The organism is Rhizobium sp. No.120 (assembly GCF_054558365.1).
In genome coordinates this window covers 1-57,671 of sequence record NZ_BAAJNQ010000012.1, presented here as the reverse complement: position 1 = coordinate 57,671, position 57,671 = coordinate 1, and the positions used below count along the sequence as shown (strand labels likewise).

At 59.3% G+C, this 57,671-nt stretch carries 47 protein-coding genes (1 of these 47 running past the window's edge); 25 read left to right on the top strand and 22 right to left on the bottom strand.

The features are described from left to right. On the top strand, positions 1-231 hold the end of the coding sequence (locus ACYJRZ_RS25290; protein ID WP_459463600.1) for a DUF4424 domain-containing protein. Its footprint begins 792 nt before the window's first position; only the last 231 of its 1,023 coding nucleotides appear in the window; the start codon falls outside the window, past its left edge; its stop codon occupies positions 229-231. A 72-nt stretch (positions 232-303) separates the two neighbouring features. Beyond that, entirely contained in the window at positions 304-2,205 is a 1,902-nt protein-coding gene (locus tag ACYJRZ_RS25285; RefSeq protein ID WP_459463599.1) for a DUF4344 domain-containing metallopeptidase, read from the top strand. Positions 2,206-2,324: 119 nt separating this feature from the next. On the opposite strand, the gene ACYJRZ_RS25280 is transcribed toward ACYJRZ_RS25285, so the two are convergent. Continuing rightward, the gene (locus ACYJRZ_RS25280; RefSeq protein WP_459463598.1) at positions 2,325-3,140 is read right to left on the bottom strand and encodes a hypothetical protein; all 816 of its coding nucleotides are present in this window, start codon (positions 3,138-3,140) and stop codon (positions 2,325-2,327) included. A 203-nt stretch (positions 3,141-3,343) separates the two neighbouring features. Continuing rightward, the gene (locus tag ACYJRZ_RS25275; RefSeq protein ID WP_459463597.1) at positions 3,344-4,501 is read right to left on the bottom strand and encodes a helix-turn-helix domain-containing protein; all 1,158 of its coding nucleotides are present in this window, start codon (positions 4,499-4,501) and stop codon (positions 3,344-3,346) included. A gap of 207 nt (positions 4,502-4,708) precedes the next feature. Between ACYJRZ_RS25275 and ACYJRZ_RS25270 the strand changes: the two genes are divergently transcribed. Next, the gene (locus ACYJRZ_RS25270; RefSeq protein ID WP_459463596.1) at positions 4,709-5,605 is read left to right on the top strand and encodes a LysR family transcriptional regulator; all 897 of its coding nucleotides are present in this window, start codon (positions 4,709-4,711) and stop codon (positions 5,603-5,605) included. 3 nt (positions 5,606-5,608) lie between these two features. Here the strand turns inward: ACYJRZ_RS25270 and ACYJRZ_RS25265 are convergent, their stop codons facing one another. Next, positions 5,609-7,105, bottom strand: a complete 1,497-nt coding sequence (locus tag ACYJRZ_RS25265; protein WP_459463595.1) for an aldehyde dehydrogenase family protein — start codon at positions 7,103-7,105, stop codon at positions 5,609-5,611. 148 nt (positions 7,106-7,253) lie between these two features. Between ACYJRZ_RS25265 and ACYJRZ_RS25260 the strand changes: the two genes are divergently transcribed. From ACYJRZ_RS25260 to ACYJRZ_RS25250, 3 genes are all read left to right on the top strand, one after another. Beyond that, entirely contained in the window at positions 7,254-8,000 is a 747-nt protein-coding gene (locus ACYJRZ_RS25260; RefSeq protein WP_459463594.1) for a glucose 1-dehydrogenase, read from the top strand. Positions 8,001-8,303: 303 nt separating this feature from the next. Next, positions 8,304-9,542 (top strand): phosphoglycerate dehydrogenase, encoded by a 1,239-nt coding sequence (gene serA, locus ACYJRZ_RS25255; RefSeq protein WP_459463593.1) that lies wholly within the window; start codon positions 8,304-8,306, stop codon positions 9,540-9,542. A gap of 137 nt (positions 9,543-9,679) precedes the next feature. After that, positions 9,680-10,213 carry a hypothetical protein gene (locus ACYJRZ_RS25250; protein ID WP_459463592.1) on the top strand — a complete coding sequence of 178 codons (534 nt, stop codon included), beginning with the start codon at positions 9,680-9,682 and terminating at the stop codon, positions 10,211-10,213. A gap of 59 nt (positions 10,214-10,272) precedes the next feature. Here the strand turns inward: ACYJRZ_RS25250 and ACYJRZ_RS25245 are convergent, their stop codons facing one another. Next, positions 10,273-11,049 (bottom strand): SDR family oxidoreductase, encoded by a 777-nt coding sequence (locus ACYJRZ_RS25245; protein WP_459463591.1) that lies wholly within the window; start codon positions 11,047-11,049, stop codon positions 10,273-10,275. A gap of 587 nt (positions 11,050-11,636) precedes the next feature. Between ACYJRZ_RS25245 and ACYJRZ_RS25240 the strand changes: the two genes are divergently transcribed. Next, positions 11,637-13,571 carry a methyl-accepting chemotaxis protein gene (locus tag ACYJRZ_RS25240; protein ID WP_459463590.1) on the top strand — a complete coding sequence of 645 codons (1,935 nt, stop codon included), beginning with the start codon at positions 11,637-11,639 and terminating at the stop codon, positions 13,569-13,571. Positions 13,572-13,776: 205 nt separating this feature from the next. Here ACYJRZ_RS25240 and ACYJRZ_RS25235 read toward each other — a convergent pair whose 3' ends face one another. After that, positions 13,777-15,303, bottom strand: coding sequence for a SulP family inorganic anion transporter (locus tag ACYJRZ_RS25235; RefSeq protein ID WP_459463589.1), 1,527 nt, complete (start codon positions 15,301-15,303; stop codon positions 13,777-13,779). A 4-nt stretch (positions 15,304-15,307) separates the two neighbouring features. Beyond that, positions 15,308-15,997: a carbonic anhydrase gene (locus ACYJRZ_RS25230; RefSeq protein WP_459463588.1), complete on the bottom strand. Its 690-nt coding sequence runs from the start codon at positions 15,995-15,997 to the stop codon at positions 15,308-15,310. 439 nt (positions 15,998-16,436) lie between these two features. On the opposite strand from ACYJRZ_RS25230, the gene ACYJRZ_RS25225 reads away from it, so the two are divergent. Further along, positions 16,437-17,234 (top strand): creatininase family protein, encoded by a 798-nt coding sequence (locus ACYJRZ_RS25225; RefSeq protein WP_459463587.1) that lies wholly within the window; start codon positions 16,437-16,439, stop codon positions 17,232-17,234. Here ACYJRZ_RS25225 and ACYJRZ_RS25220 read toward each other — a convergent pair. Further along, entirely contained in the window at positions 17,222-18,190 is a 969-nt protein-coding gene (locus tag ACYJRZ_RS25220; RefSeq protein WP_459463586.1) for a LysR family transcriptional regulator, read from the bottom strand. The genes ACYJRZ_RS25225 and ACYJRZ_RS25220 overlap by 13 nt on opposite strands. 184 nt (positions 18,191-18,374) lie before the next feature. Between ACYJRZ_RS25220 and ACYJRZ_RS25215 the strand changes: the two genes are divergently transcribed. The 7 genes from ACYJRZ_RS25215 (at position 18,375) to ACYJRZ_RS25185 (ending at position 25,365) form a co-directional block, all read left to right on the top strand. Next, positions 18,375-19,391, top strand: a complete 1,017-nt coding sequence (locus ACYJRZ_RS25215) for an ABC transporter substrate-binding protein (protein WP_459463585.1) — start codon at positions 18,375-18,377, stop codon at positions 19,389-19,391. Positions 19,392-19,536: 145 nt separating this feature from the next. Further along, on the top strand, positions 19,537-20,361 hold the full coding sequence (locus ACYJRZ_RS25210; protein WP_459463584.1) for an ABC transporter ATP-binding protein: 825 nt from the start codon (positions 19,537-19,539) through the stop codon (positions 20,359-20,361). Then, positions 20,361-21,227, top strand: a complete 867-nt coding sequence (locus tag ACYJRZ_RS25205; RefSeq protein WP_459463583.1) for an ABC transporter permease — start codon at positions 20,361-20,363, stop codon at positions 21,225-21,227. Before ACYJRZ_RS25210 ends, ACYJRZ_RS25205 begins: the two co-directional genes overlap by 1 nt. Further along, complete coding sequence (locus ACYJRZ_RS25200; RefSeq protein ID WP_459463582.1) at positions 21,227-22,540, top strand: cytosine deaminase; 1,314 nt, start codon at positions 21,227-21,229, stop codon at positions 22,538-22,540. The genes ACYJRZ_RS25205 and ACYJRZ_RS25200 overlap by 1 nt, the downstream gene beginning before the upstream one ends. A gap of 1 nt (position 22,541) precedes the next feature. After that, the gene (locus tag ACYJRZ_RS25195) at positions 22,542-23,951 is read left to right on the top strand and encodes an FAD-binding oxidoreductase (protein WP_459463581.1); all 1,410 of its coding nucleotides are present in this window, start codon (positions 22,542-22,544) and stop codon (positions 23,949-23,951) included. Next, positions 23,948-24,529, top strand: coding sequence for an NAD(P)H-dependent oxidoreductase (locus tag ACYJRZ_RS25190; protein WP_459463580.1), 582 nt, complete (start codon positions 23,948-23,950; stop codon positions 24,527-24,529). Before ACYJRZ_RS25195 ends, ACYJRZ_RS25190 begins: the two co-directional genes overlap by 4 nt. A 338-nt stretch (positions 24,530-24,867) precedes the next feature. Next, entirely contained in the window at positions 24,868-25,365 is a 498-nt protein-coding gene (locus ACYJRZ_RS25185) for a BON domain-containing protein (protein WP_459463579.1), read from the top strand. A gap of 55 nt (positions 25,366-25,420) precedes the next feature. On the opposite strand, the gene ACYJRZ_RS25180 is transcribed toward ACYJRZ_RS25185, so the two are convergent. The 6 genes from ACYJRZ_RS25180 to urtA all read right to left on the bottom strand — a co-directional run bounded on the left by ACYJRZ_RS25180 (position 25,421) and on the right by urtA (position 31,730). Next, positions 25,421-25,858: a YqaA family protein gene (locus ACYJRZ_RS25180; RefSeq protein WP_459463578.1), complete on the bottom strand. Its 438-nt coding sequence runs from the start codon at positions 25,856-25,858 to the stop codon at positions 25,421-25,423. A 275-nt stretch (positions 25,859-26,133) separates the two neighbouring features. Next, positions 26,134-26,829: an urea ABC transporter ATP-binding subunit UrtE gene (gene urtE, locus ACYJRZ_RS25175; protein WP_459463577.1), complete on the bottom strand. Its 696-nt coding sequence runs from the start codon at positions 26,827-26,829 to the stop codon at positions 26,134-26,136. A 1-nt stretch (position 26,830) separates the two neighbouring features. Beyond that, on the bottom strand, positions 26,831-27,586 hold the full coding sequence (gene urtD, locus ACYJRZ_RS25170) for an urea ABC transporter ATP-binding protein UrtD (protein ID WP_459463576.1): 756 nt from the start codon (positions 27,584-27,586) through the stop codon (positions 26,831-26,833). 4 nt (positions 27,587-27,590) lie between these two features. After that, positions 27,591-28,751, bottom strand: a complete 1,161-nt coding sequence (urtC, locus tag ACYJRZ_RS25165; RefSeq protein WP_459463575.1) for an urea ABC transporter permease subunit UrtC — start codon at positions 28,749-28,751, stop codon at positions 27,591-27,593. Next, a complete protein-coding gene (gene urtB, locus ACYJRZ_RS25160) occupies positions 28,748-30,373 on the bottom strand; it encodes an urea ABC transporter permease subunit UrtB (protein WP_459463574.1) in 1,626 nt (541 codons plus the stop codon). The genes urtC and urtB overlap by 4 nt, the downstream gene beginning before the upstream one ends. 67 nt (positions 30,374-30,440) lie before the next feature. Next, positions 30,441-31,730: an urea ABC transporter substrate-binding protein gene (gene urtA / locus ACYJRZ_RS25155; protein WP_459463573.1), complete on the bottom strand. Its 1,290-nt coding sequence runs from the start codon at positions 31,728-31,730 to the stop codon at positions 30,441-30,443. Positions 31,731-31,960: 230 nt separating this feature from the next. Here urtA and ACYJRZ_RS25150 point away from each other — a divergent pair, with 230 nt between their 5' ends. Further along, complete coding sequence (locus tag ACYJRZ_RS25150; protein WP_459463572.1) at positions 31,961-35,350, top strand: hybrid sensor histidine kinase/response regulator; 3,390 nt, start codon at positions 31,961-31,963, stop codon at positions 35,348-35,350. Continuing rightward, on the top strand, positions 35,343-36,266 hold the full coding sequence (locus tag ACYJRZ_RS25145) for a response regulator (protein WP_459463571.1): 924 nt from the start codon (positions 35,343-35,345) through the stop codon (positions 36,264-36,266). The genes ACYJRZ_RS25150 and ACYJRZ_RS25145 overlap by 8 nt, the downstream gene beginning before the upstream one ends. A gap of 16 nt (positions 36,267-36,282) precedes the next feature. Here the strand turns inward: ACYJRZ_RS25145 and ACYJRZ_RS25140 are convergent, their stop codons facing one another. The 5 genes from ACYJRZ_RS25140 to ACYJRZ_RS25120 all read right to left on the bottom strand — a co-directional run bounded on the left by ACYJRZ_RS25140 (position 36,283) and on the right by ACYJRZ_RS25120 (position 41,851). After that, complete coding sequence (locus ACYJRZ_RS25140; RefSeq protein ID WP_459463570.1) at positions 36,283-37,134, bottom strand: alpha/beta fold hydrolase; 852 nt, start codon at positions 37,132-37,134, stop codon at positions 36,283-36,285. A gap of 532 nt (positions 37,135-37,666) precedes the next feature. Continuing rightward, positions 37,667-38,497, bottom strand: a complete 831-nt coding sequence (kynA, locus tag ACYJRZ_RS25135; protein WP_459463569.1) for a tryptophan 2,3-dioxygenase — start codon at positions 38,495-38,497, stop codon at positions 37,667-37,669. Between the two features lie 383 nt (positions 38,498-38,880). Next, positions 38,881-39,171 (bottom strand): hypothetical protein, encoded by a 291-nt coding sequence (locus ACYJRZ_RS25130; protein ID WP_459463568.1) that lies wholly within the window; start codon positions 39,169-39,171, stop codon positions 38,881-38,883. A 104-nt stretch (positions 39,172-39,275) separates the two neighbouring features. Beyond that, entirely contained in the window at positions 39,276-40,661 is a 1,386-nt protein-coding gene (locus ACYJRZ_RS25125; RefSeq protein ID WP_459463567.1) for an MFS transporter, read from the bottom strand. A gap of 242 nt (positions 40,662-40,903) precedes the next feature. Further along, entirely contained in the window at positions 40,904-41,851 is a 948-nt protein-coding gene (locus tag ACYJRZ_RS25120) for a dihydrodipicolinate synthase family protein (protein WP_459463566.1), read from the bottom strand. Between the two features lie 163 nt (positions 41,852-42,014). Here ACYJRZ_RS25120 and ACYJRZ_RS25115 point away from each other — a divergent pair, with 163 nt between their 5' ends. From ACYJRZ_RS25115 to ACYJRZ_RS25095, 5 genes are all read left to right on the top strand, one after another. After that, positions 42,015-43,046 (top strand): LacI family DNA-binding transcriptional regulator, encoded by a 1,032-nt coding sequence (locus ACYJRZ_RS25115; RefSeq protein ID WP_459463565.1) that lies wholly within the window; start codon positions 42,015-42,017, stop codon positions 43,044-43,046. Positions 43,047-43,737: 691 nt separating this feature from the next. Then, entirely contained in the window at positions 43,738-44,928 is a 1,191-nt protein-coding gene (locus ACYJRZ_RS25110; RefSeq protein ID WP_459463564.1) for an acyltransferase family protein, read from the top strand. Between the two features lie 15 nt (positions 44,929-44,943). Further along, on the top strand, positions 44,944-46,047 hold the full coding sequence (locus ACYJRZ_RS25105) for a glycosyltransferase family 2 protein (RefSeq protein WP_459463563.1): 1,104 nt from the start codon (positions 44,944-44,946) through the stop codon (positions 46,045-46,047). A gap of 1 nt (position 46,048) precedes the next feature. Further along, entirely contained in the window at positions 46,049-47,089 is a 1,041-nt protein-coding gene (locus ACYJRZ_RS25100) for a glycosyltransferase family 2 protein (protein WP_459463562.1), read from the top strand. Then, positions 47,083-48,870 (top strand): ABC transporter ATP-binding protein, encoded by a 1,788-nt coding sequence (locus ACYJRZ_RS25095; protein ID WP_459463561.1) that lies wholly within the window; start codon positions 47,083-47,085, stop codon positions 48,868-48,870. Before ACYJRZ_RS25100 ends, ACYJRZ_RS25095 begins: the two co-directional genes overlap by 7 nt. Positions 48,871-49,050: 180 nt before the next feature. On the opposite strand, the gene ACYJRZ_RS25090 is transcribed toward ACYJRZ_RS25095, so the two are convergent. The 4 genes from ACYJRZ_RS25090 to paaN form a co-directional block, all read right to left on the bottom strand. Then, complete coding sequence (locus ACYJRZ_RS25090; protein ID WP_459463560.1) at positions 49,051-50,454, bottom strand: aldehyde dehydrogenase family protein; 1,404 nt, start codon at positions 50,452-50,454, stop codon at positions 49,051-49,053. 112 nt (positions 50,455-50,566) lie between these two features. Next, on the bottom strand, positions 50,567-51,484 hold the full coding sequence (locus ACYJRZ_RS25085) for a helix-turn-helix domain-containing protein (protein ID WP_459463559.1): 918 nt from the start codon (positions 51,482-51,484) through the stop codon (positions 50,567-50,569). A 48-nt stretch (positions 51,485-51,532) separates the two neighbouring features. Beyond that, the gene (locus ACYJRZ_RS25080) at positions 51,533-53,623 is read right to left on the bottom strand and encodes a 3-hydroxyacyl-CoA dehydrogenase NAD-binding domain-containing protein (RefSeq protein ID WP_459463558.1); all 2,091 of its coding nucleotides are present in this window, start codon (positions 53,621-53,623) and stop codon (positions 51,533-51,535) included. A gap of 49 nt (positions 53,624-53,672) precedes the next feature. Next, positions 53,673-55,334 (bottom strand): phenylacetic acid degradation protein PaaN, encoded by a 1,662-nt coding sequence (gene paaN, locus ACYJRZ_RS25075; RefSeq protein ID WP_459463557.1) that lies wholly within the window; start codon positions 55,332-55,334, stop codon positions 53,673-53,675. 102 nt (positions 55,335-55,436) lie between these two features. On the opposite strand from paaN, the gene paaG reads away from it, so the two are divergent. The 3 genes from paaG to ACYJRZ_RS25060 all read left to right on the top strand — a co-directional run. After that, a complete protein-coding gene (gene paaG, locus ACYJRZ_RS25070; protein WP_459463556.1) occupies positions 55,437-56,225 on the top strand; it encodes a 2-(1,2-epoxy-1,2-dihydrophenyl)acetyl-CoA isomerase PaaG in 789 nt (262 codons plus the stop codon). After that, positions 56,222-56,665, top strand: coding sequence for a hydroxyphenylacetyl-CoA thioesterase PaaI (paaI, locus tag ACYJRZ_RS25065; protein WP_459463555.1), 444 nt, complete (start codon positions 56,222-56,224; stop codon positions 56,663-56,665). The genes paaG and paaI overlap by 4 nt, the downstream gene beginning before the upstream one ends. 34 nt (positions 56,666-56,699) lie before the next feature. Then, the coding region (locus ACYJRZ_RS25060; RefSeq protein WP_459463554.1) for an AMP-binding protein at positions 56,700-57,671 on the top strand (972 nt) is incomplete at its 3' end.

The window sequence follows — 57,671 nt, the reverse complement described above, 5'->3', positions numbered from 1 at the left end:
CAGGCTTTCGAGCAATATCTGTCCTACGTGATCACATCCGGCGGCAATTGGGCGGGGCCGATCGGCGAGTTCAAACTGATCGTCGACAAGGGCGATCCAAAGACGCTGGTGTCCTTTTGCGGCGTCGGCGTGAGGAAGATCGGCCCGACCCAATTCGAAATGGATATCAAGAACTACACCCCCAAACGCGACATCGATGTGCTGCTGCTTAGAACCACGCCGGTTCAATAAGCCAGTCGGCCAAGGTGGCGTCCGCATGAGCCTTTCGTGACAATTCCCATTGCAAACCGGAATTCGCGCAAAATGAACTTCGCTTTGAAGCTTGATTTTTCGAAGACTGCGATCTTCGCCCTCGCCCTGGCTTCCGCCATTCCCTGTGCGGCTTGGCTACAGCCGGCATTTGCACAGCTGTCGGCACAGGGCAGACAGCTCGATCAGGCCAGCTCGGATTCGATCGAGAATGCTCTGAACATATGGGAGAAACGCCTCACCCAGGAAGGCCTGATCCTGCTCGGCTACTATACCGGTTTCGCCGATGGCAACTTCGGGCAAGCGAGCCGCAATGGCATTGCCAGCTACCAACGCGATCACAATCGTGCAGCCACCGGCATGCTGTCGCCGCTGGATGCGCTCGAATTATCCAAAGCGGCCCTTGACGTCCGCAAGCAGCTGCAGTGGCAAAGCCTTGATAATTCCAAAGCCGGCTTGACCATCTCCTATCCCGCCGGGCTGCTCACTGAACGGCAGGATAACAGTCTCGGCGGCGAGACGCTGGAAGCGAGAAACGGTTCGATTTCGTTGAAGACCGCGCGCTTCGGTAATAGCGGCACTACCCAGCTGGACAATCTGTTCCAGACCCTTTCCGCGGAGCAGGGCAGTACGATCACCTATCAGCTCAAGCGGCGAAACTGGTTCATCGTGTCAGGCAAATCGGGAAACCGGAACTTCTATTCCCGCTTCGAGCAGCGGAGCAATGAAATCCGCGGCTACGATTTGACCTGGAATGACGACAAGAACGACAAGCTGGTGCAAAATATCTCCGTGCTCATCTCCAACGGCTTCTATCCCTTTGGCGATGATTCCGCCGATGGCGAGCCCAGCTATCCGACGCTGGTAAAGCTCGCGGATCTGGCGAGCGCGAACGACAATAATAGTGAACAGACAAGTCAGAACGCCCCTTCGGACAGCTCAAGCGCGCCTGAACAGCCGCAACAAGGGCAGTCGCAGCAGGCCGACACGTCCTCCGACACGCCGACCAAGCGGTTGAGCGATGATAAGGATGGTGTGACGGAACAGAAGGACAATGCGCTGCCCCCGCCTACCGACGGCACGCTGATTACGACAGACGGCAAGGGCCTGCGTTTCGTCTATCATTATTTTCCGCCGCAGGATTCCAATTTCAACTACGCCTATCAGTGGGCTGTCGATACTCACCTGTTTTCCAACATTCCCGAAATCGACGGCCTCGACGGGCTCTTCGTCACTCCGCGCCCTCTGCATTACGTGACGCGGCAATGCGGCACCATCAACGCATTCTATAGCAAGGAAAACGGCGCGGTATTTCTCTGCTACGAGATGATCGATAGCTTGCTGCAGATGGGCCAAGCCCTGTCAAAGGGAGCTTCCGACCCCAAGGCGCTGACGATCGAGTTCGTGCGCGACAATCTGCGTTTCATTCTCCTGCACGAGTCGGGCCATGCATTGATCGACTTGCTGGATCTGCCAGCCGTCGGACGCGAAGAAGATTCCGTCGATCAGCTGGCAGCCGTCATGCTGCTTTCCCATGTCGACGACAGGGAGACCAAGAACGACATCACCCGTGTCCTGCAGCTGGCGTCGATATGGTTCAAAGTCAACAGTCAATCGACGAACACTCAAGATGTGGCGGCCTTTGCCGATGAACATTCGCTTGATGCCCAGCGCTACTTCAACCTGCTATGTATGATCTATGGGCTTGATCCGAATGATAACGGCGCAATCGTCGACAATGGGATGCTGCCCAAGGAGCGGGCGGCGCGTTGCCCCGATGAAGCCTCCAAGATCAATCGCTCCTGGGCACGATTGTTGCTGCCGCATTTCTCGCCGAGATTCGCGCCAAAGTCGGATGACGGCAATGCCAGCCAGCAGAACGCGGCTACTCCGCAGGCAACCACGGGCGGCAATCCGCTTGAATGGGACAAGAAGTCGAACCCGTTCTCCAAATGATGGGGAGATGCCGGTAGCTGGCCTCGAATGGCAGCGTCTCCTTCTGGGAGGAGGCATGACCATTTCAAACGGGGTTGATTGAGCTTGAACTTTGGAAAAAACGCGAATGGCTTTCGGCGTTATTGCGCCTTATGCCAGTTAGACCGCTCGCAGACTATATCGTAATTCGAGACCGTCGGCGTCCCGTCTCCAAAGCTGCTTACCCCTAGCTCCATATCGCCCTTGCGGTAATAGTAGCTGCAATAGGCCAAACCCGTGCCGGCGCAATCGGTCGTCTCGACGATCCCCATCTTGCGAATGCTATCGCCGAAGGGATCGGGATAGGACGGCGGCGGGCTCTGGAATGGCTGCCACCCCTTGGCGATGATCGCCTGCCGGGCTTCGGTGATGGGCTTGCCGTAGACGTTCGGTACCACCGCCTTACCGTCGCAAACCTGCTCCTCAGCCGCCAGTGGCTTCACTTCGACATTTCCACTTTCAAGCCTGATCTCGCCGATAGGCATCTGCACCAAACCGCCATCGAGAATACGCAGATGATCCTTGACCGCCGTTATCCTGCCGATCGTCAGCTTGCTGTTCTTGTCAGCATAAATCAGAGCAAACAGGTTCGAGCCGTCAAAAAGTGCGACATTGCCTTGGTCTATCGCGCAGGCCGAACCGGTCGCTTGGTCGAATTCAGCCGCAAAGCTGACGGCCTCGTACGGGCCGAATTTGGCCTCGCCGGTCACGCCCCATCCGAGATCGGAGGCAGTCTTGGCGCCTGCGCTTTTGGCCTCCGGCAATACGCCGCATGACGGCGTTCCGGAAGAGTCCGAAGCTGGCGCATCAGGCAATTTTGCGAGGCGGGTAATCTTCAATCCTGGTACTTCGGATTTCAGGGCGATCTGGTCTTTCGCGCTTGCCGGAGCGGCAAACCAACCTGCCGAGATCAGCACGGTACAAATCAGCAAGCTATGGCGTGTGGAAAAAATGGAGAAACATTTGGAGGCAAGCATTGATGAGAGGTACCGATCAATTGAGAAAGTCAGCAATTTCTAGCCACCGCCCCAACATCCTTCAAGACATGGTGGTTAGCGGCCGGTTTGCTCATGTCCATTTCGAGTGCACATTGGTACATCTTATGCTCGCGCAAACGCCGCTAGCGATCCGGCACGCCAAAGGGCAATGTCCAGCCGGAAGGACTGTTGGCCGGTTTTTCGAAGTGATGGGGAGCAACCGAATCTGAAGCAACGACCGGGCGGGAAATGATTTCCAGCGTCTCACCCGGCGTGTGGCCGAATTCGGCCTTGAACAGCCGATAGAAGTACTTCTCGTTCGAAAAACCATGTCTCCATGCAAGCTCGGCTATGTGGAGCTTTGGCCCGCTTGGATTTGCCAGCATCTGATAGGCCCTGAGCAAACGCTTGCGCTGTATCTGCCGCATGATGCCGCCATTGCCCTCGAACAAATGGTAGAGTTTCGCACGCGAAACCCCGACATCGCGGCAAATTCGATCGGGCGTCAGGTCGGGTTCGAGTAGATGCGCATCGAGATACCGCAGTATGCGCCCCAGCAACAGTTCGCGAAGCGGGCCGGCCGCTTCCTGCACCGCCTCCGATGCCGACGACACCGCGGCAGTCAGAAGCTGCAGCGTCGATTGCACCACATAAGGGATTTCCTGTGGCCGCAATTTGTTGAGATTGCTTAGCAGCGAAACGAGATGATCGGTCAGAAGCTGGGCGACGCCCGTTGAGAGCGTATGGCCGTGCAGGAGCGCCGTTTGGCTCGGCAATAAATCCCTGGGAACGGCAATGGAAATCGTATTGGCCGCCTCGACCAGGCAGTCGTTGACCTGGGCGGCATCAAGTATGAACAGGTCGCCGGGCATCTTGACCGATGATGCATCCCCGCATCGGAAAGTGAAACGGCCGCTTAAAATTGAGGTAAATCGGTAGAAATCATACCCGTCGGTTCGGATGCGCCGCTCGGATCTTAGAACCTCGTAACCGAGGGACTGGCCTTGGCGAAGCAGCCGTCTACCGGATAGGATCAGCGGACCAAGCGCTGCGCCAGTCGCCTCCGCATCAAACGGGCCGGCTTCAGGGCTCTGCAGCCTGCAATCGCAATGATTGTCTTTTACCCAAATATGGAACCGGTCTTTCTCGGGGAAATTAAGGGTCGAGAAATTGTAGATTAAATCGGAAGACGTCTGCGCCATAAATGCAACCCAAGCTCCTCTGGCCGCAAGCATAGATAGGTGAACTACTGCTTGTGGCAATAGGTCAATTGGACGTAATGAGTGTTTATCTACGCGCAATTCCTAAGTTAGAAGACATCAATCCAGTGGGATGCCGAACGGCAAGCGGGCCACGGTGAGCGAGGATTTGAAGGCTTGAGGCCGCTTGCACCGCCCATTGCAAGCGGCTTTTTCCATGGCCGATCTTGTCATGATCACATCGCGGAATATGCTCAGGCTCGAAGGGGTCGATCGGCATCGATTGACGCAGATGAGACCATAAAAACCATGCCAAATATCAATCTGAAATTGCTGCAAACCTTTCTTCTGGCAGCGGAATCCGGAAGTTTTCGCAAAGCGGCGGAAGAAAGCAACCGCTCACCTTCCGCGGTGAGCATGCAGATCAAGGACCTTGAAGAACAGATCGGCATCAGCCTGTTCACGCGCACGCCGCAGCGGGTCAACCTCACCAACGAGGGGCAGGTGCTGTTCGAGGAAGTCGGGCGGGCCATGGCCGATGTGCAGGCAAGCCTCGACAAGCTGACGGAACTGGCCGCCCGCCGCAAAGGAAAAATCCAGATCGCCTGCGCCCCGACGCTTGCCAGCAGCCGGCTTGGCGACATCCTGTCGACCTTCAAGCTGCGCTATCCGCGCAGTGTGGTCGAGGTGCAGGAAACGCCGCCGCAAGCAGCGCTCGCCATGCTGCAGCAGCAAGAAGTCGAGTTCTACATCGGCCCGGAGGTGCCCAATCTCAACGACTTTCATTTCGAATCCATCATCGACGATCCGCTGGTCGCCTGCATTCCCGAAGAGCTATACACCGGCGAAAAAACAATCCGGCTGGACGCCATCGCCCAGTTCCCGTTGATCATGCTCAATCGCAAGGCTGCCGTTCGCGGCCTCGTCGATCGCCTGACGCGCGAGGAAGGCATCGAGCTCAATGTTCAATACGAAGTCGAGAGTGCGCAGACCGCACTGGCGCTCGCCGCGTCGGGGCTCGGCGTATCGATCGTGCCGGGTATCGCGTTGGGGCGAAATATCGACAGCCGCGTCCGCGTCGTACCGCTCGATAATCTCAACGCCCGGCGGGCAGTCGGCATCATCACGACCCGTGGCTACGTGCAGCAGCGCTATGCCGAGCAGCTTATCGCCCTCATCCGCACCAATCTGCGCGGCGAAGGGTGAACGCTAGTCCGTCTGTATCCACACCGCCTTGGTTTCGAGATATTCGTGCAGGTGCTCAATGCCGCCTTCGCGTCCGTAGCCCGACATCTTCATGCCGCCGAAGGGCACGGCGGGATCGATCGCATGGTACATGTTGACCCAGACCGATCCCGCCTTGATGCGTCGCACCAGCTTGTGAGCCATTCCTAGATTTTGGGTGAAGATGCCAGCCGCAAGCCCATAGGGTGATGCATTGGCGCGCTCGACGGCTTCCTCGATCGTATCGAAGGGCATGGCCGAAATGACCGGCCCGAAGATCTCCTCGCGGGCGATCCTCATATCGTCCTTGACATCGCCGAACACGGTCGGAGCGATGAAGTTCCCCTTGTCGTAGAGAGCCCCGGAAAGGCGCGTGCCGCCCGCAACCAAGGCAGCGCCTTCGCTCCGCCCGGATGCGATGAAGCTCTCGACCACCTGCGCCTGGCGTGCGGAAATCAGCGGTCCGATATCGGTATCGGCTTCGATCCCGTGACCAATCCGCAGCGACCGGGCAAAATCGGCGACCTTGGCGACGAATTCTTCGTGAATCTCGCGCGCCACGAACAAGCGCGAGCCGGCGATGCAAATCTGCCCCGAATGCGCAAACACTGCCATGGCGGCCACTGGCACGGCCCGGTCTATGTCGGCATCGCGGCAAACGATCACTGGCGATTTGCCGCCAAGCTCTAGCGAGACCCGTTTCAGATTGCCGACAGCGGCGCGGGCGATCGATTGCCCGGTGGCGGTGGATCCCGTGAAGACGATCTTGTTGACGTCGGGGTGTTCGGCCAACCGGGCGCCGGCGACCGGTCCCTTGCCGGTGACGATGTTGACCACGCCATCCGGCACGCCGGCCTCTTGCATGAGTTTGGCGATCAGCAACGGAGTGAGCGGTGCGTCCTCCGAAGGTTTCAACACCACCGTGCAGCCTGTCGCCAGTGCCGGAGCGATCTTCCAGATCGATGCCGCGGTGGGCGCATTCCAGGGGATGATTGCACCGACGACCCCGATCGGCTCCCTACGGGTAAAGGTGACGATCTCGCCAGGTATGGAGTTGTCGATCACCTCGCCATGAAGCGCGGTCGCCATGCCGGCATAAAAGCGCAGCATCCCGATCACCCGTCGCTTGTTGGCAAGCGTTCGCGTGATCGGCATGCCCATGTTCAGCGTGTCGGAAACCGAAAGGCGCTCCCAATTCTCGTCAAACAGATCGGCGACTTTCAGGAGCAGCGTCTGGCGCTCGTAGGGCGAGAACTTCGACCACGGCCCTTCCAGAGCCCGTCGGGCTACGGCAACGGCGCGGTCGACATCGGCGATGGCTGCGAGCGGAACTGTTGCCAGGACCGCCCCGGTCGCCGGATTGTAGGTCTCGCTGACTTCGCCGGATTGGGCGGCAACCCATTGGCCGCCGATGAACATTGGCCGGAAGCCGCCGTCGTAAAGATCAGCCCCCATCTGCTTGGCGTCGAAAGTCAGTGTCATAACGCGGCCTCCCCGCTTCATTCTGTCGTCGATATTCGCTATCAGACGACCACAATACAAATAAAGAAAGCTAAAAAGGCGTTGAGATAATCGGACTGTGAAATCGCTCCGAGTTATCCGATGTTGAAGACGAATAGAGGAGCTTGATATGCGTCTTGCGGGAAAAGTGGCGATCGTCACGGGTGGCGGATCGGGTTTCGGCGAAGGGATTGTCCGGAAATTCGTCGAGGAAGGGGCGCGTGTCGTACTCGTCGACCGCGACCTTGCGGCAGCGGAGCGGGTGGCAGCGCAGCACGAAGGGTCGGTCGCACCGCTTGCCGGTGATGTCGCCACGCTCGACAGCCTCGCCGTCGCAAGAGATCTTGCGCTGGCGCGGTTCGGCAGTCTGCACATCCTCGTCAACAATGCCGGTGTCGGACAGCCGCCGATGCCGATGGAGGATATGGATGAAGGCCTGTTCGAGCGCATCTTCAATGTCAACATTCGCTCGATCTACAATGGTGCGCGGGCGGTGCTGCCGCATTTCAAGGCTGAGCGCCACGGCGCGATTTTGAACATCGCCTCAACCGGCGGCGTCTCCCCTCGCCCCAATCTCACCTGGTACAATGCCTCGAAGGGATGGGGCATCGCCGCTACCCGCGCGATGGCGGTGGAGCTTGCTCCCTTCGGAATTCGCGTCAACGCCATCAATCCCGTCGCCGGCGATACGCCATTGCTCTCGACCTTCATCGGCTCCGACAGTGACGAAAGCCGGGCACGGATCGTCGCCACCATTCCGATCGGACGACTTTCGACACCCGCGGACATGGGTAACGCCGCCGCTTTCCTCTGCTCGGACGAAGCGAGCATGATCACCGGCGTCGATCTCAATGTCGATGGCGGCAAGTGCATCTGAAGGGGCGGCGATGAAGGATATCTTCAGATTGTCTCACCGCCGACTTCCGCGGCAGCTGGAAATCGGCTGACACCCCCGTTTCTATGCAAACGGCTCGCTCGATTGTATAGAACCGTTGCCAGCAGTCGGTGATATGGTTTGGCGATCGCGTAGTGCGCGTATGAACTGAACTGCTGGAACAAGGCTCCTATCTGCCGAGCAAATTGAGTTTGTTCTTGCGCTGTCCCTTGGATGGTCTAAGTCATGTGGTCGTGGCGGCGAGCGACGCCGGCCCAATCGAATTTGACTATCGAAGGTAATGCAATGACCGGACAACTTTCTCTTCCCCGTGATCGGATTTCAGTCCTTCTCTTGGAGGGGATCAGTCAGAGCGCGGTGGATTACTTTACCTCATCGGGTTACGTCAATCTCACTCATTTGCCGAAGGCTCTCGATGACAAGGATCTCAAGAACCATATCGCCGAAGCACATATCATCGGCATTCGTTCACGCACGCATCTGACGGAAGAGATTTTTAGCTCCGCCAAGAAGCTCATAGCGGTCGGCTGCTTTTCCGTGGGGACGAATCAGGTCGATCTGGATGCGGCTCGTCGGCGCGGGATTCCGGTGTTCAACGCTCCCTATTCGAATACGCGCTCGGTTGCCGAGCTCGTCATCGGAGAAATCATCATGCTGACCAGGCGGATCTTCCCGCGTTCGACGTCCGCTCATGCCGGCGGATGGGACAAATCCGCCGAAGGCAGCCGTGAGATGCGCGGAAAAACGCTTGGTATCGTCGGCTACGGCAATATCGGTTCGCAGCTCAGTGTCCTTGCCGAAAGCATGGGTATGAACGTTCGCTATTTCGATCCGTCGGACAAGCTTCGCCACGGCAATTCGGAATCCATGGCCTCGCTCGACGATCTACTCGAAATATCGGATTTCGTGACGATGCATGTTCCCGAAACCAGCGCGACCCAGAACATGATCACCGAGGCCGAGCTGCGCAAAATGAAGAAGGGCGCCTTCTTCATTAACAACTCCCGCGGCACCGTGGTCGATCTCGACGCGCTTGCAAAGGTTTTGAAAGAGGGACATCTCGCAGGCGCGGCCGTCGACGTGTTCCCCAAGGAACCGGCATCGAACAAGGAGCGCTTCGAAACGCCGTTGCAAGGATTGGATAATGTCATTCTGACGCCGCATATCGGCGGATCGACCGAAGAAGCCCAGGAGCGTATCGGAAGGGAAGTTTCCAGGAAGCTTGTGGAATATTCCGATGTCGGCTCGACACTTGGCGCGGTCAACTTTCCGCAAGTTCAATTGCCGCCGCGTCCAAACGGCACGCGTTTCATCCATGTTCACGAAAACCGCCCTGGGATCCTCAACAGCCTGAATACGATCTTTTCGTCGCGCGGGCTGAATATCGTCGGCGAGTTCCTGCAGACCCATGGCGATACGGGCTACGTGGTTATCGAAGTGGAAGGCGTCGGCCAAACGGCGAATGAGATACTCGACACGCTTCGCCAGATTCCGGGAACGATACGGGCCCGATTGGTTTACTGACGCCTCGTCCTGACACGCATGGAAAATCGGCATTCTCCTACCGTCCTATCCCTTGATCGCCATGGCGACGCTGACTGCCTTAGCCACGTGCTATGCGAGCAGAGGCATGCGCCGCCACGGGACTTAAACAGCTCGTCTTGACAGAGCTGCACTTTGAAATACTTCCTTTGCGTTCATCCGTAGAGGCCATACAACGCAGGCGAGGAATTTTAATGAGAAATGCAGCTTTGTTCGCGACCGCATTCGTCGGTGCCCTCATCACAGGCGCTGCCGCACATGCAGGCGAACCTTCCGGTAAGGGATCTTTCGAGATGCTGGTCACGCCGGAGCAGGTTTTCAATTTAAAAGCAAAGGCTTGGAAACCAGTCCCTAACGAAGATAGTTTTGCGCTGACGCATGATGGCGAATTCTATCTCACCGCCGCAAAACGCAAAGACGGCATGCTCATGTTGCTTGTGCGCCAGCCCAGCACCGAAAAGCAGGGGCAGCCCTTTTACGCGGGATATTATCTCAAATGCGGTGTGATGGCTGACGTGCCGGTCTTCCCGCAAAATGCGGCAGAACTGAAGAGCGAGCTCGCCGATCCGCAAGCAGACAATGAAGAGGCACGGATCGGATTTGGCCCGGGCAGTGGCATGCACGACCTTTACACTCTCGTTTGCCCGTCTTGAGAGCGTTTGCAGGGTTCTGCTGGCATCGGAGGTGGGGTGCCAGTCCTATGTTCTGTCGCCTAGCGCAGCAGACCTTGCCCCCCGTCCACCCAGATGGGTGAGCCGGTTATGTGACGGGCCTTGTCGGACGCCAGGAAAGCGATCACATCGGCCACATCTTCGCTTCGGCCCGGCCGACCACCGGTAATCGGCACCTGACCCTCGGGCCAGACGACGGGGATCGACGTTTCGTCCTCTTTGCGCAGTTTGGTATTTGCATCGATATTGGTTTCGATTTCGCCGGGACACACCGCATTGATGCGAATGTGATGGCGAGCCAGTTCAAGAGCCAGCTGCTGCACCATGGCGACCTGCCCTGCTTTGGTAGCGGTGTAGGCGGAGGCGCCGGGAGTCGTGAAAGTCCTGGTTCCATTGATGGATGACACGACGATAATCGAGCCGCCGCCGGAGCGTTTCAGCTCCGGCACCGCTGCGCGGATGGTCAGGAAGGTCCCGGTCAGATTGATCGAAATGGTATCATTCCATTCCGACAGGCTCAGATCGTCGATCGGCGCCCACACACCGTTGATGCCGGCATTGGCGACAACGACATCCAGCCGACCGAAGCGCGCGACAAGCTCTTTCACGGCTGCCGATATCTGATGTTCATCCGAAATATCGGCAAGGAGCACCGCGGCCTCGCCGCCCCTGGCGGAAATCTCATCAAATGTCGAAGAAATCTCGTCCTGCGTGCGTCCCAGCACACCAACTGCGAAACCATCCTCTGCAAGCGCCAATGCGGTTGCTCTTCCAATCCCCGAGCCCGCTCCAGTGACAAGGGCGACAGCGGAACTCATTGATGAACCTCCCATTGGCTTAGCATTGCGTTGACAGGAAGGCAGCGACGGAGCATGGAGTATTTCGTGCTCGCATTGGTAGTGCTTGCCATTGAGCTATTCGAAACGCGCTGATCTGCGATATGTTCCGGAATTTGTATGTCCCTGCGATAGCAGCCGCACCTATGACTTAGACGCCCAATTCGTCGTTACTCACCCTTGAGGCCGTCGGTCTAAGAAGCTCAGTCAATACGACCAAGCTCGATATGCGTGTATTCGATAGGCAGAGTATATCTGAGATTTTGTGAAGCTTTTTGCCTCAATTTTCCAGTTTGGAGGCTCAGGAAATATTCGCAGACACAACCAAGGAGTAAGTTGGAAATACATACCCGATATCTATGGCGGTATTTGTCGTTCAATTGCATCAATATCGAACAGGATTAACCGTTTTGTCAGCTTGATTATAGATTTTGAAAGAACAGCGCCAAGATGCGACGAGCAGGATGCTCCCTCTCTGTAATGCCCCCATCATCCAGAGCAGGTCATCGCTAGCACCTGCCCCCTCTTTGTCCCAGCGGTTGCCGACCCTTTCGAGAGCGAAATAAGCCATGTCATTTCTTCAGAACGCTAAGATCAAGACGAAAGTCCTGACGATCATAATCCCGATCTGCCTGATTGGGATCGCCGGTGTCCTCGTCGTCTCGAACCAGTATAGGGATACGGTTGGCACCTATTCGAATTTTATCGCTAAGGATGAAGCGGCGGCGGTGGAGATGTCGAGGGCCAGCCAGCGCATCACCGCCCTGAGTTACAACGCCTACCAAATCCTGCAGTATAAAGCTAAGGATCCGGAGATGGCGGGGTTCTCCAGAGATTACCAGGAGAACAAGCAAGTTCTTCTGCAGCGTTTTGCAAACGCGAAGCAGCTAGTTCCTGCGGAAGCGGATACAATCGATAAGCTCGTCGCAAGGGCAAATGATATCATCACACTGACAGATCAAGCCGTCAAAGCCGGCCTGGTCGACGATAACAATACTGCCGGCACGCTCTTGAAGCAGGTGGATCCGATGATCAATGACGAGGTCGTTTCCATTCGTCAGTGGCTCGACGCATTCAACAAGTCCCTCACCAACAAGAGCGACATGTTGGCAGACCAAGCAAGCAGCACCATCGACGACGCTTTGATCGCGCTCGGCCTTCTCTTTGCTGCAGCCATTGCAATCGCCATCCTCGTTTCAGCGCGCGGCATTGCCGCCCCCATCGAACGGCTGCGGGCGCGCATGGTATCTCTCGCCGAAGGAAATACCGACGAGCTGGTTTCGGGAATCGAGCGCAAGGATGAGGTCGGCCAGATGGCTGCGGCCGTCGCCGTCTTTCGCGACAGTGCCATCGAGCGTCTGCGCCTGGAGCAGGAAGCCGCCGATGGCCGCAGCCTCTCCGAAAAGGAAAGGCTTGAGCGCGAGGCACAGAAGGCCAAGGATGCCGCGGATGCGCAGTTTGCAGTCGACAGTCTGGCACAGGGCCTGGGAGAACTCTCGAACGGCAATCTGACCTATCGCCTGGAGCAGCCTTTCGTCGCGAATCTCGATCGCCTGCGGATGGATTTCAACGCCTCGATGGCGAAGGTCGAGGAGACCCTGGTCGCGGTCGGTCAGGGTGGCCAGGCCATTGCCGCCGGCGCCAACCAGATCCGCTCGGCGGCCGACGACCTCTCCAAGCGCACCGAGCAGCAGGCAGCCTCGATCGAGGAGACGGCGGCAGCCCTCGAAGAGATCACCACGACCGTCAAGGATTCCACCCGGCGCGCCGAAGAGGCAAGTTCGCTGGTCGGACGCGCGCGCATCGGCGCCGAAAAATCCGGCGAAGTCATGCAGGAAGCGATTTCGGCAATGGAGGCAATCTCGAAATCCTCAGGCGAAATTTCCAACATCATCGGCGTCATCGACGATATTGCCTTCCAGACGAACCTGCTGGCGCTCAATGCCGGTGTCGAGGCGGCGCGGGCCGGTGACGCCGGCAAGGGCTTTGCCGTCGTCGCGCAGGAGGTTCGCGAACTCGCCCAGCGCTCCGCCACGGCGGCAAAGGAGATCAAGGCGCTCATTTCCACGTCCGGACAGCAGGTCGGCAGCGGTGTCGATCTCGTCACCAGAACGGGGCAATCGCTGCAGCAGATCGTCAAAGAGGTGGAGGAAATCGACCGCAATGTACGGGCGATCGTCGAAGCAGCCCGCGAGCAGGCGACCGGTCTGCAGGAGATCAACACGGCCGTCAACAGCATCGATCAGGGAACGCAGCAGAACGCCGCCATGGTCGAGGAATCGACGGCTGCCAGCTACAGTCTCGCCAAGGAAGTGACGGCGCTGAATGAGCTTCTCGGGCAGTTCAATCTGCAGAAGGGGCGCTCGCATGCAAGACCGGTCGCAGCCACCGAACGCTCCAGCCCAGCCGCATCGCCCGCGCGCTCGTTGCGGGCCAAGATTGCCGGCGCATTCGGAGGCTCCAGTGCGGCCGCTGCGGCATCGCCATCCTGGGAAGAGTTTTGATTTTGGAGACCACGGCCCATCCTTGAAGGTCTGCCAGATTTAAGATTGCAGATCGCGGGAGCTATTGACCTCCTTCCCGCGATCCCCCGGGGCCGATGGTCATTGGGGGTGATGCAAAAGAAGATGATGTTTTTCTTCTTCCGCTAGCCTTGCCCCAGTAAGGGGCAAGGGCATTGCTATAAGTTACAGATACCTCATCCGACGATCAGGCGACCTCCTCCGATAGCTTTTCAAAGATCGGCTTCAGCCGTGGATGACGACCGACGGGCGGATGCTCGATTTCCACCAAACGCCCTGATTTCTTCTGCCGTTTCAGCCATTCACGCAGGGTTTCGGCGCTCGTATGGTCGAGATAATGTAGACGGGCGCCGGCAATCCTGATCTTGCGGCCCTCTGGTAGCGTCTCCAGCGTGTTGAGCAGAGCGGGAACGTCCTTGCATGTCGCCACTCCCACCAGGTCGAGGTGGATGGTTTCATCATCCTCCAATCTGTCGATGGCGAGCTTGCGGCGCAGATAAGGAAGGATTTCCAATATGGACAGCGCAAGGCCGAGCGCGACGCCGACAAGCAAATCCTGAAGCACCACCATCGCCACCGTCGCGGTCCAGATCCCAACGGGGACCCAGCCATGATGATCGAAAAGGTGGCGGACGTGATGGAGGCTGATCAGCCGCCATCCCGTCACCAGCAGGACCGCGGCAAGTGCCGTCAGCGGCACCATCGCGAGCAATTGCGGCAGAAGTGCCACCAGGCCAAGGATCCAAACACCGTGCAGCACGGCCGACGCCCGAGAGCGCGCGCCTGCCTGAACATTGGCGGAGGACCTGACAATTACACCCGTGATCGGCAACGCGCCCAGCAGACCACAAAGCCCGTTGCCGATGCCCTGCGCGAACAGCTCCTTGTTGAAGCGGGTTCTCACGCCATCATGCATGCGGTCGACGGCGGCAGACGAGAGCAACGTTTCCGCACTGGCGATCACCGCGATCACCAGTGTCGCCATGATGATACCGGGCTCGGTCATCCTGGCAAAACCATCAAGCGTCGGCAGCGAGATGCTGTCAATGAGGGAAGACGGCACCTCCACCCTGGCGATCGGTAGCTGCATACCTGCCGTCAATATCGTGCCGGCAGCAACTCCGACCAAAGCACCGGGGACGAGCATCAATGGCTTCGGCCTAAACTTCTCCCATGCGATCATCGCCAGCAAGGAGATCAAGCCTACGAGCAGAGCAACCGATTCCCGAGTCAGCCCCGCACCCCATACACGGCCAAGGGTCTGCTCCATGGCAGTGACGTTTTCGATGCCGCCGGCAGCAGGTCTTGCCCCCATCAGCACATGGATTTGACCAAGGATGATGAGGATGCCGATCCCGGCAAGCATGCCGTGGACCACCGCAGGCGAAATGGCGCGAAACCACGATCCGATCTTCAGGAATCCGGCAAGGCACTGCAGCAATCCCGCCACGATGAGAACTGGCCCCAGCATGGCCACGCCATATTGCTCGACGAAACTGAAGACGATCACGGCGAGACCAGCCGCAGGCCCCGACACCTGAAGCGGAGATCCGGCCAAAAGACCGACGACTATGCCGCCGACAATGCCTGAAATGAGGCCCATGGCCACCGGAACGCCAGAAGCCACGGCAATGCCAAGGCACAGCGGTATGGCGACGAGGAACACGACGAGCGATGATGCGAAATCTCGTGAAAGGACAGAGCTTGATATCATCGGCCTACTCCGCAGCTTGCGGAATTACATGCGGACGACCACGACCAGTGACGGCGACGGGCAACGGCCCGTCCTCATGGATATCCGTGAACCGGGCGGCCGTACCGTCATAGACGAGCACCTCCCCCGTCTCGATATCGAAAAACCAACCATGTAGGGTAATGTCATTGGTCGCCAGCTTGGCCGCGACCGAAGGATGCGTCCGCAGATGGTCAAGCTGGACGACGACGTTTTCCATGGCGATGGCGCGAACCCTTTGGCGCTCGGGCAGATCGGCAGGATAGGCTTCACAAACAATCGAATGGGCTGCATGGCTGTGTTTCAGCCAGGCAGCGACATTCGGCATTGGCTTCAGGAGATCGGGATGGCAGAGCCCTTTCATGGCGCCGCAATCGGAATGCCCGCAGACGATGATATCGCGAACGCCGAGAGCGACGACGGCATATTCTATCGCCGACGATACGCCGCCATTGGCGGTGGAAAACGGAGGAACGATATTCCCGGCATTGCGGCAAACGAATAGTTCGCCGGGACCGGATTGCGTGATCGTTTCGGGCATCACCCGACTGTCGGCACAGGAAATCATCAGCGCTTGTGGTTGCTGCCCCTCCTCCGCCAGCCTGCGATAAAGTGCCTGATGGTCGGGAAAGACGGCTCCGCGAAAGCTGGAGATACCCTTGAGCAAATCACCCATTGTCGAGTCCTTGTTATGGGCCGGACGGCAGGCAGGGGGCGTACCCATGCCCGGCGGGTTGGAATGCGCGATCATTTCGCAAGTGCGAGATAGGAACGGGCAATGGGAAGAAAATAGCGAAATCGGAATTAGACGAATCTAATTTATAAAAATCTTGTGAGTGGATTGTGAGATGGTTTGAGTCGACCTTGGATCCATCCTGTGTTCGCCGCGCAGGAGCGAAGCGACTTGGTTCCAGCCGCGGCAATCGGCGCGGCGGCGAGACACCTTACCCAATGCGGAACGCCTCGATTATGGCACCGCTTCAGCTCGGCTCGACGTTTGCCGATCGGTCAGCGCGCGCAAAAAGGCAGCGGCACGGCCGCAAATTGATGCTTTCCACCGCTACCATCCTTGCCGTATCCGTTGAGTGACCAGGCGCTGACGAGAGGACATGGAAATGACGAAGCCCTTTTATTGGAACGAACTCAACACCCATGATTTCGCCGAGCTTTCGTCAGACACTACGATCGCGATCCTGCCGATCGCTTCCACAGAACAGCACGGCCCGCATCTGCCGATCGCGACGGATGTCGCAATCGCTGAAGGCATGCTGGCGGAATTGAAGGTCCAGCGTCCGGACGATCTCGATTTTCTCGTGTTGCCGCTGCAGGAGATCGGCAAGGCCAATGAACATGTCTACGGCCCCGGCACGCTGTCGCTCCCCGCAGAGCTGCTGATCCCGGTCTGGACCGCCATCGGCGCGAAGGTGGCCGAGGCTGGCATCCGCAAGATGGTGATCGTCAATTCCCACGGCGGAAACTTGGATATCATGGGCATCGTCGCGCGCGAACTGCGCGTGCGCTACCAGATGGCCGTCGTCGCCACGCAGTGGACACGCTTCGGCACGCCCGACGGCATGATCGACGAACATGAACTCCGCTTCGGCATTCACGGCGGCGATGTCGAAACGTCGCTCATGCTGCACTTCCGGCCCGAACTCGTGCGGATGGACAAGGCTCAGAATTTCCCTTCCAAGGCGGAATGGATGAAGGAGCACTCCAAATATCTGCAGCCTTTGCCGCCCCATTCGCTTGCCTGGATCGCGCACGATCTCAATCCGAACGGCGTCGTCGGCAATGCCGTCAACGGCACGGCGGAAAAGGGCGCGCTCATCTGCCGCCATGAGATTGCGGGCTTCATCGAGATGCTGCGCGACCTGCGCGACTACCCGCTTGCCAACCTCTATTCGAAATAGGCGTCCGAGCGGCGGCGTTCGGAGGGTAGCAGGATATGCCCCTTCGCCTGCAGTTCTTCCACCATCCCGGCAAGCTCGGCAAGCAAGTATTCGACGAAGAGGCTGGTCGCAGCGTCGAGCGGCGCTCGTGCGCGGGCGACGAGCTTCATTGGCTGATGCCGCGAATGAGGCTCGGCGATTGGCCGGAAGACCAGTTCTCCGCGGCGACACTCGGTCAGCACATCAAGCGGATTGAGCAATGTCAACCCTGCCCCGCATTTTACCAGCTGCTTCAGCATTTCCGACGCATTGCTCTCCAGCACAGGTTCGACCTGCACGGAAAGGCGCGAAAGCATCAGATTGATGACCTCGCGCAGGCTCGTGCCGGGCTGCGCAAGCAATAGCCGCTCCTCCACGACGTCGGCGAGATTGATGGGGCCAGGCCCGATCAGCGGATGGCCGGGTGGCAAGACGACGCCAATCGGTATGTCGAAATTGGCAAGAGAGCGAATGCCCGGCGCTGCGGGAATGTTGAAGCCAAGCCCGAGATCCACTTCGCCCGAGACGACTGGCGCCATCGTGGTCGATCCGGCATCGTTGCGCAGCTGGACGAAGACCCTTGGATGCTCGGAAAGAAAGCGCGCGATGATCTCGGGCAGCGGACCTGAGGCCAGACCCACGGTGGCGACGATACGAACCTTTCCCGCCTGCTGCATCTTGAGACTGCGAATGCGGCCCTCCAGCCGCTCGTAATTCTTCAGAACCTCGCGGATATGCTCGATACAGAGCTCGCCGGCCGCCGTCAGTCTGAGCCCGCGCGGCAGCCGTTCGAATAGCGGCGCGCCCATTTCTTCTTCCAACGCCAGGATCTGTCGGTTAATCGCCGACGAGGCAACATTGAGCCGCGCCGCCGCCTTGCGGATCGAGCCGCAGCGGGCGATTTCGTTGATATAGAGAAGCCGTCGTGAGTGCAGCATGCCTGTCCCCATTGCTTAATTTTTGCCCAGGCCGCACAATTTAGGCACAGACCCGGGAACAGATGCCGAAAAGGCATCAATGCGCACGAATTTTGATGCTTTTCAAACAGCAACGCAACCGCTCAAATACAGGAAATGGGCGCCAACCACGACGTCCCATGGCAGATAAGGGGAACAGTCAGCCATGTATAAAGCCTTGAAGACAAAAACATTCTTTGCCGCCATGGGGCTCGCCGCCGCGATCATGGCCGCCGAGCCAGCCAATGCGCTCGACAAAGTCAGCTACGGCACCAACTGGCTTGCGCAAGCCGAGCACGGCGGTTTCTACCAGGCGGTCGCCGACGGCACCTATAAGAAATACGGTCTCGATGTCACGATCGTCCAGGGCGGCCCCAACGCGGCCAATTCGGCATTGCTGATTTCCGGCAAGCTGGATTTCTACATGGGCGGCCCGCAGCAGGAGATCGATGCGGTCAAGCAGGGCATTCCGATCGTCGATGTCGCGGCGATTTTCCAGAAGGACCCGCAGGTCCTTATCGCCCATCCGGACGCCGGCGTGGAAAAATTCGCGGATCTGGCCAAGCTGCCGACGCTGTTCCTCAGCAAGGACGGCTACATCACCTATTTCGAGTGGATGAAGGCTAATTTCCCGGGCTTCAAGGACGAACAATTTAAGCCCTATAATTTCAGCCCGGCGCCTTTCCTCGCCGACAAGCAGTCCGCCCAGCAGGGTTATGTCACCTCAGAGCCCTATGAGATCGAGAAGCAAGCCGGTTGGAAGCCGAAGGTCTTCCTGATCGCCGATGCCGGCTACTCGCCCTATTCGACCATGATTACCGCGCAGAAGGCACTGGTCGACAAGAACCCCGATCTCGTGCAACGTTTCGTCAATGCCTCGATCGAGGGCTGGTACAATTATCTCTACGGCGACAACAAGGCAGCCAACGAGCTGATCAAGAAGGACAATCCCGATATGACGGATGGCCAGATCGCTTATTCCATCGCCAAGATGAAGGAATACGGCATTGTGGAATCCGGCGATGCCCTCGACAAAGGGATCGGCTGCATCACGGAAGCACACTACAAGAAGTTCTTCGACGAGATGGTGCAGATCAAGCTCTTCGATGCCGACATCGACTACAAGAAGGCTTTCGATACGCGGTTCGTCTGCAAGGGCGTCGGCATGGCGCTGAAGAAGTAAGCCTGGGCACCTCCTCCTCGAGGGGAGGTCGCCGTAAAGCAGCGGGTGGGGGTGACATTCTCGGATTTCGAAGGATCACCCCGCCCCGGAGCTTCGCTCCGACCCTCCCCCTCGAGGGGAGGGTGGATCAACAAAGAGCCGAACAATGACACTATCGGAAACCATTGCGACAAATCGACCGGAAGCACGCAAGCGGCCGCTTGTCGTCATGGAACAGGTCTCCAAGGTCTTCTCCAACGGCACGCTGGCGCTATCGGGCATGTCGCTCAATGTGGAAAGCGGCGAGTTCATCAGCCTGCTCGGCCCTTCCGGTTGTGGCAAGTCGACAGCCTTGCGCATCATCGCAGGCCTTGGCGGCGCTTCGAGCGGCAGGATCGACTGGCCGAGCTCGCGCATCAACGCCAAGGGCCTGCCGGAGGGCGATATAAGCTTTGTCTTCCAGGAGCCGACGCTGCTTCCCTGGAAAACTGTGCTCGGCAACGTCTATCTGCCATTGAAGCTCAGGGGCGTTTCGAAAGCGGCCGCTCACGACCAGATCATGGAAACGCTGGCAACCGTCGGCCTCCAGGATTTTGCGCAAGCCTATCCGCGCGAATTGTCCGGCGGCATGAAGATGCGGGTTTCCATCGCCCGCGCCTTGGTGACGAAGCCGAAGCTGCTGTTGATGGACGAGCCCTTTGCTGCGCTCGACGAAATTACCCGCCAGAAGCTCAATGACGATGTTCTCACTCTTTGGCAGAAGACGGGGATCACCGTCATCTTCGTCACGCATTCCGTTTACGAATCCGCCTATCTCTCTAATCGCATCGTCGTCATGAAGGCACGGCCGGGCCGCGTTCATAGCGATTTTCCGCTGAAAACCAGCGGCGAGCGCGATCCGCTTTATCGTTCGTCGGAAGAATATCGGCAGGTGTGCGAAAAAGTGTCCCGTTCCCTGATCGAGGCCATCGGCTGGCCGGAGGCCCATTGATGAGCAACAGCAGCAGCCTGCCCGCCACTCTTTCGGTTGAATCCGCCGACGCGCCAGCTGCCTCTGTGGCCAGGAAGCGCAGTATCGAACGCGCGCTCGGCATCTTCGTACCCATCCTAACCGTGCTTGCGCTTCTTGTCCTCTGGCAGCTTCTGGTCGTCGGCACCGGCATTCCGCAATATATCCTGCCAAGCCCGATCGCCGTCGCCAAAGCGCTCGTTTCCGATTGGAGCATCTTATGGCCGGCTTTATGGGTGACCACGGAGATCACCTTCATATCTCTCGTCCTGGCGCTGATCGGCGGCGTCGGCTTTGCGATCTTCCTCGTGCAGTCCCGCTGGATCGAACTCGCCTTTTATCCGCTGGCTGTCATTCTTCAGGTAACACCGATCGTCGCGATCGCGCCGCTGATCCTGATCTACGCTCCGACGCGCGAAGCTGCACTTCTGATCTGCGGCTTCCTCGTCGCCTTCTTTCCGATCCTCTCCAACATGGTGCAGGGATTGAAGAGCGTCGACCATAACCTGCTCAACCTTTTCGATCTCTACGGCGCCTCGCGCTGGCAGGCCTTGCTGCATCTGAAGCTGCCCGCCGCTCAGCCCTATTTCATGACAGGCTTGAGGATCGGCGGCGGCCTCTCGTTGATCGCATCCGTAGTCGCTGAATTTGCCGCCGGCTCCGGCGGTCCGAATTCCGGCCTCGCCTTTCGACTACTGGAAGCGCAATATCGCCAGAACATGCCGCGGCTCTTCGCAGCCCTGCTTCTCCTGTCGGCGCTCGGCGTCGCCATCTTCGCCTTTACCTCCTTCATCTCATGGCTGAGCCTGCATCGCTGGCATGAGAGCAGCCTCAAGCGGGAGAACTGATGTCACACGCCTTCATGTCGCCGCCGAACGCCGCCCGCTTCGTGCTGAGCAATGCCACCGTTCCAGCCGTGACGCTCCCAGGCTTCAAAGCACCTTCCAGCGAGGGCCTGATCAAGTCCGATATTGTCGTCGCCGATGGTCTTGTCAGTGACATCGTCGCGCCTGGAACTGGGCCAGTCGAATATGCCAGGGTTGATATGAAGGAAGGCATGGTCTGGCCGACTTTCGCCGACATGCATACCCATCTCGACAAGGGCCATATATGGGAGAGGCGCTCCAATCCGGACGGCAGTTTCATGGGAGCGCTCGATGCCGTGCGTGCCGACCGCGAGGCCAATTGGTCTGCCGAGGACGTGCGCAAGCGCATGGAGTTTTCGCTACGCTCGGCTTATGCCCATGGTACCGGCCTGATCCGCACACATCTGGATTCGCTGGCGCCGCAGCACCGCATTTCCTTCGAGGTTTTCACCTCGGTCCGCGAGTCCTGGAAGAGCAAGATCGCGCTGCAGGCCGTCGCTCTCTTTCCGCTCGACACCATGGTAGATGATGCCTTTTTCGCTGACCTGCTCCGCGTCGTACGCGAGGCGGGCGGATTAATGGGCGGGGTCACGCAAATGAACCCTGATCTCGATGCTCAGCTCGACAAGCTCTTCCGCGCTGCCGCAGACAACGGCCTTGATGTCGACCTGCATGTCGACGAGACGGAAGACAGGGAGGTGCTGACGCTCAAGGCCATAGCAGAAGCCGCGTTGCGAAACGGCTACCAGGGCAAGGTGACCGCCGGCCATTGCTGCTCGCTTGCCCGCCAGGACGAGGATGTCGCACGCGCCACCATCGATCTTGTCGCCAAGGCCGGGATCTCCATCGTCTCGCTGCCAATGTGCAACATGTATCTGCAGGATCGCCATGCCGGCCGCACACCGCGCTGGCGCGGTGTCACGCTTCTGCACGAGCTTGCCGCCGCCGGTGTTCCGACAGCCGTTGCCTCCGACAATACCCGCGACCCGTTCTACGCCTATGGCGATCTCGATCCGGTCGAAGTGTTCCGCGAAGCCGTGCGCATCCTGCATCTCGACCATCCGCTGGATACGGCCGCCCGAGTCATCACGACTTCACCCGCCAGCATCCTTGGCCGCCCGGATATCGGGCGGATCGCCGTCGGCAAACCCGCCGACCTCGTGCTTTTCAGCGCGCGGCGCTGGAGCGAATTCCTTTCCCGTCCTCAGTCCGATCGCGTCATCCTTCGCAAGGGCAAGGTGATCGATCGCAGCCTGCCGGATTATCGTGAACTCGACAGCGTCATTGGAGCCTGACATGCCGGATTATCAGCGCATCAAGAAAGAACTCGAAGGTATTGCCGTCGAAGACAATCCAGCGCTCGTGCGCCAGAAAAGCCGGGACTTCTATTGGTATTCGCCGATCCTCAAAGCCCAGCTCGACAATGTCACAGCCGATCTCGTCGTCACGCCGAAGACAGAGGAAGAGGTGATCCGCACTTTGAAAGTCGCCTATGCGCACGACGTTCCGGTCACGCCGCGCGGCGCCGGCACCGGCAATTACGGCCAGGCCATGCCGCTTTCCGGTGGCATCGTGCTCAATCTTGCCGCCATGAACAGGATCAAGGAGATCCATCCTGGCCGCGTTATCTGCGAACCCGGCATCGTCATTGCCGAGCTAGATCGCCAGACCAAGGCCCATTCAGGCCAGGAGCTGCGCTTCCATCCTTCGACCGCACAAACCGCGACGATCGGCGGCTTCATTGCCGGCGGCTCGGGCGGCGTCGGCTCGATCACCTGGGGCGGCCTGCGCGACCTCGGCAATATCCTGCGCCTGCGCGTCGTGACGATGGAAGCCGAGCCCCGCATGCTGGATCTCACCGGCTGGGACTTGACTAAGGTCAGCCATGCCTATGGCACCAACGGCATCATCACCGAGATCGAAATGCCGTTGGCTCCGGCCTATGATTGGGTCGACGTGCTGGTCGGTTATGACGACTTCATGGATGCCGTGCGTTTTTCAGACGCGCTTGCAAAATGCAACGGCATTCTGGTCAAGGAGATCGCTCCGATTGCCGCCCCCATCCCGCAGGACTATTTTACCCGCCACAAGCCCTATATCCGTCAGGGGCAATCGATCGTAGCGCTGATGATCGCGCCGCACTCGATGGACCCGTTCGTCGCCTTCACAATGCAGCAGAAGGGCGAAATCACTTTCCGCTCCGATAAGGTCGAGAGCATGAAAGGAATACCGCATGCCTATGAGCTCGCCTGGAACCACACCACACTGCGCGCCCTGAAGGTCGATCCTTCGATAACCTATCTGCAGGTGCAGTATCCGGGACCGGATCATGTCGCCAAGGTACAGAAGATGGTGGAAATCTTCGGCGACGAGGTGCCTGGCCATCTCGAGTTCATCAGGTTCGACGGTCAGATCCAATGCTCGGGCCTGCCGCTGGTGCGCTATACGTCAGAGGCAAGGCTTGAAGAGATTATTAGGATTCACCAGGACCACGGCTGCCCGATCTTCAACCCGCATCGCTATACGCTGGAGGAAGGCGGCATGAAGCAGACGGATGCCGTGCAGCTTGCCTTCAAGAAGGAAACCGATCCGAAGGGCCTGCTCAATCCCGGCAAGATGATCGCCTGGGACGATCCGAATTTCGACTTCAAATCCGGCAAGAACTATCTCTTCCCCGGCCTTGCGGCGCTGATGGAGGCTTCATGAAGGTTCTGGTCCTTCATTCCCATCCGGTCGAGGAAAGCTATGGTGCAGCGCTGCACCGGAAAACCATTGAAAGCCTGAGGAGTGCCGGCCACGAGGTCGACGATTGCAATCTTTACGCGGAAGGCTTCGATCCCGTGCTGTCGCGTCGCGACCGCATGATCTACCACGACTATCCGGACAATACCGAGGCGGTCAAATCCTATGTCGAAAGGCTGGAGCGTACCGAAGCCCTCGTGATTGTCACCCCTGTGTGGAATTTCGGTTTTCCGGCTATCCTCAAGGGCTATTTCGACAGGGTCTGGCTTCCAGGCGTCTCCTTCGAGCTCGTCGATGGCAAAGTGCGCTCAAAGTTGCAGCACATCCGCAAGCTTGGGGCGGTCTTGACCTATGGCGCCGACCCTTTCCGCGCTTTCGTCGCCGGCAATCCTCCGAAAAAGATCGTCAAGCGCGTGCTGCGCGCCCAGATCAAGCCCTTCGCTCCGGTCGTCTTCCTTGCCCACTACGACATGAACCGATCGACCGACATGTCCCGCAGCCGATTTCTGACGAAGGTCGGTCAAGAGATGGAACGGTTCTAGAGCATTTCCGTTTTTGTCGGATCGCGAACGGCAAGCACTTCTGTCGGAGGTGGCGGTCAGGTTCGCGGACACCCAGGATCAAGAAATACGGCGCTCGCCATCGGATGCCCAAGCCATTGGCATTTGCATTCAATCCCAGCCGGAAAGCAGATAGCGATTTCAACCGAAGCCGCTTTACCTGCTGACTGAGCGGCAACCTGCCGCGAATCTTCGCCAAACGGCCAGATGCCACGATGAATTGGGTCGATCGAAGACCTGCGTCGGCCAAGCGAAGGGAACATTTTCCCATTGCTGCTGTTAGATCAGTCCAGATGATAGGTGGCTGCAAGGAGGTCGACATGGCACCGCCACGTAAACCAAATCCATTGTCTCGCGAAGAGGACTACCGCGATTACGAGGATCGGGAGATTCGAGATGGCTGGCCCTATTCGGATGCCGATGGCAATCCGTTAAAAAGCCATCCCGACAATACTCCCTACGGCGACACACCAGCCAATTTCGACGAGGATCCGAGTACAGGATTCACCATAGATACCGCCGACGCGTCAGGTCGCGAGGATAGGGTGGACACAGCCGTTCCCTTGCCAGCCAGCAGAATTGACGACGACGAATTAGAGGCGCAGATCACCGAGCGGCTCGAAGAGAGCGGCAAAGTCGTAAGCGACAACATCGAAGTGCGTTGCGTCGACGGGATTGTCACGCTGGAGGGGCGCGTCGAGATGACTTCGTTGGCGCGCAATCTCGAGGAGATCGTTCTGACGGTTCCGGGTGTCGTGGGCGTACATAATAATCTCGAAACGCTCGGCGTCGATTCTCATATGCCCGATGAGGAATAGCGAGTTGAAGCCGGACGGCAACGATGGCGGGGGGCCGACGTCCGTTCGTGAGATGTCATGCCAGATTCATTGTGGCCAGCGCCACGATGACGTAACGCCCGAGCTTGGCAATCGTCACCAGCAGCAGGAAAGTTGGCAATGGTTCGCGCAGAACGCCGGCGACCACCGTTATCGGGTCTCCGACGATGGGCAGCCAGCTCGCAAGCAGAGACCATTTTCCGTATTTTCGATACCACGCCTGTGCACGATCGAGGGTATTCTGACCAACAGGGAACCAACGGCGCTGTCGAAATCGTTCGATCCCCCTTCCCAGCATCCAATTGACGAGCGAACCCAGAATATTGCCGACGCCGGCGATAAGCACCAGCCAAAGCGCGGAGTATCTCCCGGTTAGAAGGAGGCCAGCAAGCACCGCCTCCGATTGCATCGGCAGGATCGTTGCGGCACCGAAGGCTGCCATGAACAATCCGAAATAAGCCAATAGGTCGGTCATACCGCCGGAGGTATTTCGTAATAGCGTTGAGTTCGTCGGGCGGCCACCGATAATTGCCGAGCGATATCAAGAAACGGCTTGCCGCCCCCGATCATGCTGGTGACGCTATTCACATGGTCTTCAGAGCGCCTGAGCCGCTTGACCGTCTTTGGATGTATAGCACGAGCATGTTCCGTCATGACGCTCTGTATCCCCGCAGGAGAGCATGATTGTCAACGTCGGTCTGGTCGCGTACTTCATGGGGGAGGCACGGGCCGGGGTTGGGAGACAGCTACTCAAACGGTCAGATGCCTGCGGGCCTCCGATGTATCCAGGGTTTCGGCCAGCCCCTCATGCACGATCTCGCCGCGATCCATGATATAGACGTAATCGGCAAGCTCGCGGCAGAAATCGAGATATTGCTCGACCAGCAGGATCGCCATGCCAGTGGAGTCTCTGAGATAGCGGATCGCGCGGCCGATATCCTTGATGATCGACGGCTGGATCCCCTCGGTCGGCTCGTCCAAAACCAGGATCTTCGGCCGCGTCACCATCGCCCGGCCAATCGCCAGTTGCTGCTGCTGGCCGCCGGACAGATCGCCGCCGCGGCGTGAGAGCATGGATTTCAGCACGGGGAACAGGCTGTAGATATCATCGGGAATGCTGCGGTCGCGGCGCGAAAGCGGCGCATATCCGGTCTCGAGATTTTCCTTCACGGTCAAGAGCGGAAAGATCTCGCGTCCTTGCGGCACATAGCCGATCCCCTGCTTGGCGCGTGCGAATGGCGCCATGCCGTTCAGCGTGACGCCGTTGAAGGCAACCGTACCGGCCGACAAGGCATGCTGCCCAGTGACGGCGCGCAGGAGCGAACTCTTGCCGACACCGTTGCGCCCGAGGACGCAGGTAATCTTGCCCATCTCGGCCTTGATGGAGATGCCGCGCAGCGCCTGGGCGGCGCCGTAATGCAGATTTGCGTTTTCGACTGTCAGCATTTCACCGCCCCAGATAATTCTCGATCACCTTCGGATCGCTACTGACGAAATCGATCGAGCCTTCCGCCAGAACGGAGCCTTCCGCCAGGCATGTCACTTTGACGCCGAGATCGCGGATGAAGCCCATGTCGTGCTCGACCACAACGACCGAGCGCGTCTTGGCGATTTCCTTCAAGAGCACGGCGGTTTCCGCCGTCTCGGCATCCGTCATGCCCGCCACCGGCTCGTCGACCAAGAGCAGCTTCGGCTCTTGTGCCAGCAGCATTCCGATCTCCAGCCACTGCTTCTGACCGTGGGAAAGATTGGCCGCCAACTCGTCCCGCCGGTGCGACAACCGCACCGTTTCGAGGATTTCTTCGATGCGATCGCGATCGGTAGGCGTCAGGCGATAGAAGAGCGTCGCGAAGACGCCGCGATTGCGGTTGAGCGCCAATTCGAGATTGTCCCAGACGGTATGGCTTTCGAAGACGGTCGGCTTCTGGAATTTCCGTCCGATGCCGAGCTGGGCGATGTCGGCCTCGTCCTTCTTCGTCAGGTCGATCTGGCCGTTGAAGAACACCTCGCCCTCGTCAGGCCGCGTCTTGCCGGTGATGATATCCATCATCGTCGTCTTGCCGGCACCATTCGGGCCGATGATGGCGCGAAGCTCGCCCGGCTCGATGACGATCGACAGCGAGTTCAAAGCCTTGAAGCCATCGAAGGAGACGGAGACATTGTTGAGATAGAGCATGCTGTTGGGTTTGATTTCTGGGATCATGATCCTACTCCGCAGCCTGCACGGACTTGTCGGCTTCATCTTTCGCAGCATTAGGCGGCGGACTTGCCGGCCTGCGCGTCTTGCCTAAATAGTGTGCCATCGTCCCGACGATGCCCCTTGGCAGGAATAGCGTAACGGCCACGAAGAGGCCACCAAGCGCAAACAGCCAGAAATCGGGAAACAGACCGGTGAAGATGGTCTTGCCGCCATTGACCAGCACCGCGCCGATGATAGGCCCGATCAGGGTCGCTCTCCCGCCGACTGCCGTCCAGATGACGACTTCGATCGAATTGGCCGGCGCAAACTCGCCGGGATTGATGATGCCGATCTGCGGCACGTAAAGCGCGCCGGCAATACCGGCCATCATGGCCGATACGACGAAAACGAAGAGCTTCATATGCTCGACGCGATAACCGAGGAAACGCGTCCGGCTTTCGGCGTCGCGCACGCCCACCAGCACCTTGCCGAACTTCGAGCGGACGATGGCCGAGGACAGCATCAATGCCAGCGCCAGGAACACGGCCGTGATGGCGAACAGCACGGCGCGCGTCCCATCGGCCTGAATATTGAAGCCGAGAATATCCTTGAAGTCGGTCAAGCCGTTATTGCCGCCGAAGCCCATGTCGTTGCGGAAAAAGGCAAGCAGCAGTGCATAAGTCATCGCCTGCGTAATAATCGACAGATAGACACCATTAACGCGCGAGCGGAAGGCGAACCAGCCGAAGACGAAAGCAAGCAGGCCAGGCGCGACGAGGACCATCAGCATGGCGAACCAGAACTGGTCGAAACCGTACCAGAACCAGGGCAGCTCGTTCCAATTCAGGAAGACCATGAAGTCGGGCAGGATCGGATTGCCGTAGGTGCCGCGCGAGCCGATCTGCCGCATCAGATACATGCCCATCGCATAGCCGCCGAGCGCAAAGAAGGCGCCGTGGCCGAGCGAGAGAATGCCGCAATAGCCCCACACCAGATCGAGCGCCAAGGCGAGCAGCGCATAGGTCAGATACTTACCGAACAGCGACATCAGATAGGTGGGTATATGCAATGCGCTCGTTTCCGGCAGAGCCAAATTCGACAGCGGGACGAGTACCGCGACGGCAAGCAGGATCGCGATGGCAATGCTGATACGGCGGTCGAGCGAGCGAAGAAGAAAGGCCGTGATCATGCTTCCACCGCCCTTCCCTTGAGGGCGAAGAGCCCGCGCGGACGTTTCTGAATAAAGAGGATGATGAGTACGAGGACGAGGATCTTGCCGAGCACGGCCCCCGCATAGGGCTCAAGGAACTTGTTGAGGATACCGAGCGAGAAGGCGCCGACGAGCGTCCCCCAAAGATTGCCCACACCGCCGAAAACCACGACCATGAAACTGTCGATAATGTAGCTCTGGCCGAGGTTCGGCGAGACGTTGTCGATCTGCGAGAGCGCCACACCCGCCATGCCGGCGATGCCAGACCCCAGCGCGAATGTGAAGGCATCGACCCAGGAGGTGCGGATGCCCATGGAGGACGCCATGCGCCGGTTCTGCGTCACCGCCCGCATCTGCAGCCCGAAGGCCGAGCGCTTAAGGAGAAGCAGGAGCGCCACGAAAACACCGAGCGCAAAGACGATGATCCAGAGCCGGTTCCAGGTGAACGAGAGATAGCCGAGATCGAAGGAGCCGGACATCCAGGAGGGATTGCCGACCTCCTGGTTGGTCGGCCCGAAGATCGAGCGCACTGCCTGCTGCAGGATCAGCGAGATGCCCCAGGTGGCGAGCAGCGTTTCGAGAGGTCGGCCGTAAAGGAAGCGGATGACGCCGCGCTCGATGACGAGACCGACGGCTCCGGTGACGATGAAGGCAACCGGAAGGGCGATCGCCAGCGACCAGTCGAACAGCTCGGGATAGGAGGTGCGGATGATGCTTTGAACCACGAAGGTCGAATAGGCGCCGAGCATCACCATCTCGCCATGGGCCATGTTGATGATGCCCATGACACCGAAGGTAATCGCAAGGCCGATGGCGGCCAGCAGCAGCACCGAGCCGAGGGAAAGGCCGTACCAGATATTCTGCACCGCATCCCAGAACTTCAATTGATCCTGGATGCCGGCAATGGCGGCGGCTACATCGGGCTTCAGGCTATCATCGACGGAAACCGACGAAAGAATGCCGATCGCGTCGCGGCCGCCTTCGTTCTTGATCGTCTCGATTGCCGCTTTTTTCTCTGCGATCGGACGGTCCGAGCCAAGTACGGCAACCGCCTTTGCGCGTTCAAGCACGCCGCGGATGTCCGCGTCCTTTTCGGTCTGTAGCGCCGTCTCGACAGCGTCGAGCGAATCCGCACTGGGCGCCTTCAAAATGGATTGCGCCGCTTCGAGCCTCGTGACGCGATCAGGGCTCATCAGCGTCAGACCGCCGAGAGCCGCGCGAACCGCACGGCGCAGATTATTGTTGATCTTGATCTTGCCGAGATTGTCCTTGGCTTCCTGACCGGCCGTCTGCCTCGTCAAAGGATCTACCAGATCCATCATGTCGCCGGAGGATTTGGCAATGAACACCTGATTGTCGGATTTCCTGACATAGAGATCGCCGTCGGAGAAGGCCTGCAATGCCGGCACGACCTTGGGATCACCTGACTTCGCAAGGCTTTGGACGATATCGCCGGCCTTCTGGAAATTGGCTTGGCCAAGCGAATTGATCAGGCTATGGGCATCCTCCTGGGCACGAAGGCTTGTCGCCATCAGCACCAGCATGAGGCAGAAGCAGGCGACCAGCGCCAAGGCCATGCGGTAAACGAATTTGTCGAACATTGCGCTAGTCCCCTCAAGCTGCCGCGGCCAGAAAATCCTGCCCGCGGCGATCTTGCATCGGCTGGTATCAGGAGCCCTTGCCGCCGCACTTGCCGGTGGTGACGTTGAAGTTGCCGCAGTTCAGCGGCATGCGCCAATCCGAGATCAGGTCCTTGCTGTCAGGCAGGTAGTCGGACCATTCCTTGCCGACCACTGCCGGGGTCTGCGAAACGACGTCGAACTGACCGTTTTCCTGCACTTCGCCGATCAGGACCGGCTTGGTAATGTAGTGGTTCGGCATCATGGTTGCGGTGCCGCCCGTCAGGTTCGGAACGCTCACGCCAACCAGAGCGTCGATCACCTTATCCGGATCGGTCGTGCCGGCCTTCTCGACGGCCTTTACCCACATATTGAAGCCGATATAGGCGGCTTCCATCGGGTCGTTGGTCACGCGTTTGTCGTTCTTGGTGTAGGCATGCCATTCCTTGATGAAGGCGGCATTGGCTGGAGTATCGACGGACTGGAAGTAGTTCCAGGCTGCGAGATGGCCGACAAGCGGCTTGGTGTCGACGCCGGCAAGCTCTTCTTCGCCGACCGAGAAGGCGACGACCGGGATATCCTCGGCCTTCACACCCTGGTTGCCGAGTTCCTTGTAGAAGGGAACATTGGCATCGCCGTTGATGGTGGAGACGACGGCGGTCTTCTTACCGGCCGCGCCGAAAGCCTTGATCTTGGAGACTTCCGTCTGCCAGTCCGAGAAGCCGAACGGCGTGTAGTTGATGATGATGTCTTCGTCCTTGACGCCCTTGGACTTCAGATAGGCTTCGAGGATCTTGTTGGTCGTGCGCGGATAGACATAGTCGGTGCCTTCAAGCACCCAGCGCTGCACGCCTTCGTTCTTCATGAGGTAGTCAACGGCCGGGATCGCCTGCTGGTTCGGAGCAGCCCCTGTATAGAAGACGTTGCGCTCGGACTCCTCACCTTCGAACTGTACCGGATAGAACAGGATCGAATTCAGTTCCTTGAAGACCGGCAGCACCGACTTGCGCGACACGGAAGTCCAGCAGCCGAACACGGCCGAGACCTTGTCTTTCTGGATCAGTTCGCGCGCCTTTTCGGCAAAGAGCGGCCAGTTCGAGGCCGGATCGACGACGACGGGCTCGAGCTTCTTGCCGAGAACGCCGCCCTTCTTGTTCTGCTCGTCGATGAGCATCAACATGGCATCCTTCAGCGTCGTTTCCGAGATCGCCATGGTGCCGGAAAGCGAATGCAGGACGCCGACCTTGATGGTGTCGTCGGCTGCAAAAGCACCGTGAAATGCTGTCGTGGACATGATGGCGCCAAGCAGCGCGCCGGAGACGATAGATTTGAATTTCATCCGTGGTTCCCCTCTTTTTGTCTGCCGCAACGGCCCGTAGACAAGGATTAGCCGCTGCCTTCCGCGACTATCCGGCGCGCCTTCAGGAAACCACATACGTAAAATGACGTAGACGCCGGGGCGAAATGTGCAGCTTTCATCACTCTCATGCCCTTAAGCGCGATATCGATCCATGTTACGACATCTCTGGATCGCCGGAACGACTAGGGCGGGATCACTGAAGGGTAAGCATGGCTGCGCGGCAACGCATCATTCCGGTAAGGCGCGAATATAATCGCTGGGTCGCAAACCAGACGCTGGAAGACTACGCGCTGCGTTTCACCGCCAAGAGCGCGCGGCAATTTTCCTCGCAACGCATCTCGCAAACTGCGATCGGCGCCATTTCCTTCCTGGCGCTGGAAGCGATCGGCGGCACCATTACGCTTTCCTACGGCACGACCAACGCCTTCTACGCCATCATCGTCGCAAGCCTCGCCATGCTGGCCGTCGGCCTGCCGATCAGCCGCTATGCCATACGCCACGGCGTCGATATCGATCTTCTTACGCGCGGCGCAAGTTTCGGCTATATCGGCTCGACCATCACCTCGCTGATCTATGCCAGCTTCACCTTCATGCTGTTTGCGATCGAAGCCTCGATAATGTCCGGGGCGCTGGAACTGACGCTCGGCATACCCGTGTGGATCGGCTATATCATCAGCGCCGTCATGGTGATCCCGCTCGTCACCCATGGTGTCCGTCTCATCAGCCGGTTCCAATTGCTGACGCAGCCCTTCTGGATCGTTCTCAACATCCTGCCCTTCGTCTTCATCGCCTTTGCCGACTGGGAAAAATTCGATCTCTGGCGCGCTTTCGCGGGCATCCATCACCCCGCAAGCGCGCCGGGCAGCGCCGCTCCTTTCGACCTGGTGGAATTCGGCGCTGCCTCCGCCGTCATCTTGGCGCTGATGTCGCAGATCGGCGAGCAGGCTGACTTCCTGCGCTTTCTGCCGCCGGAAGGCCATCGCAAATGGCGCCATCGCCTGGCTATCTTCCTCGCCGGGCCTGGGTGGGTCATCATCGGCGCGCCGAAGCTGCTCGCCGGTTCCTTCCTCGTCGTTCTAACACTGACCTCAGGTGTGCCTGTGGGTCGCGCCGCCGATCCGGCACAGATGTACCTGACGGCCTTCGGCTACATGTTCCCTTGGCACAATGCGGCGCTGCTGTTGATGGCCGCCTTCGTGATGATCTCGCAGTTGAAGATCAACGTCATGAACGCCTATGCTGGCTCGCTCGCCTGGTCGAACTTCTTTTCGCGGCTGACGCACAGCCACCCAGGCCGCGTCATCTGGCTGGTCTTCAATGTCGCCATCGCGCTCTTGTTGATGGAGCTCGGCATCTACCGGCTGCTGGAGGAGACGCTCGGTATCTTCTCGATCATCGCCATGGCCTGGCTTTGTACCGTCTCCGCCGATCTCTTCATCAACAAGCCGCTGGGGCTTGCACCTCCCGGCATCGAGTTCAAGCGCGCGCATCTCTACGATATCAATCCGGTCGGCCTCGGCGCCATGGCGCTTTCGGCAACCATCGCTCTCATCGCGCATTTCGGCGTCTTCGGCTCGATCGCCGCCTCGCTTGCACCCTATATTACCCTGGTCGTTGCATTCATCGTCTCACCCACCATCGCCTGGGCCACAAAGGGCAAATATTATCTCGCCCGCAAGCCGCGACAGAGCTGGAAGAACCTCACCACCATCACCTGCTCCGTCTGCGAGCACCCGTTCGAGCCGGAGGACATGGCATGGTGTCCGGCCTATGCCGCGCCGATCTGCTCGCTCTGCTGCTCGCTCGACAGCCGCTGCCACGACATGTGCAAGCCGAAGGCGCGCCTCAATACGCAGGTCGCCACCGTCGCAAAAACCCTGCTGCCGGAAAGCATCGTCGCAAGGCTCGCCACGCGCCTCGGCCGCTATGGCATTGCCGTAGCCTTGGCGCTGACAGCCATGGGCGCGATCCTGGCGATGATCGCGCATCAGGTCGGCGCCGCCTCTCCCGAGACCGCATCCGTGGTCAACCGTACCATTCTGATCGTCTTCTTCGTCTTTGCCGTGATTGCCGGTGTCGCCTGCTGGTTCTATGTGCTTGCCCATGACAGCCGCGTGGTCGCCGAAGAGGAATCCTCGCGCCAGAACACGCTGCTTTTGAAGGAAATCGCCGCCCACAAGAAAACGGACGCTGCCCTGCAGGGTGCCAAGGAGGCGGCCGAGGCGGCAAACCGCGCCAAGAGCCGCTATGTCGTGGGCTTGAGCCACGAATTGCGCACGCCGCTCAACGCCGTGCTCGGCTATGCGCAGATCCTGGAGCGGGACGAGACCATTCCGGCGCCCCGGCAATCCTCGCTCAAGGTTATCCGCCGCAGCGCCGAGCATCTTTCCGGCCTGATCGACGGGCTGCTCGATATTTCCAAGATTGAGGCCGGCCGCCTGCAGGTCTATTCCAACGAGATCAATATTCACGACTTCCTCGATCAGATCGTCGACATGTTCCATCCGCAGGCGCAGGCCAAGGGTCTGAGCTTCATCCATGAGCGTTCCGCCGCCCTGCCCCACTATGTCCGTACTGACGAGAAGCGGCTGCGTCAGATCCTCGTCAACCTTCTCTCCAACGCCATCAAGTTCACCGATACAGGCACCGTCCGTTTCGACGTGGGCTACCGAAACCAGGTCGCAGCTTTCACCGTTTCCGACACCGGCCGCGGCATCGCGCCCGAGGATATCACCCGCATCTATGAGCCCTTCCAGCGCGGCGAGGCCGACAGCATCAGACCGATGCCGGGCCTCGGCCTTGGTCTCACCATCACGCAACTGCTGACGAATACGCTCGGTGGCGAGATTTCTGTTGCAAGCGAGAAGGACGTGGGCTCGACCTTCAGGGTGCGCCTGATGCTGTCTGCCGTGATCCGGCCGATGAAGCCGCCGGCACAGGAGCAGCGTATCGTCGGCTACGAAGGTCCGCGCCGCACCATCGTCGTCGTCGACGACAATGAAGATCATCGCGAACTGATGCGCGAGATACTGTCGCCGCTCGATTTCATCGTGCTCACCGCCACCGGCGGGCCGGACTGCCTGACGCTGATCGAGGGGATCAAGCCGGATCTGTTCCTCGTCGATATCTCCATGCCCGGCATGAACGGATGGCAGCTCGTGTCACGGCTAAGGGAAAACGGCCAGACGGCTCCGATCCTGATGCTGTCGGCCAATATCGGCGATGCCGCCGCCGCGACGGATAGCGACGACAGCCATAACGACGCCATTTCCAAACCGGTCGACATCCGCCAGCTTCGCGACAAGCTCGCGCTGCATCTCGGGCTGAAGTGGATCTATGCCGATGCCTCCATCCCCGCCGCTCCGAAGCCGCCACCGCCCCTGAAGAGCCCTGGGATCGAGCATGTCCGCGAATTGCTGCGGCTCGGCGAAATCGGTTATGTCAGGGGCATCGAAGCAAAGCTTGCGGATCTTGCGAAACTTGAAGAAAACAGACCCTTCATCGATGCCTTGCGTACCCATGTCCAGGCTTTCGATCTCGACGGTTTCCTGAAGGTGCTGCGCAGCTTCGACACTGAAAAGGTAGAACAGATTGGCTGAGTCCGCCCTTCCCCGCGATATAGTCCTGCTGGTGGACGATTCCCCGGAGGCGCTCGGCTTCTTGACGGATGCGCTCGAGCAGTCTGGCTTCTCCGTGCTGATCGCCACGTCGGGATTGGCGGCGCTCAACATCGTCGAGCGCATTACTCCGGATCTCATCCTGCTTGATGCGGTCATGCCTGTCATGGATGGTTTCGAAACTTGCCGCCGGCTGAAAGCCAATGCCGGCATCGCCCAGGTTCCGGTCGTCTTCATGACCGGCCTCACCGAAACCGAACATGTGGTGCATGCGCTGGAATCAGGCGGCGTCGATTATCTTACCAAGCCGATCAATATCGACGAACTGCGCGCCCGCATCCGGGTCCACCTACGCAATGCCCGTTCGGCTCAAAGCGCCAGGGTGGCGCTCGATGCCGCGGGCCGCCATCTCCTGGCGGTCAAGGGCAATGGCGCCATCCATTGGTCAACGCCGCAGGCGACCCGGCTGATCAATGCCGCGACAGGCAGCGACGACGGCCTTGAACTCGCCTCAAAACATATCGCCGCCTTCATGCTGGAACGCGAGCGGCTCGGGCCTGCACGCGACAATCTTCTTTCGATGAACAATGGCGGTCAGGCGGCACTGCAATTCACCTTTCTCGGCGCCATCGGCGCCGACGAATATCTCTTTCGTCTGACGGCCACCAGCCAACGTGCCGACGACGAAGCCCTGCGCCGGCATTTTGCGCTGACGCAGCGCGAATCCGAAGTATTGCTGTGGCTGGCCAAGGGAAAATCCAACCGCGATATCGGCGAAATCCTCGGCCTTTCCGCCCGCACCGTGAACAAGCATCTTGAGCAGATCTATGTGAAACTCGGCGTCGAAAACCGGGCATCGGCAGCGGTAAGGGCTGCCCACGTCCTGCACGAAGCTTAAGGGCCCGACAAGCAATTCATTCCTCTTTGAAAAAACGCTGAAGTGAATTTGCGAGATCGATGGGATTTTCTTCCGCGACGTGATGGCCGCTTTCGATACCGTGACCCGTCACATTCACAGCCCATAACCGCCAGATTTCCCTCGGATCGCCGAAGAAATATTCCAGATCGTCTTTCGTCGACCAAAGGCAGAGCAACGGGCATGTGATCCGCTTACCGGCAAGCCGATCATGCAGTTCATCTTCCCGATCGACGGTTAATCCTGCCCTATAATCCTCGATCATCCCGTGGACGACCGCCGGATCGTGGATTGCCGTCAGCAGGTCGTCATAGGCCTCTTTTCCCATGAAATCCGGGCGGATACGGCTGTACCATGCCTGAGGGTTGGCATTGATCGCTTGCTCAGGCTTTTGCGGCTGCGCGAAGAAGAACCAATGGTACCACTCACGCGCAAAGCGCCAATCCATCCGTTCGAGATGCTCGATGATCGGAATGCTGTCGATTACGGCGACCTTGGTGACGATCTCGGAATGATCGAGGGCAAGGCGGAACGCCACGTAACTGCCGCGATCGTGGCCCGCCACGGCAAAAGTCCGATGTCCTAAAGCCCGCATCAGCTCTACACAGTCCAGAGCCTTCGCCCGTTTCGAGGAATGACGGCTGTCCTCACTATCAGCGGGTTGGAAAGACTTCCCAAATCCCCTGAGATCAGGGCAAACAATCGTGAAGTGAGGAGACAAGAGGTCCGCGACATGGCTCCAAGTCATATGCGTCCGCGGATGGCCGTGCAGCAGCAGCAATGGCGGCCCATGGCCGCCGTGGCGAACGCGCAATAGGCCGGGACCGACGTCGATATAATCCTCTGTCATTCCGCTGAACAAATCCGGCCTCCCTCGAATATTCGCTTCCTCCGCCTTACGTTTGCGGCATCAGATTGTTCCAACTTTACCCGTCGAGCCAATTTTATGTGGAAGCCGCAAACTCGATCGAACGGCGACCTTCCGAATCGGGAGGATGCCTGCACTCGCTAATTCTACTTACATTGCAAGTAGAAGCAGACAGGTCGCGAACCCAGTTCGGCAAGGGAGCGGCCTCGCCGGTTCCTGACGCGCCTAAGGAGGTGGCTCACCAGCAAGCTGGGTGAGCTGGAAGGGTCGGCGTTATCTCTCCTGGGGCTGTCAAACCACCGTGCATCGAAATTGTTCCCAAGCGAGATAAGTATGGAAAATAGCGTTTGTTGCCCTATGGGATGCCACATGACTCCTGCAATAGCGGAGCACGATCTCCTCCCTGCTTAGCCTTTGAAAATTGGGCAACGGCCGCAGACCGCGTTCATAGACAATAACCATGCACGACATGAAGCTGAATGCTTCAACAAGGCCGGCCAGGCTTTCAGCCACACTAAAGTTCAGTGCGCACGCGCCACAATTCCGGGAAGAGTTCCACCTTCAGCATCCGCTTCAGATACGAAGTCCCCGCGGTTCCGCCTGTGCCGCGCTTGAAACCAATCACGCGCTCGACCGTGGTAACATGGTTGAAACGCCAGCGCCGGAAATAGTCCTCGAAGTCGACCAGCTTCTCGCCCACTTCGTAGGCTTCCCAGTATCGCGACGGATCGCGATAGACCGTTACCCAAACGGCCATCACACCCTCGTCGAATTGCCATGCCTGGCGCAAGTCCCGTTTCAGCACCTCCTGCGGCACGGGCAGGCCGGTGCGCGCCAGCCGACGCAAGACTTCATCATAAAGCGAAGGACGCGCAAGTTCGGCTTCCAGCATTTCCAGAATATCAGGCCGATGTTCGTGAGGCTTCAACATTGCGAGATTCCGGTTTCCGGCCGCATATTCGATCAACCGGTATTGCCATGACTGGAAGCCGGAAGACTGGCCGAGATCGTCGCGGAAGCGCGTATATTCCGATGGCGTCATCGTCCTCAGGACATCCCATGCGGAATTCAGCTGCTCGAAAATCCGGGCGACACGGGATAGCATTTTCAACGCTTCCTGCGTTTGATCGGCCGCGATCATCCGCCTGGCTGCCTGGATCTCGTATAGCGAAAGTTTCATCCACAATTCAGACGTCTGATGCTGAATGATGAAGAGCATCTCATCATGCGCCGACGAGAGCGGGAGCTGTGCCGTCAGAATCCGATCGATCTGCAAATAGTCGCCGTAGGACATGCGCTGCCGGAAATCCATCTCGGCGCCATCTTTCGAAGGATCATAGGTCATTCTGGCTTTCCTCCTCCCGGACATGAAATTCGGGAGGACCTCCCGATATGAAGCGAACCGTCGTCGCCGGTGCCATTCTACAATTTTGTTTGTGAATCAGCAGGCGCGACGTTTGCTTCTAGCATATGGGCGGCGAACACCGTGCAGCTTTTGCGAGGTGTTTGAGGTTACCCTTGCTTGCCGTCTGACCTCGGGCTCGTACTTGCTCGACAGTCAAAATCGGACTTTGCAAATCCATGCAACAAGGGCGCCTGCTGTTGCAGACGCCACCATGCCTTCGAACGGCAATGCCTTTCAGAGCCGGTTCAGGCGATATTGCCGGTGCTCGGCTAAAAGTTGCGCGACGGTTTGGTCATGAGACTACCACTCCCGTCGAGCTGCAATCACCAGCGATAGTAGCGGTGATGGCGGTGGTGGTGACGATGCTTGTACCAACCGTAATGATGGCCGCGCCAGTAATGGCTCCGGTAGCTGCGGTGCGATCTCCAGTGGTGATGCCGGTGATGTCGCGGGCCGTGCCAATGGCGACGGTGATGATAACGAACCGTTTGAACGGATGATTGGACCTCCGGCTTCGTCATGTTCATCATCGGGGCTGCCGACGCAGCAGTACCCGCACCGATCAACAAGCCGACACCTAGAAGCGCAGCAAGCAGATTGTTAAAGATTTTCATAGCGAACCTCCATCAATGGCTTCATCCTGAAACCAGACGGCTGAACGGAGCATGAATGCCTCCCGCTTCCGTCTTTAGCAGAAGGAAGAGATAATTCGGTCGCTTCACGGGGAGAGTTCTTCGAGCGTACGGCCTTTGGTTTCCACGGCGAACACGGCGGTTATGAGCGCACCGAGCAGCAAAATCGCAGCGAACACCATAAATACGTACTGGATGCCCATCGACGAGAGCAGGAAGCCCGTCACGATCGGGCCTGCCGAGGATCCCAGACGAAGCCATGCACTTCCAGCACCCGTCCCGATTGCCCGCAGACGCGTCGGATAGATCTCCGCGGAGTAAAGATACAACGAGAATGTGACCGTCTGAACGATGGCGTAGGCAAGACCGGCCAACACCAGCACCTGTATGGCGGAAGTCGCGCCAAGCCAAGCGAGGATTGCAAGCGGGATCGGAGCGATGAGCAACGCTCCGGCATACCATCGTTTGCGGCCTACCCTGTCAATAAGTAGCGCACAGATCACCGCTGCAACAACGCCGCCCACCGACGTTGCAAACCCATAGAATATACTGGTTTCGAGCGGAAGCTTGAAGGTCTGACGATAAAGGGTGGGCAACCAGGAAACCGTGCCATTGGCAACCAGATATGCGCTGAACCACATGGCCCAGATGGATAGCGTGCGCTTGAGATAGATGCCCTGGAAAAGTTCCCGCCAGTCAGATGGCTTACGGACGGGCGCTGCGGCGTATTTCGGCTCGGGAAGCGTCTTGCCCGCGGCTCGGGCGCTGTCTTCGAGCTTGGCGACGATGCGATTGGCTTCCTCGTAACGCCCGTTAGCGACGAGCCAGCGGGGTGACTCGGTGAGGAACCAGCGTAGCGGGATCATCAATATAGCCGGGATCAGGCCGACGACGAACATGGCCTTCCAACCATAGAGCGGCACCATGAAGTAACCGATCAGGCCCGCACCGACGAGGCCGAGCAGGAACATCACTTCGTAGAGAAGGAAGAAGCGCCCGCGGCCTTTCGAGCCGATCAGCTCATTGATGTAGGCGCTGGCAACCGGAACTTCGCCGCCGGTGCCAACACCCTGAACGAAGCGGAACACCATCATCGTTGCCGCGCCGGCTGCAAAGAGGCAAGCGATGTCCATGCTGACGAAAAGCAGGATGGTGAAGAGAAGAACTTTCAATCGGCCAATCTTTTCGGCCAACCAGCCGAACAGGACGGCGCCGATCAGTTGCCCCAGATATCCCATCGACAGGATCATGCCCGTCTGACTGGGCGTCAGGCCCCATTCGTGCACGAGTACCGGCATCGCGTAGGCAATGGCGATAACGGTATAGCCATCGAAGAATGTCGCGGCGCCGACGATATTGCGCGCCCAGAACACTTCGCGGGTAACGGGCAGCCGCTCCAGCCGCGCGCTTATGTCTCCTTGCGGATCGATGGCATGCGTAACCGGCGCCGCCATTCGCTGTTCGATATTCATTTCATCCTCCCTCCGCCCGGTTCCCGACTCTCCCGACCTGGCATTGAATCTATGCGGTGAACATCTCGCTTCGGCTCCGGCTCATCCAGCTGGCGGCAATCCGAAGACGCGGCTCTTAATGGACACAATGACTTTCCAGCGGATCACAGCTGGCGCTTTTTTCAGAGCACCCCTCCCTGAGCTATCAGCAATGTTCCCATGGAATACGCCTCTGCCGCGTGACAGCGGAGGCGCCTTTCTCCTTATTCGGCGGCCAGAAGCTGCCCGACGCGGCCGATGCCCGCGGCGTCGAACGCAGCGAAGATTTCAGCCTCGGCCTTTTCGCCGAGGTTCTTCAGCGGCTCGCGGATCGTGGCATGATCGAGGACGCCGCGATGGACGAGGCCCAGCTTGAGGGCGACGGTGCCTTCCATGTGCGAACCCCGGTGATAAACAGCGCGGGTAACCGGCAGCAAGCGCTCGAAGATCTTGCGGGCTTCCGGATAATCCTGCGCCTTGCCCGCCCGGATGAGATCGATGAGCAGCTCCGGTGCGATGTTGCCGTAGCCGACCAGGAGACCGTCAACATCGAACATGGTCGGCAACAGCCATTCGTCATGGCAGCTCAGAATTTGCAAGTTCGGATTGGCTTTCTTCAGTTCCGGAATTTCCACATACCAGCGCTTCATGTTGCGAACGCCGTTCTTGGTCGCAACGATCCCCTCTTGGGTGGCAATCGCAAGCTGCGTGTCCAGATCATAAGAAGCCTTGGTGACATCCGGATACTGGAACAGGATGCACTGCAGACCGGATTCCTGCCAGATCGCCTTGTAACGATCCTGTGGCGCGCCCTTCTGAAAGCCAAAGCGCAGCCAGCCATGGTTTGGATAAACAAGAGCCCCTGTGGCACCTGCGGCCTTGCATTTCCTGGCCTCTTCGGCGGCAACCTTAGTGCCCTCGCCCGTAATGCCGGCTATGATCGGAATCTCGCCGTTCACGGCTTCGACATAGGTGCGGATCAGCTTGAGGCGCTCCTCCTCGGTCAGGAACGTCCCTTCGCCCGCGTGACCTAGGATGACAAGGCTTTTCACACCATCCATCGACGCGAGCCACTTCGCGATCCGCGTGTTCGCCGCGTAGTCGACTTCGCCGTCACGGCTGAATGCGGTCACAGGTGCCGGGCTCAACCCTCTGAGGTCCATTGGGTGCATGGGTAGTCTCCTCCTTGTCGTCGCTATCCGATTCACAATCAGCGACAGGATCGTTAATGGGAACGTTCCCACTATCGTTTCCGATTTCGCTGGAGTCAACAGGATTTTTCAGGCATCATGGGATTCAGAAGCAGATCAGGACTCGCCGACACGGAAATTCCGAATGAATTCAATGGTGGAAGATAACGCTCGTCAGACGCGCATAACGATTCTCGACGTCGCGGCCGCAGCCGGTGTTTCGAAATCGACGGTTTCGAGAATTTTGGACGAACGTCTGCCGCGCTCGGACAGCGAAACAGCCAGACGCGTCAGAAAAATCGCCGAGGAACTCGGTTACGTCAGAGACGTTTCTGCGGCCAGCCTTCGTCGCGGCAATACCATGACGGTGGGGGTTATCGTACCCCGGCTCACAGACACGGTTATGGCGATGCTATATGAATCCCTTGCAAAAGCCTGCAGCAGGACCGGACGGTTTGCCATCGTCGCGACTACGGACGACAAGCCGAGAGCCGATCGCCTTGCTGCGGAATCGCTTCTGAAGCGCGGCGTCGATGGGCTCATCTTGTCGACGGCGCGCGACGACGATGAGTTTCCCGACATATTGGCGGCAAGAGGCGTGCCGACGGTTCTGGCGCTTAGAACCGATGGCCATAGTCTTTCATCGATCGGCGACGACCGGCTTGGGGGATATCTCGCCACGCGGCACCTGCTCGATCTTGGTCATCGGAGGATCGGAGTCATTGCAGGTCCTTCCTATGCCTCCAGCGCGCGGACGCGCGTGGAAGGCTATCGCCAGGCCATGATGGAAATGGAGCTGGAGATCGACCCATCCCTCATTGTTCCATCGACCTTCGGCATCGAATCCGGCGCGGAAGCGGCCGAGAAAATCATGCACCTGCCGCAAGCCCCGACGGCGATGTTTGCGGTTAACGACAACACAGCCATCGGCGCACTATCAGGCCTGATGCGTATGGGTCTGTCAGTGCCAGGCAACGTCTCGCTGGTCGGCTACAACGACATTCCGATCGTCAGCCATCTCTCCACACCACTGACCACCCTACGGGTGCCCTTCGAACAGATTGCAACGAATGCGCTCGATTTATTGGGAAGCGACCCAATACCAACGGACGATCGCATTCGGGTGTCGGCCCCAACGCTCATCCCCAGGAAGTCGACGCGATCCATCATTGTCTAGCGATTGATGAGATTTGAACCAACGCCCAACCGGTACGATCGAGTGCGATAACACCGCTCACCGGATGGAATACGACATTGCATGCGATAGTCGAACATACCCCGCCAGCTCCCTCGCAAATGCGCATCCGTCCCGCGTGGGCGCCTATCACAGATCAGCTCGGTCTACTTTCGTGCCGCTAATACAGTAAGTGTTTCGGCGACCGAAACATCGTATGACGTGTGAATATGGATTCATCTACTAAAAATAGAACAAAACGAAGAAAAAGCGAAAAATGTGTTCGGCGCCACAGCGCAGGGATGTCTGCAGTCTTTTGAATCTTTCGCTAATTGCATAGTGCAAGCGCAGGGTTGACCAACCAGAGACCCGCCCAAAATTACATCACGGTCCCTTATCGGTTCTCCTCGATGTAGGGCGCCTTTGCCTGATGAATGACGAAAGTTTTGCACCGCGCGAGCAACCATATTTCCGCATTTTGAGAAACATCGCCGATTGTTTCAAACACGTGATCGACCACCACCTTATCAGCCTGAAACTGCCCAAGTTTGGCCGGAATCGATCCGGAAGCCTCGAGAGGTCGCTTGGGAAGTTGATGGTGCGAGAGGGCCATAAGGAAGGACAGCAGCGGAGTATCGGGGCGCTGGTGCCGTATTGAGAGGGTTCGAAAAAGGCTGAGAGGCCGGGGGTGTCTATGTCGAACATGCGCGATCGCCAACTGGATGGCCTAAGAACCATTGCCGTTGCCATGGTGCTCTACGCACATTTTTTTGCGGCCGACGGTTCCATCTGGGGTCATCTCGGCGTTCGTCTCTTTTTCGTACTCAGCGGCTTCCTGATTACGCGCCTCTTGTTGGAGGCGCGCGCCGATCTCCGCTACCAGCCGGCCACCGCACTGAAGGCGTTCTATATCCGCAGGGCACTGCGCATATTTCCGCCCTATTTCGCCGTTCTGGCGCTGGTGTGGCTCGTCAACCTGGAAGGCGTTCGCGGCACTGGCAGTCTGAAATGGCATGCGCTCTATCTGGCAAACTACTGGTATGCCCTGCGCGGCGAATGGACGCCTTGGGTCCTGTGCCATACCTGGAGCCTCAGCATCGAGGAACAGTTCTATATCGTCTGGCCGGTGGCAATCCTGCTCGCGCCGCGCCGGATGATCGCGGGCATTTGCATTGCCGTCATTGCATGCTCGCTTGCCTATCACCTCTGCTGGCCGCTGACGGGAACGCCCTCGCTGGTACGCGACCTGCTTCCCTCGGCCTCGATGGATGCGCTGGCATGCGGCGCCCTGCTCGCTGCCTATCGCGAAAGGACACAGGCCTGGCCGCAATGGATGCAGCTCAGCTGGATGCCGTTGGCGGCCGCCGCCAGCGTGGCACTCTGGCTGAGACCCGATCCGATAACTCCTGTTTTCGACTGGTTCATCTGGATCGGTTCAGAGGTCTTTCCGCTCGTGCCGCTCGTCATGCTGGTCGGCGGCGCCTCCTTGGGCTTTCGATCGGCTTTTGGCCAGTTGCTCGAAGCCTCGCCGATGGCAGCGACCGGACGGATCAGCTACGGCATCTACCTCTTCCATCCAATCATCCTTTCCCTGATCGTCAAGGCTCAAGCCTGGATTCCCGTCAACGTCTCGCAACAGGGTTTCGGCCGCTTGATCATCGGAAGTAGCGCCACGCTAGTTCTGGCCGCGATCTCATGGCGCCTTTTCGAAAAGCCTTTGAATGGCTTCAAGCGCCACTTCCCCTATGTCGCCCACAACAATCTGCCGGCGACCACAGCCGGCGAAGCGTGGGAACCGCGACGAGACGCCAAAATATACGAAACGGCGCTTTCCCGCCGCGATATCCATGACGGCGATGCCGTTCAAACCTCTGATCTGCAATAGTGCGCGAGCTGAAGAATGACCGTTCCACTGGTTTCCGTCCTGCTGCCTGTCTATAACGGCGAACCTTATCTCGCCGCCGCAATCGAGAGCATCCTGCGACAGGATTACAAACATCTCGATGTCATTGTCATCGACGATGGTTCCACCGATCGGTCCCTCAATATCCTGCAACGGTATGAGGCAACTGACAATCGGCTGCGCATAGTCTCACGCGAAAACCGCGGGCTCATTGCGACGCTCAATGAAGGCATGACCATGGCGAAAGGCGATTTCATCGCCCGGATGGATGCCGACGACATCGCCTATCCCACCCGCTTTTCACGCCAGATCGCCCTGTTTCAAGAGCGGCCGCAGCTTGCGATCAGCGGCACCGGCATCGACCGGCTCATCGGCGATCGCATTGTACGCGGCACGCCCAATCCGATCCATCAGTCGGCGGACTGGCATGTTTTGTCGATGTTTTACACCGTCTTTATGCATTCGACCGTCATGTATAACCGCAGGGTCATTCCGGCTGACATGCTGACCTACGATGCAAGCTATGTGCATGCGGAGGATTTCGATCTGTTCCGGCGGATCACCCGCGAATTCCCCGCCGCCATGATCGACGAGAGCCTCGTTGCTTATCGCGTCCACAACGAAAGCGTTACCAACAAACACAAGCGGCCGATGCGCTTAACGCATCTGAAGATCGCGGCAGAAAATCTCCAACGGGTATCCTTGATCGATGATCCCCACGCCCTGCACGATATCGGTATAGCGGTGACGAAGGACACGGTTGCCCGTGCCGCCGACTGTCTCCTCTCCATCGAAGAAAGGATCGCCGCACGCGGCCTGCAGGCCCCCGCAAGCTATGAAGAAGGGCTGATGTGCTTCTTCTATTTCCTGTATCAGCTGATCGCGGACGAGAAGCAGCCCGCATTGACGCATCAGTTCCTGACACAAACAGCCAAATGGCACACGATACGGCGTCGCGAACGGTATGGGCTTCGCGTCGCCACTCATGCGCCCTGGTGCAGCCGCCTTTGGAGCGATGCGAGCTTGCGTTTCGACGCCCTGGCAAGATATCGGCAATCGGTGCCGGCAGGAAGCGTGCTGCCGCAGCAAGAGCTTGCCTGACATGGCTGGGGTAGGCTCTGAAATACCGAAAGAGCAAGCGCAGCTCGCCAAAAAAAGGGGCCTTCGCTCTTCCATTGACCGGGCACCGACAGCGAGCTTCATCGTCTGCACCCGCAACCGAGCCCTGGCGCTTGAGGCCTGCATCCGATCGATCGAGGCAGCCAGTCGCGCGCATGCCTCGATGACAAGCGAGCTTGTCGTGGTCGACAACGGCTCGACCGACGATACGGCCGAGCGGCTCGCCCGCATCGCCTCCTCCTCCAGCATTGCGATCATATCGGTGATGGAGCGCCGCCGCGGCCTGGCTGCTGCCCGCAACGCAGGGATGGAGCGGTCTCGCGGACGCATCCTGATTTTCATCGACGACGATTGCGAAGTGGACCTGCACTATTTGCGGGACCTGGAGCGGCACTACGCAAGCGGAGAACGCCTGGTCATCCGGGGCGGCCGTGTCGATCTCGGCAATGCGCTCGATCTGCCGTTTACGATCAAGCGATCGCCGGAGCCGGCCCGCTTTACGCCGGATGTCCATCCGGGCGGTTTCATTCTGGGCTGCAACATGACGATGCACCGCGAAGTCGCCCGGCGCGTCGGCCGCTTCGACGAGCGCTTCGGCGCGGGCAGCGTTCTGCAATCGGCTGAGGATACTGACTATCTCGTCCGCGCCTTTCAGCTTGGCATTCCGATCGAATATGTTCCCGACATGAACGTGCTGCACTATCACGGCCGCAACCAACGCGAGGCGATCGAACGGCTGCATCGCAGCTATAGCCTCGGAAACGGCGGCCTCTGTCTGAAGCACCTGTCCGGTGCGCCGTGGCTACTGCGTCATTTCTGCTGGACTTTCCGCTCCGCCTGGAAGGAACTATGGGGCGGGCCTCGCTTCGATCCGGAAGTCTCCTTGTCTCATTGGCCAATCGTATTCATGAATGTGCTGGGTGCGCTCGAATTCGCGCGATGCGTCATAACGAACCACCCTCAACCGGAACTGAACCAGATCAGGCAGACAACTGGTTCATTGAGGAGAGATCCGCCATGCTGAAACTCCTCCTGCCGGGTTTGCAGCTCCTGCGGCAGGCGCTTGGCCGCCAGATTCGGCTCATGCCTGTCGTCGTCATTCTCGGCCTGATCAGCGCCGTACTCGAAGGCACCGGCATCGGCCTCATCATTCCGATGCTCAGCATCATCGGAGGCGAAAAAGCCTCGACGGGTCTGAGCGGATTTTCCGCTCTCTTCCAGCAAGTCGGATCCAGCCTGGACGACCGACAGCGGATGATGGTGATTGCCGCCTGCATCCTGGCGCTGATCACGCTCAAAAACATTCTCGCCTTCGCCAATACGGCGTTGACCAACTTCATATATGGCAAGGCCGGCCACGCGATCCGCAGTGCGCTTGCCGATCGGCTCCTGAAGATCGGATATCCTTTCTTCCTGCAGGAAAGCCCAGGCCGATTGCTCAACATCATCTCTAACGAATCCTGGCGGGCATCGGATTCCGTACAGACGGTGCTTGCAGCGATGGTCAACGCGTCGGCGACTGTCATTCTTCTTGCCTTTCTGCTGCTGCTGTCCTGGCAGATGACGCTCTGCGTCGCGCTCGGCCTCATTCTTGTCCAAGCCGCGCATGCCGGCCTCTCCGCCGGCCTGAAGACACCGAGCCGCAAGGTGACATCTTCCAACAATGAACTTGCCGGCAGAATGCTGCACCTCGTTCATGCCGGGCGGCTGATCCGGATCTTTGGCCAGGAGGAGCGCGAAAAGGCCGTGTTCGACGGCGCATCGAATACGGTGAGAAAGGCGGGCTTTATTCTGCAGACCCGTCAGGGTGTCTTACCGCCGCTGACGGAGGTATTACATTCAGCACTTTTCCTTGCGGTCGTCGTCAGTGCCTGGGCCTTTGAGGTCAGCTTTCCGATCATCGTCGCTTTCGTCGTCTTACTATACAGGCTGCAGCCGCATGTACGTGCTCTGCAGCAGGCATGGAGCCAGGTGCAAGGCTGGAGCGGTTCACTGGAGGAAGTTCGCTGGCTGCTGGATGCCTCCGGCAAGCCTCCACCGCCGGCGGGAGATCTGCCGGCTCCCCGACTGAATCGCGAGATAAAATTCGACAACGTCAGCTTTCGATATCCTGGCTCCGCCGCACGGCCGATCGTGCTGAACTCCGCCAGTTTCGAAATTGGTCATGGCCGCTCCACAGCTCTGATCGGCCGATCGGGAGCGGGGAAAACGACGATCGTGAACCTCCTTTGCCGTTTTGTCGAACCCGACGAAGGCGAGATCCTGATCGACGGATCGCCGCTCAGCCGCATCGATCCCACGCAATGGCGAAGCAGGCTCGCGCTTGCCAGCCAAGACCTGGAACTGGTTGACGGCACCATTCTAGAAAACATCGCCTATGGACAGCATACCTCGCGCGCTGAGGCCGAAGAGGCCGCCAGACTTGCCGAAGCGCATGAATTCATCGAGAAACTGCCGTACGGATACGCAACACGCGTTGGCTACAGGGGCGCCAGCCTGTCGGCCGGACAGCGCCAGCGAATAGCTCTCGCAAGGGCACTCGTTCGCGATCCGGATATTCTCATTCTGGACGAAGCCACAAACGCCATGGACGGTTTGTCGGAAGCGGCCATTGTCGAGACGCTGAAATTGCGAGCCGGTCGCCGCACGACGATCGTGATCAGCCATCATCGCAGCACGATCTCGTTCTGCGACGACATTGTCATCCTCGGCGGCGGGCGTGTCCGCAACCAGACGCCATTTGCCGAAGTCGCGTCCCTCAGCATGGATCAACTTTATGAGGACGAAGTGCTCGGCAAACAATGACGCCAGGTGAGGCAATGGCCATTGGCGCTTCTGGACTGACGATGATGCTGAGCGTGCTTGCGACCGAACATGCTGGCCCGTCACCTGCGCGCGGCGACATACCCCTCGTTATCCGTTCGTCTCCAGCGCTCACGAGCGCAGGTGCTTGAGAAATCGCATAATCGTCCTTCGCACTGTTTCTCAAACGAAGACGACCTGAATGTCGGTATATTCGGCGAGGCCTTCTTCGGAGAACTCGACACCGATGCCGGATGCCTTGACGCCACCGAAGGGGGTGTTGGGCTGGATGGCCCCGTGCTTGTTGATCCACACCGAGCCGCATTCAAGCCGGCTCGCAACCTGACGCGCCATAGCCTTGTCCGAGGACCACACCGAGCCACCGAGCCCGTTCGGACTATCGTTGGCAAGCCGGATCGCCTCGTCGATGTCTGAGTAGCGGATGATCGGCAGCACCGGCCCGAACTGTTCCTCATCCACAAGCGCGTCACCGTTGCGAAGCCCGGAGATGATCGTCGGCGGGAAGAACAGGCCCTCGCCCGGCTCGCCGCCAAGCAGAACCTTGCCGCGACCCTTCGCATCCGCCACAAGTCGCGAGACCTTGTCGAACTGCATGCGGTTCTGAATAGGGCCAAGCATGCTTGCCTCATCCAGGCCGTCGCCGACAGGAATGTTCCTGGCATAGGCGACAAGCGCATCGCACACTGCGTCATGGATGGTCTCGTGCACGTAAAGACGCTTCATCGCTGCGCAGGTCTGGCCATTGTTGAGGAAAGCACCCCAGAACAGGTCTTCGGCGATCGCCTCCGGGTCTGCATCGGCAAGCACGATGCCGGCATCGTTGCCGCCCAGCTCCAGCGTCAGGCGCTTCATCGTTTCTGCGGCCGATCGCATGACCTTCTGGCCGGTCGCGCAGGATCCGGTAAAGACGATCTTGCGGATATCCGGGTGCGACGACATCGCGCCTCCCAGATTGAAAGTCTGGTCGTCACCCGTCACTACATTGACCACGCCCGCAGGAAGCACCTCGTTCATGAGCTCGACGAGCCGCAGGGTCGAAAGCGGCGTATAGGGCGATGGCTTGATGACCACGGTGTTGCCCGTGCGCAGCGCGGGAAGCATATGCCAGACCGCAATCATCACCGGGAAATTCCATGGAGTGATCGAGCCGACCACGCCAAGCGGCTTGCGGTGTAGTTCCACCCTCCCCTGCTCATTGTCCTGCAGGACCTTGGGCGGCATCGACAGGCCGGACGTATAACCCGCCCAGGCGACCACTCCTCCCATTTCCCAGCGCGAGCCCATGCCGTTCAGAGGCTTGCCCTGCTCCAGCGTGATGAGTTCCGCAAGCTCAGCCGAATGCGCCTCAATCTTCGCCGTCACGGCCTCGCAAGCCGCCTGAAGATCAGCATCGCTCTGAGCCGACCAGGAGACGAAGGCGGCCTTCGCAGCAGAGACCGCAGCATCGAGCTCGACCTTGCCCATGTTCGGCGCACGACCAACAGCCTTACCCGTCGCCGGATTAAGAACCGCGAAATCTGAACTGCCCCGAAAAGCCTTGCCGCCGATCACCGCTGTGAATTCCATGTTGCCTCCTCCATGGCCGCCCGCTCCATTTGGCGGCCTCACCTGGACAACTAGATACATGCTGGCGGCCAGCAGTCTTGGATAACTCCGTCAGGTCCGTTGGACAAAAGCGTCAATTGCCGCGAGCAACCGCTCCAGGCGTCATACCGTATTTCTTGCGAAACTCGCGATAGAAGTAGGAGACATCATTGAAGCCGCAGCAGTAGGCTATAGCCGTCACGCTCTCTAGCTGCTTGTGCCTATGAGCGGTCAGCTGAGCGTACGCCAATTCCAGTCGCCGGCTAAGCAGTCGGTGACCGGGCGTCTCTGCGAGCTGCCGAAAATGCCGCTGCAGCGTACGCTCCGTCACATTGAGGCGGGCAGCAAGCTCCCGCGGGCCGAAGGTCGGATCCGCCCGATACCGTTCGATCATCGTCAGCGCTCGGGAAAGAAGGGTTTCCGCAGGCACTCCGGTGACGCGAGTCGAATGCAGGTAAGCGCCTATCAGAGACAGGAAAGCTTCGCCCAGCTGTGGTTGCGCATTATCCTCCAAGAGCATTTTCGTGATAACTGCGCGCATGGCGAGCCAGAGCGGGTCGTCGCGCGAAACCGCTAGACCGCCGGCCAAACCCGCTCCGAAGCGGTGCAACACTTCATCGCGCGGAATATGCAGCGAGACTTGGTTCGAGCGCTGCGCCCGATAGATGAAATTGGAAGGTCTCACCGAATCGACTAGGAACATGTCGCCGGGGGCAAGCTCGGCCACCTGATCGGCCTGCTCAACACGACACTCGCCAGCATTCTGCACCAGCAGAAAGAAATATTCGCCGGGATCCTGTCGAATCGAGCGTAAACTCCGGGCGACCTGAGACGCATCTAGCGTGACGATCGCCGCATCGAAGGGGCCGACCCGCCGCGTTGTGACGTCGCCATTGACGACTCCGGTTCGTCGCAGCGGCTTCAGATCAAACGAGCCGCAGACCCGCCTGATCTTCGTTTCGAGAATTTCGACGGGCACGGACTTGTGCCTCGGTGTCGTCAGCGACTGCATCTCGCCCTCCCCGGCTCCAGCAAAAAGCCTCTTATCCTAGCAATTTCATCACAGTGTGTGGCGCTTGCCTATCGTCCTCTGCTCGGCGACGGCTGAAAACCCTCCATTTGCCGCCGCTTCGCGCAGCCCATCGCACGGCGGCTCGGCAAGGCGTACAGCAGATAGCCGGTCGAGCACAGCAACGACCTCGGAAAGACCGCGCGCCTCCGCATAGTGCATTGGGCCCCCGCGCCAGCGCGGAAAACCGTAGCCATGGATTTTCACGAGATCTACATCCGCCGAACGCAATGCCACGCGCTCTTCCAGAATGCGGGTGGCTTCGTTTACCATTGGCAAGATAACCGCCTCGATAATCGACGCCTCGTCCCACACCCTCTGCGGCCGGCCCGCGGCCTCCTCGGCGATAATGGCTGTGACGGTTTGCGACGCTCTCGGCGTGCGGTCGCGTGGCTGATAGTCGTACCAGCCGCCGCCGGTCTTCTGACCGAAACGCTGGAGCGCACACAGCCGTTCAGCCACCGGCGCAAAAGGAATTTCGCCTCTCTCACGCGCGGCCTTGCGCTGGAAAGCGGCAATATCGAGACCTCCGAGATCCTGGGCTTCGAAAGGCCCCATCGGTAATCCGAAGGCTCTTAAGGCTGCGTCAACCGTCGATGGCGTTGCTCCCGAAAGCAGTAGCCGCTCGGCCTGGGCGCGGGTGACCTTCAGAATACGGTTACCGATGAAGCCGTCGCAGATGCCAGCGCGCACGGGCATCTTACCGATCTGCCGGGCAAGCGCAAAGCCGCTTGCCAGAACTTCGCGCGAAGTCGCTTCGATCGGCACGATCTCCAGGAGTTTCATGACATGCGCCGGACTGAAGAAATGTAAACAGAGGAAACGCTCGGGGTGGGAGACACCTTCGCTGATCATCACGGGATCAAGATAGGATGTGTTGGTGGCGAGCACTGCATCCGGTCGGCAGACCGTCGACAGCTTTTCAAAGACAGCGCGCTTGACAGCCAGATCCTCGAACACCGCCTCGATGACGAGATCGGCATCGGACAACAGTCCATAATCCTCGCCGCTAGTAACGCCGGCCATGCGTTCATCGGCAATGGCCTGCGTCATTCGTCCACGTTTTACCGATCCATCATAGATGGCCTTGATATTGGCAAGCCCCCGCGCGACCGCTACCGCATCGCGCTCGACCAGCACCACCGGCAGGCCGACATCACGCAGCGCCGCGGCGATACCCGCGCCCATCGTGCCACCGCCAATGACGGCAGCCGAGCGGATATTGTGCGGCGTGATCCCGACAAGCTCCGGCGGGCGCGGCGCCGCGCGTTCGGCGAAAAAGACATGGCGCAGGGCCGCCGCCTGTTCGGAACCGCGCAGTTCGAGAAACGTCTCGCGCTCGAAGGCCATGGCCTCGGCAAAATCCCCTTCGCTGGCCTTGCGCACCGAGGCCAGCGCCCGCAGCGGGGCGATTTCCCCCTTTGCCTTGACGGCGACCGCCTTTTCCGCGCTTTCCCAGAATCCGGCTTCGACTGCCGGCACCGGACGGCCGGAAATCGGCTGCGGCCGGCTTTTTTCCGCCACGTCGTTCGCAAAGGCAATTGCGCTGCCGCGCAGTTCGCCCTCAATGAGGGCATCGATAAGGCCAAGCGCCGCGGCCTTCTTCGCGCCGACTGGACTGCCGCTTGTCACCAGCGCGACGGCGGCGGCAGGGCCGATCAGGCGCGGCAGGCGCACCGTGCCACCCGCGCCGGGAATGATACCAAGTTTGACCTCCGGCAGGCCGAGGCTGGCGGAAACGATCGCAACGCGATAGGCGCAGCCGAGCGCAACTTCCAGCCCGCCGCCGAGCGCACTCCCATGGATTGCCGCGACCCAAGGCTTTTTCGCACCCTCGATGCTTGCGACAACATCCGGCAAATGCGGCGGTTGCGGCAACCTGCCGAACTCATTGACGTCGGCCCCGGCGATAAAGGTGCGGTCGGCGCACATCAGCACGACGACCTTCACCGCTGCATCCGCATCCAATTCCACCACCGCTTCGACAAGCCCCTGGCGGACAGCCTGCGATAACGCATTGACGGGCGGATTGTCGACGGTGACGACGGCGATGGCATTTTCCCTGACGATGCTGACGGTCATGGTCTTACGTTCCATATGCGGGGTTGGAAGCGTTGCAAATGCGGGCGCTTTACGCTGCCGCAGGACGGCGCACCATTACGACGCGAAAACGGTTGGCGACGAAGGCCGCATCCGTGAGGCTGGCATTGCCGGCCGGATTGGCGCCGGTAACATGGAAATCGCTGAAGGCGGCGCTCTGGTTGACGTAGATGCCGCCGGTCAGATTGACGGAAAGGTTGACGCCCGCTGTGGCGAACCGATCCGCGGCGGCGAGGACTTGCCCCTCATCCGTCGCATAGACGGCTGCCGTGATCGCGCCCTTGCGCTCGGCGAGCTCAGCGGCGCGGTTTATGCCGTCCTCGGCGTCATCGACCGCAACAACAAATGCGATCGGACCAAAACGCTCCTCCGCATAGGCATCCATATCCACCGCATCGACGGCAAGGATCAGCGGGGTCGCGGTGCGCGCATCGTCGAGACCCTCCACCGACGCGGAGTCGCGAACGATGCGACCGAGCGAACGGGCTGTGGCGATACGGGCTAGCGTCGCCGGATTGGCGATGGCGCCGCAGACGCCGGCCGCGCGGGACGGGTCGGCAAGCAGGCGATCCACGGCGGCGGCAATGCCGGCCGCGACCTCATCAAAAGTCTTGTGACCCTCATTCGTCTCGATCCCGTCGCGCGGGACAAAGATATCCTGTGGGGCGGTGCACATCTGACCGGAATAGAGCGACAGCGAAAAGGCGATATTGCCGCACATGCCGGCAAAATCATCAGTCGAGCCGATGATGATGGAATTAACGCCGGCTTCTTCCGTATAGACATCGGCACTACCGGCATTTTCGCGCACCCAAGTGCCGAACGCGCTGGAGCCGGTATAATCGACGATGGCGACGGCCGGATGCTGGACGAGATCCTTGGTTATCTCGGAGCCATGCCCGTCCGCGGCCAGCAGCACGATATCGGCTGCAAAACCCTCCTCCACCAAAATCTGCCGGGCTATCTCGACGGTGATGGCAAGTGGCAGGATCGCTGCCGGGTGTGGCTTGACGATGACGGTGTTGCCGGTTGCAAGGCTGGCAAATAGGCCGGGATAGCTGTTCCAGGTTGGGAAGGTGTTGCATCCGATGACCAGCGAAATGCCACGCGGAACGATGCGCCAGTACTTTTCCATGACGATCGGCTCGCCCCTGCCTTGCGGCTTCGTCCAGGTCGCCTGCGCTGGCGTGCGGGTCATTTCGGCATAGGCATAGGCAACGGCTTCGAGGCCGCGATCCTGCGCATGCGGTCCGCCGGCCTGAAAGGCCATGGCGAATGCCTGACCCGTCGTGTGCATGACGGCATTCGCAATCTCGAAGCTGCGGGCGTTGAGGCGGGCAAGGATTTCGAGGCAGATGCCGATGCGCACGTCCGGCGAGGCGGCAGCCCATTGCGAAGAAGAGGCCCGCGAAGCGGCAACCAGAGTATCGACGGAGGCAGCGGGATAGGTGATGCCGAGGGCGGGGCCAAAAGGTGAGACTTCCGCGCCGACCATTCCGTCCGCCGGATGATGGGCAAGCGCGAAAGGTTTTCTGAGCCGTGCCCAATAGGCAGCGAGCCCCTCCTCCTTGGCAGTTTCGCCATAGATCTTGCCGGACGGTATTTCCGGATAGGCTGACCAGAAGTCGCGCTTGGCCGCCGCCTGCAAAGCTGCATCCAGCGTCTGGCGATGGCGCTCGAAAAGTCCGATCATGGCATATTTCTCCCAGTTGGTACTTTTATAATTGACCGACCGGTCGGTTTATGCAACTATTTTTTACGGTCGCGCTGCAAGAAGGGCGGCAGGGAGGAAAACATGTCTGAATCCAGTACGATCCTATCGGCACTCGCCGGTGGCGTTCTCACCCTTACGCTCAATCGGCCTGACAAGCTCAATTCCTTTAACGAAGACATGCATCTTGCCCTGCGCGCCGGCTTCGAACGCGCGCACAGAGACGCGGATGTCCGCGCAGTCCTGTTGACCGGCGCCGGCCGCGGCTTCTCGGCCGGCCAGGATCTCGGCGACCGCGACCCGCACAAGGGCACACCCGATCTCGGCCACACGCTCGAGATCTACTACAATCCGCTGCTCCGCCTGATCCGCAGCCTGGAAAAGCCGATCGTCTGCGCCGTCAATGGGGTCGCTGCGGGCGCCGGCGCCAACATCGCCTTTGCCTGTGACATCACGCTTGCGGCACGCTCGGCCCGCTTCATTCAGGCCTTTGCGAAAATCGGCCTGGTGCCCGATTCCGGGGGTACCTGGAGCCTGCCGCGGTTGATCGGCGAGGCACGCGCCAAGGCGCTGGCGCTGACGGCCGAACCACTCGACGCGGAAACAGCCGCCGGCTGGGGCCTGATCTGGCGGGTCGTGGATGATGACAAGCTGATGCATGAGGCAACGACCCTTGCTATCAGGCTTGCTGCCGGCCCGACGAAGGGCCTCGGGCTGACGAAGCGCGCCATTCAGGCGGCTGCGGCGAATTCGCTCGATCAGCAGCTCGATCTCGAGCGCGACCTACAGCGCGAAGCCGGCCGCAGCGCCGACTATGCCGAGGGTGTTTCCGCCTTCCTCGAAAAACGCAAGCCAGAGTTCAAGGGCAGATGAGCGCGCCGGAGAGCCCTTCGCCGCAGGCGCTTGCGGAAGCCTGTGCAAAAGCCATGTGGGACGAGGACAACGCCAGCCGTCATCTCGGCATGGAATTGCTTGCCGTGGCCCCCGGCGAAGCGAGCCTTTCGATGACGGTCACCGAGTCAATGACGAATGGTCACGGCACCTGCCACGGCGGCTACATCTTCACACTTGCCGATTCCGCCTTCGCGTTCGCCTGCAACAGCTACAACCAGCGCACCGTCGCCCAGCATTGTTCGGTGACCTACATCGCGCCGGCATTCAGAGGCGACCGGCTAACGGCGACGGCGCGAGAGGTGTCGCGCCGCGGACGGGGCGGCATCTACGATATCGCGATCACCAATCAGCATGGCGAGCAGATCGCGGAATTCCGTGGCCACTCGCGAACGGTCAAGGGTACTCATCTGCCGGAGTGAGGCAGACCGTCCCGCATTCTTGGAGGAGAATTTCATGGAAGACCTATCCCCCCGCCCCGGCGACCTCGAAGCGATCGAGACCGCCTCGCGCGACGAGATTTCCGCGCTACAGCTGGAGCGTATGAAGTGGTCGCTCACTCATGCTTATGAGAATTCGCCCTTTTACCGGCGACGCTTCGATGAAGCCGGCGTCCATCCCGCCGATCTCAAGACGCTCTCCGACCTCGCCAAATTCCCCTTCACCACCAAGAAGGATCTTCGCGACACCTATCCCTTCGGCATGTTCGCAGTACCGCGCGAAAAGCTTGCCCGCATCCACGCTTCTTCCGGCACGACCGGCAAGCCGACCGTCGTCGGCTACACCAAGAACGATATCGACACCTGGGCGAGCGTCGTCGCCCGCTCAATCCGCGCGGCTGGCGGCCGGCCCGGCGACATCGCCCATATTGCCTATGGCTATGGCCTGTTCACCGGCGGCCTTGGCGCGCATTACGGCGCGGAGAAACTCGGCTGCACGGTGGTGCCGATTTCCGGCGGCATGACGGAGCGACAGGTGGCCCTGATCCAGGATTTCAAGCCGCGCATCATCATGGTGACGCCTTCCTACATGCTCTCCATCCTCGACGAATTCCGCCGGCAGGGCCTCGACCCCAGAGAAAGTTCGCTCGCCGTCGGCATCTTCGGTGCCGAACCATGGACCAATGCCATGCGCGAGGAAATCGAGCAGGCATTCGACATGCACGCCGTCGACATCTACGGCCTCTCGGAAGTCATGGGGCCGGGCGTTGCCAATGAGTGCGTCGAGAGCAAGGACGGGCTGCACATATGGGAAGACCATTTCTATCCGGAGATCATCGACCCGGTCACCGGCGCAGTGCTGCCGGACGGCGAACTCGGCGAGCTGGTATTCACCACACTGACCAAGGAAGGCCTACCGATCATCCGCTACCGCACGCGCGACCTGACGCGGCTGCTGCCTGGTACTGCCCGCTCGATGCGCCGCATA

Excerpts from the sequence above, each read along its gene's own strand:
- ACYJRZ_RS25285 (WP_459463599.1), top strand. The coding sequence starts at position 304 with ATGAACTTCGCTTTGAAGCTTGATTTTTCGAAGACTGCGATCTTCGCC.
- ACYJRZ_RS25270 (WP_459463596.1), top strand. The coding sequence starts at position 4,709 with ATGCCAAATATCAATCTGAAATTGCTGCAAACCTTTCTTCTGGCAGCG.
- ACYJRZ_RS25265 (WP_459463595.1), bottom strand. The coding sequence starts at position 7,105 with ATGACACTGACTTTCGACGCCAAGCAGATGGGGGCTGATCTTTACGAC.
- ACYJRZ_RS25260 (WP_459463594.1), top strand. The coding sequence starts at position 7,254 with ATGCGTCTTGCGGGAAAAGTGGCGATCGTCACGGGTGGCGGATCGGGT.
- serA (WP_459463593.1), top strand. The coding sequence starts at position 8,304 with ATGACCGGACAACTTTCTCTTCCCCGTGATCGGATTTCAGTCCTTCTC.
- ACYJRZ_RS25245 (WP_459463591.1), bottom strand. The coding sequence starts at position 11,049 with ATGAGTTCCGCTGTCGCCCTTGTCACTGGAGCGGGCTCGGGGATTGGA.
- ACYJRZ_RS25240 (WP_459463590.1), top strand. The coding sequence starts at position 11,637 with ATGTCATTTCTTCAGAACGCTAAGATCAAGACGAAAGTCCTGACGATC.
- ACYJRZ_RS25235 (WP_459463589.1), bottom strand. The coding sequence starts at position 15,303 with ATGATATCAAGCTCTGTCCTTTCACGAGATTTCGCATCATCGCTCGTC.
- ACYJRZ_RS25230 (WP_459463588.1), bottom strand. The coding sequence starts at position 15,997 with ATGGGTGATTTGCTCAAGGGTATCTCCAGCTTTCGCGGAGCCGTCTTT.
- ACYJRZ_RS25225 (WP_459463587.1), top strand. The coding sequence starts at position 16,437 with ATGACGAAGCCCTTTTATTGGAACGAACTCAACACCCATGATTTCGCC.
- ACYJRZ_RS25220 (WP_459463586.1), bottom strand. The coding sequence starts at position 18,190 with ATGCTGCACTCACGACGGCTTCTCTATATCAACGAAATCGCCCGCTGC.
- ACYJRZ_RS25215 (WP_459463585.1), top strand. The coding sequence starts at position 18,375 with ATGTATAAAGCCTTGAAGACAAAAACATTCTTTGCCGCCATGGGGCTC.
- ACYJRZ_RS25210 (WP_459463584.1), top strand. The coding sequence starts at position 19,537 with ATGACACTATCGGAAACCATTGCGACAAATCGACCGGAAGCACGCAAG.
- ACYJRZ_RS25205 (WP_459463583.1), top strand. The coding sequence starts at position 20,361 with ATGAGCAACAGCAGCAGCCTGCCCGCCACTCTTTCGGTTGAATCCGCC.
- ACYJRZ_RS25200 (WP_459463582.1), top strand. The coding sequence starts at position 21,227 with ATGTCACACGCCTTCATGTCGCCGCCGAACGCCGCCCGCTTCGTGCTG.
- ACYJRZ_RS25195 (WP_459463581.1), top strand. The coding sequence starts at position 22,542 with ATGCCGGATTATCAGCGCATCAAGAAAGAACTCGAAGGTATTGCCGTC.
- ACYJRZ_RS25190 (WP_459463580.1), top strand. The coding sequence starts at position 23,948 with ATGAAGGTTCTGGTCCTTCATTCCCATCCGGTCGAGGAAAGCTATGGT.
- ACYJRZ_RS25185 (WP_459463579.1), top strand. The coding sequence starts at position 24,868 with ATGGCACCGCCACGTAAACCAAATCCATTGTCTCGCGAAGAGGACTAC.
- ACYJRZ_RS25180 (WP_459463578.1), bottom strand. The coding sequence starts at position 25,858 with ATGACCGACCTATTGGCTTATTTCGGATTGTTCATGGCAGCCTTCGGT.
- urtE (WP_459463577.1), bottom strand. The coding sequence starts at position 26,829 with ATGCTGACAGTCGAAAACGCAAATCTGCATTACGGCGCCGCCCAGGCG.
- urtD (WP_459463576.1), bottom strand. The coding sequence starts at position 27,586 with ATGATCCCAGAAATCAAACCCAACAGCATGCTCTATCTCAACAATGTC.
- urtC (WP_459463575.1), bottom strand. The coding sequence starts at position 28,751 with ATGATCACGGCCTTTCTTCTTCGCTCGCTCGACCGCCGTATCAGCATT.
- urtB (WP_459463574.1), bottom strand. The coding sequence starts at position 30,373 with ATGTTCGACAAATTCGTTTACCGCATGGCCTTGGCGCTGGTCGCCTGC.
- urtA (WP_459463573.1), bottom strand. The coding sequence starts at position 31,730 with ATGAAATTCAAATCTATCGTCTCCGGCGCGCTGCTTGGCGCCATCATG.
- ACYJRZ_RS25150 (WP_459463572.1), top strand. The coding sequence starts at position 31,961 with ATGGCTGCGCGGCAACGCATCATTCCGGTAAGGCGCGAATATAATCGC.
- ACYJRZ_RS25140 (WP_459463570.1), bottom strand. The coding sequence starts at position 37,134 with ATGACAGAGGATTATATCGACGTCGGTCCCGGCCTATTGCGCGTTCGC.
- kynA (WP_459463569.1), bottom strand. The coding sequence starts at position 38,497 with ATGACCTATGATCCTTCGAAAGATGGCGCCGAGATGGATTTCCGGCAG.
- ACYJRZ_RS25130 (WP_459463568.1), bottom strand. The coding sequence starts at position 39,171 with ATGAAAATCTTTAACAATCTGCTTGCTGCGCTTCTAGGTGTCGGCTTG.
- ACYJRZ_RS25125 (WP_459463567.1), bottom strand. The coding sequence starts at position 40,661 with ATGAATATCGAACAGCGAATGGCGGCGCCGGTTACGCATGCCATCGAT.
- ACYJRZ_RS25120 (WP_459463566.1), bottom strand. The coding sequence starts at position 41,851 with ATGCACCCAATGGACCTCAGAGGGTTGAGCCCGGCACCTGTGACCGCA.
- ACYJRZ_RS25115 (WP_459463565.1), top strand. The coding sequence starts at position 42,015 with ATGAATTCAATGGTGGAAGATAACGCTCGTCAGACGCGCATAACGATT.
- ACYJRZ_RS25110 (WP_459463564.1), top strand. The coding sequence starts at position 43,738 with ATGTCGAACATGCGCGATCGCCAACTGGATGGCCTAAGAACCATTGCC.
- ACYJRZ_RS25105 (WP_459463563.1), top strand. The coding sequence starts at position 44,944 with ATGACCGTTCCACTGGTTTCCGTCCTGCTGCCTGTCTATAACGGCGAA.
- ACYJRZ_RS25100 (WP_459463562.1), top strand. The coding sequence starts at position 46,049 with ATGGCTGGGGTAGGCTCTGAAATACCGAAAGAGCAAGCGCAGCTCGCC.
- ACYJRZ_RS25095 (WP_459463561.1), top strand. The coding sequence starts at position 47,083 with ATGCTGAAACTCCTCCTGCCGGGTTTGCAGCTCCTGCGGCAGGCGCTT.
- ACYJRZ_RS25090 (WP_459463560.1), bottom strand. The coding sequence starts at position 50,454 with ATGGAATTCACAGCGGTGATCGGCGGCAAGGCTTTTCGGGGCAGTTCA.
- ACYJRZ_RS25085 (WP_459463559.1), bottom strand. The coding sequence starts at position 51,484 with ATGCAGTCGCTGACGACACCGAGGCACAAGTCCGTGCCCGTCGAAATT.
- ACYJRZ_RS25080 (WP_459463558.1), bottom strand. The coding sequence starts at position 53,623 with ATGACCGTCAGCATCGTCAGGGAAAATGCCATCGCCGTCGTCACCGTC.
- paaN (WP_459463557.1), bottom strand. The coding sequence starts at position 55,334 with ATGATCGGACTTTTCGAGCGCCATCGCCAGACGCTGGATGCAGCTTTG.
- paaG (WP_459463556.1), top strand. The coding sequence starts at position 55,437 with ATGTCTGAATCCAGTACGATCCTATCGGCACTCGCCGGTGGCGTTCTC.
- paaI (WP_459463555.1), top strand. The coding sequence starts at position 56,222 with ATGAGCGCGCCGGAGAGCCCTTCGCCGCAGGCGCTTGCGGAAGCCTGT.